The sequence below is a fragment of the Saccharothrix sp. DSM 118769 genome (genome assembly GCF_052936295.1).
Window position 1 is genome coordinate 2,100,137 of the sequence record NZ_CP193627.1, and the last position, 57,671, is coordinate 2,157,807.

At 73.2% G+C, this 57,671-nt stretch carries 51 protein-coding genes and 1 pseudogene (2 of these 52 running past the window's edge); 36 read left to right on the forward strand and 16 right to left on the reverse strand.

Features of this window, described 5'->3' with window-relative positions; genetic code table 11:
- From ACRAKJ_RS09965 to ACRAKJ_RS09985, 5 genes are all read right to left on the reverse strand, one after another.
- A protein-coding gene (locus ACRAKJ_RS09965) for an NACHT N-terminal helical domain 7-containing protein (protein ID WP_438925164.1) crosses the window boundary here: on the reverse strand, window positions 1–1,685 show its start. Its footprint begins 1,810 nt before the window's first position; 1,685 of the gene's 3,495 nt are visible here — the first part of the coding sequence; it begins with the start codon at window positions 1,683–1,685; its stop codon lies off the left edge, out of view.
- 255 nt (window positions 1,686–1,940) lie between these two features.
- Window positions 1,941–4,154, reverse strand: coding sequence for a galactose-binding domain-containing protein (locus ACRAKJ_RS09970; RefSeq protein WP_447008917.1), 2,214 nt, complete (start codon window positions 4,152–4,154; stop codon window positions 1,941–1,943).
- Window positions 4,155–4,276: 122 nt separating this feature from the next.
- Window positions 4,277–5,320 carry a substrate-binding domain-containing protein gene (locus ACRAKJ_RS09975; RefSeq protein ID WP_438924152.1) on the reverse strand — a complete coding sequence of 348 codons (1,044 nt, stop codon included), beginning with the start codon at window positions 5,318–5,320 and terminating at the stop codon, window positions 4,277–4,279.
- Between the two features lie 4 nt (window positions 5,321–5,324).
- Entirely contained in the window at window positions 5,325–7,706 is a 2,382-nt protein-coding gene (locus ACRAKJ_RS09980) for a glycoside hydrolase family 3 C-terminal domain-containing protein (protein ID WP_438924153.1), read from the reverse strand.
- 257 nt (window positions 7,707–7,963) lie between these two features.
- Window positions 7,964–9,190 (reverse strand): ROK family protein, encoded by a 1,227-nt coding sequence (locus ACRAKJ_RS09985; RefSeq protein WP_438924154.1) that lies wholly within the window; start codon window positions 9,188–9,190, stop codon window positions 7,964–7,966.
- A gap of 187 nt (window positions 9,191–9,377) precedes the next feature.
- Between ACRAKJ_RS09985 and ACRAKJ_RS09990 the strand changes: the two genes are divergently transcribed.
- The 6 genes from ACRAKJ_RS09990 to ACRAKJ_RS10015 are packed head-to-tail and all read left to right on the forward strand — an operon-like array spanning window position 9,378 to window position 16,632.
- A complete protein-coding gene (locus tag ACRAKJ_RS09990; RefSeq protein ID WP_438924155.1) occupies window positions 9,378–11,039 on the forward strand; it encodes an ABC transporter substrate-binding protein in 1,662 nt (553 codons plus the stop codon).
- Window positions 11,036–12,172, forward strand: a complete 1,137-nt coding sequence (locus ACRAKJ_RS09995) for an oligopeptide/dipeptide ABC transporter ATP-binding protein (protein WP_438924156.1) — start codon at window positions 11,036–11,038, stop codon at window positions 12,170–12,172. Before ACRAKJ_RS09990 ends, ACRAKJ_RS09995 begins: the two co-directional genes overlap by 4 nt.
- Window positions 12,169–13,149 (forward strand): ABC transporter permease subunit, encoded by a 981-nt coding sequence (locus tag ACRAKJ_RS10000; RefSeq protein ID WP_438924157.1) that lies wholly within the window; start codon window positions 12,169–12,171, stop codon window positions 13,147–13,149. The genes ACRAKJ_RS09995 and ACRAKJ_RS10000 overlap by 4 nt, the downstream gene beginning before the upstream one ends.
- 3 nt (window positions 13,150–13,152) lie before the next feature.
- Complete coding sequence (locus ACRAKJ_RS10005; protein ID WP_438924158.1) at window positions 13,153–14,184, forward strand: ABC transporter permease subunit; 1,032 nt, start codon at window positions 13,153–13,155, stop codon at window positions 14,182–14,184.
- Window positions 14,181–15,188, forward strand: coding sequence for an oligopeptide/dipeptide ABC transporter ATP-binding protein (locus ACRAKJ_RS10010; RefSeq protein ID WP_438924159.1), 1,008 nt, complete (start codon window positions 14,181–14,183; stop codon window positions 15,186–15,188). Before ACRAKJ_RS10005 ends, ACRAKJ_RS10010 begins: the two co-directional genes overlap by 4 nt.
- A gap of 43 nt (window positions 15,189–15,231) precedes the next feature.
- Complete coding sequence (locus tag ACRAKJ_RS10015; protein ID WP_438924160.1) at window positions 15,232–16,632, forward strand: GH1 family beta-glucosidase; 1,401 nt, start codon at window positions 15,232–15,234, stop codon at window positions 16,630–16,632.
- A 149-nt stretch (window positions 16,633–16,781) separates the two neighbouring features.
- On the opposite strand, the gene ACRAKJ_RS10020 is transcribed toward ACRAKJ_RS10015, so the two are convergent.
- A complete protein-coding gene (locus tag ACRAKJ_RS10020) occupies window positions 16,782–18,899 on the reverse strand; it encodes a discoidin domain-containing protein (protein WP_438924161.1) in 2,118 nt (705 codons plus the stop codon).
- Between the two features lie 197 nt (window positions 18,900–19,096).
- Here ACRAKJ_RS10020 and ACRAKJ_RS10025 point away from each other — a divergent pair, with 197 nt between their 5' ends.
- The 7 genes from ACRAKJ_RS10025 to ACRAKJ_RS10055 all read left to right on the forward strand — a co-directional run bounded on the left by ACRAKJ_RS10025 (window position 19,097) and on the right by ACRAKJ_RS10055 (window position 23,524).
- Window positions 19,097–19,852, forward strand: a complete 756-nt coding sequence (locus ACRAKJ_RS10025) for a DUF427 domain-containing protein (RefSeq protein WP_438924162.1) — start codon at window positions 19,097–19,099, stop codon at window positions 19,850–19,852.
- A 140-nt stretch (window positions 19,853–19,992) separates the two neighbouring features.
- Window positions 19,993–20,496, forward strand: coding sequence for a sigma-70 family RNA polymerase sigma factor (locus tag ACRAKJ_RS10030; protein ID WP_438924178.1), 504 nt, complete (start codon window positions 19,993–19,995; stop codon window positions 20,494–20,496).
- Window positions 20,489–21,250, forward strand: a complete 762-nt coding sequence (locus ACRAKJ_RS10035; protein WP_438924163.1) for a hypothetical protein — start codon at window positions 20,489–20,491, stop codon at window positions 21,248–21,250. Before ACRAKJ_RS10030 ends, ACRAKJ_RS10035 begins: the two co-directional genes overlap by 8 nt.
- Before the next feature lie 207 nt (window positions 21,251–21,457).
- Window positions 21,458–22,063 carry a uracil-DNA glycosylase gene (locus ACRAKJ_RS10040; protein WP_438924164.1) on the forward strand — a complete coding sequence of 202 codons (606 nt, stop codon included), beginning with the start codon at window positions 21,458–21,460 and terminating at the stop codon, window positions 22,061–22,063.
- A gap of 78 nt (window positions 22,064–22,141) precedes the next feature.
- On the forward strand, window positions 22,142–22,393 hold the full coding sequence (locus tag ACRAKJ_RS10045) for a hypothetical protein (protein ID WP_438924165.1): 252 nt from the start codon (window positions 22,142–22,144) through the stop codon (window positions 22,391–22,393).
- 44 nt (window positions 22,394–22,437) lie between these two features.
- Window positions 22,438–22,911, forward strand: a complete 474-nt coding sequence (locus tag ACRAKJ_RS10050; RefSeq protein WP_438924166.1) for a tryptophan-rich sensory protein — start codon at window positions 22,438–22,440, stop codon at window positions 22,909–22,911.
- Window positions 22,912–23,020: 109 nt separating this feature from the next.
- On the forward strand, window positions 23,021–23,524 hold the full coding sequence (locus tag ACRAKJ_RS10055) for a DinB family protein (RefSeq protein WP_438924167.1): 504 nt from the start codon (window positions 23,021–23,023) through the stop codon (window positions 23,522–23,524).
- A gap of 173 nt (window positions 23,525–23,697) precedes the next feature.
- Here the strand turns inward: ACRAKJ_RS10055 and ACRAKJ_RS10060 are convergent, their stop codons facing one another.
- Both ACRAKJ_RS10060 and ACRAKJ_RS10065 read right to left on the reverse strand, forming a co-directional pair.
- Complete coding sequence (locus ACRAKJ_RS10060; protein WP_438924168.1) at window positions 23,698–24,144, reverse strand: cupin domain-containing protein; 447 nt, start codon at window positions 24,142–24,144, stop codon at window positions 23,698–23,700.
- Complete coding sequence (locus ACRAKJ_RS10065; RefSeq protein ID WP_438924169.1) at window positions 24,141–25,694, reverse strand: diguanylate cyclase domain-containing protein; 1,554 nt, start codon at window positions 25,692–25,694, stop codon at window positions 24,141–24,143. Before ACRAKJ_RS10065 ends, ACRAKJ_RS10060 begins: the two co-directional genes overlap by 4 nt.
- Window positions 25,695–25,872: 178 nt before the next feature.
- Here ACRAKJ_RS10065 and ruvC point away from each other — a divergent pair, with 178 nt between their 5' ends.
- From ruvC to ACRAKJ_RS10105, 8 genes are all read left to right on the forward strand, one after another.
- Window positions 25,873–26,466: a crossover junction endodeoxyribonuclease RuvC gene (gene ruvC / locus ACRAKJ_RS10070; protein WP_438924170.1), complete on the forward strand. Its 594-nt coding sequence runs from the start codon at window positions 25,873–25,875 to the stop codon at window positions 26,464–26,466.
- Complete coding sequence (ruvA, locus tag ACRAKJ_RS10075; RefSeq protein WP_438924171.1) at window positions 26,463–27,050, forward strand: Holliday junction branch migration protein RuvA; 588 nt, start codon at window positions 26,463–26,465, stop codon at window positions 27,048–27,050. Before ruvC ends, ruvA begins: the two co-directional genes overlap by 4 nt.
- Window positions 27,047–28,159, forward strand: a complete 1,113-nt coding sequence (gene ruvB, locus ACRAKJ_RS10080) for a Holliday junction branch migration DNA helicase RuvB (RefSeq protein WP_438924172.1) — start codon at window positions 27,047–27,049, stop codon at window positions 28,157–28,159. Before ruvA ends, ruvB begins: the two co-directional genes overlap by 4 nt.
- A gap of 99 nt (window positions 28,160–28,258) precedes the next feature.
- Complete coding sequence (gene yajC, locus ACRAKJ_RS10085) at window positions 28,259–28,648, forward strand: preprotein translocase subunit YajC (RefSeq protein WP_438924173.1); 390 nt, start codon at window positions 28,259–28,261, stop codon at window positions 28,646–28,648.
- A 140-nt stretch (window positions 28,649–28,788) separates the two neighbouring features.
- Window positions 28,789–30,642 (forward strand): protein translocase subunit SecD, encoded by a 1,854-nt coding sequence (secD, locus tag ACRAKJ_RS10090; protein ID WP_438924174.1) that lies wholly within the window; start codon window positions 28,789–28,791, stop codon window positions 30,640–30,642.
- Between the two features lies 1 nt (window position 30,643).
- A complete protein-coding gene (gene secF / locus ACRAKJ_RS10095) occupies window positions 30,644–31,825 on the forward strand; it encodes a protein translocase subunit SecF (protein ID WP_438924175.1) in 1,182 nt (393 codons plus the stop codon).
- A complete protein-coding gene (locus ACRAKJ_RS10100) occupies window positions 31,822–32,340 on the forward strand; it encodes an adenine phosphoribosyltransferase (RefSeq protein WP_438924176.1) in 519 nt (172 codons plus the stop codon). The genes secF and ACRAKJ_RS10100 overlap by 4 nt, the downstream gene beginning before the upstream one ends.
- A 217-nt stretch (window positions 32,341–32,557) precedes the next feature.
- Window positions 32,558–34,864, forward strand: a complete 2,307-nt coding sequence (locus ACRAKJ_RS10105) for a RelA/SpoT family protein (RefSeq protein ID WP_447008918.1) — start codon at window positions 32,558–32,560, stop codon at window positions 34,862–34,864.
- Between the two features lie 63 nt (window positions 34,865–34,927).
- On the opposite strand, the gene ACRAKJ_RS10110 is transcribed toward ACRAKJ_RS10105, so the two are convergent.
- Both ACRAKJ_RS10110 and ACRAKJ_RS10115 read right to left on the reverse strand, forming a co-directional pair.
- The gene (locus ACRAKJ_RS10110; protein WP_447008919.1) at window positions 34,928–35,251 is read right to left on the reverse strand and encodes a hypothetical protein; all 324 of its coding nucleotides are present in this window, start codon (window positions 35,249–35,251) and stop codon (window positions 34,928–34,930) included.
- A 419-nt stretch (window positions 35,252–35,670) separates the two neighbouring features.
- Window positions 35,671–36,537: a peptidylprolyl isomerase gene (locus ACRAKJ_RS10115; RefSeq protein ID WP_438922516.1), complete on the reverse strand. Its 867-nt coding sequence runs from the start codon at window positions 36,535–36,537 to the stop codon at window positions 35,671–35,673.
- 145 nt (window positions 36,538–36,682) lie between these two features.
- On the opposite strand from ACRAKJ_RS10115, the gene ACRAKJ_RS10120 reads away from it, so the two are divergent.
- From ACRAKJ_RS10120 to ACRAKJ_RS10130, 3 genes are read left to right on the forward strand one after another with little or no spacing between them, the layout of a single operon-like run.
- Window positions 36,683–37,384: an MBL fold metallo-hydrolase gene (locus ACRAKJ_RS10120; RefSeq protein ID WP_438922517.1), complete on the forward strand. Its 702-nt coding sequence runs from the start codon at window positions 36,683–36,685 to the stop codon at window positions 37,382–37,384.
- Window positions 37,385–37,392: 8 nt separating this feature from the next.
- Window positions 37,393–38,685 (forward strand): histidine--tRNA ligase, encoded by a 1,293-nt coding sequence (hisS, locus tag ACRAKJ_RS10125; protein ID WP_438922518.1) that lies wholly within the window; start codon window positions 37,393–37,395, stop codon window positions 38,683–38,685.
- Window positions 38,682–39,305, forward strand: a complete 624-nt coding sequence (locus ACRAKJ_RS10130; RefSeq protein ID WP_438922519.1) for a hypothetical protein — start codon at window positions 38,682–38,684, stop codon at window positions 39,303–39,305. Before hisS ends, ACRAKJ_RS10130 begins: the two co-directional genes overlap by 4 nt.
- Window positions 39,306–39,446: 141 nt before the next feature.
- On the opposite strand, the gene ACRAKJ_RS10135 is transcribed toward ACRAKJ_RS10130, so the two are convergent.
- On the reverse strand, window positions 39,447–40,310 hold the full coding sequence (locus tag ACRAKJ_RS10135) for a fused MFS/spermidine synthase (RefSeq protein WP_438922520.1): 864 nt from the start codon (window positions 40,308–40,310) through the stop codon (window positions 39,447–39,449).
- Between the two features lie 42 nt (window positions 40,311–40,352).
- Here ACRAKJ_RS10135 and ACRAKJ_RS10140 point away from each other — a divergent pair, with 42 nt between their 5' ends.
- The gene (locus tag ACRAKJ_RS10140) at window positions 40,353–40,715 is read left to right on the forward strand and encodes a DUF1304 domain-containing protein (RefSeq protein ID WP_438922521.1); all 363 of its coding nucleotides are present in this window, start codon (window positions 40,353–40,355) and stop codon (window positions 40,713–40,715) included.
- On the opposite strand, the gene ACRAKJ_RS10145 is transcribed toward ACRAKJ_RS10140, so the two are convergent.
- From ACRAKJ_RS10145 to pnuC, 3 genes are read right to left on the reverse strand one after another with little or no spacing between them, the layout of a single operon-like run.
- Window positions 40,642–42,099, reverse strand: a complete 1,458-nt coding sequence (locus tag ACRAKJ_RS10145; protein ID WP_438922522.1) for a YibE/F family protein — start codon at window positions 42,097–42,099, stop codon at window positions 40,642–40,644. The genes ACRAKJ_RS10140 and ACRAKJ_RS10145 overlap by 74 nt on opposite strands.
- A gap of 54 nt (window positions 42,100–42,153) precedes the next feature.
- Window positions 42,154–43,230: an AAA family ATPase gene (locus ACRAKJ_RS10150; protein ID WP_438922523.1), complete on the reverse strand. Its 1,077-nt coding sequence runs from the start codon at window positions 43,228–43,230 to the stop codon at window positions 42,154–42,156.
- 26 nt (window positions 43,231–43,256) lie between these two features.
- Window positions 43,257–43,910, reverse strand: a complete 654-nt coding sequence (gene pnuC, locus ACRAKJ_RS10155; protein ID WP_438922524.1) for a nicotinamide riboside transporter PnuC — start codon at window positions 43,908–43,910, stop codon at window positions 43,257–43,259.
- A gap of 46 nt (window positions 43,911–43,956) precedes the next feature.
- On the opposite strand from pnuC, the gene ACRAKJ_RS10160 reads away from it, so the two are divergent.
- Window positions 43,957–44,913 carry a hypothetical protein gene (locus ACRAKJ_RS10160; RefSeq protein ID WP_438922525.1) on the forward strand — a complete coding sequence of 319 codons (957 nt, stop codon included), beginning with the start codon at window positions 43,957–43,959 and terminating at the stop codon, window positions 44,911–44,913.
- Between the two features lie 268 nt (window positions 44,914–45,181).
- On the opposite strand, the gene ACRAKJ_RS10165 is transcribed toward ACRAKJ_RS10160, so the two are convergent.
- The gene (locus tag ACRAKJ_RS10165; protein ID WP_438922526.1) at window positions 45,182–46,579 is read right to left on the reverse strand and encodes an FAD-binding protein; all 1,398 of its coding nucleotides are present in this window, start codon (window positions 46,577–46,579) and stop codon (window positions 45,182–45,184) included.
- Between the two features lie 43 nt (window positions 46,580–46,622).
- On the opposite strand from ACRAKJ_RS10165, the gene ACRAKJ_RS10170 reads away from it, so the two are divergent.
- From ACRAKJ_RS10170 to ACRAKJ_RS10205, 8 genes and pseudogenes are all read left to right on the forward strand, one after another.
- Entirely contained in the window at window positions 46,623–47,024 is a 402-nt protein-coding gene (locus ACRAKJ_RS10170; RefSeq protein ID WP_438922527.1) for a nuclear transport factor 2 family protein, read from the forward strand.
- Window positions 47,025–47,107: 83 nt separating this feature from the next.
- Window positions 47,108–47,710: a TetR family transcriptional regulator gene (locus ACRAKJ_RS10175; protein WP_438922528.1), complete on the forward strand. Its 603-nt coding sequence runs from the start codon at window positions 47,108–47,110 to the stop codon at window positions 47,708–47,710.
- Entirely contained in the window at window positions 47,707–48,447 is a 741-nt protein-coding gene (locus ACRAKJ_RS10180) for a TIGR03084 family metal-binding protein (RefSeq protein ID WP_438922529.1), read from the forward strand. Before ACRAKJ_RS10175 ends, ACRAKJ_RS10180 begins: the two co-directional genes overlap by 4 nt.
- Window positions 48,448–48,503: 56 nt before the next feature.
- A pseudogene (locus tag ACRAKJ_RS10185) lies at window positions 48,504–50,017 on the forward strand (acyclic terpene utilization AtuA family protein).
- A complete protein-coding gene (locus ACRAKJ_RS10190) occupies window positions 50,014–51,165 on the forward strand; it encodes an acyl-CoA dehydrogenase family protein (RefSeq protein ID WP_438922530.1) in 1,152 nt (383 codons plus the stop codon). Before ACRAKJ_RS10185 ends, ACRAKJ_RS10190 begins: the two are co-directional and overlap by 4 nt.
- Window positions 51,162–52,757 (forward strand): carboxyl transferase domain-containing protein, encoded by a 1,596-nt coding sequence (locus ACRAKJ_RS10195; RefSeq protein WP_438922531.1) that lies wholly within the window; start codon window positions 51,162–51,164, stop codon window positions 52,755–52,757. The genes ACRAKJ_RS10190 and ACRAKJ_RS10195 overlap by 4 nt, the downstream gene beginning before the upstream one ends.
- A 7-nt stretch (window positions 52,758–52,764) precedes the next feature.
- Window positions 52,765–54,675 carry an ATP-binding protein gene (locus tag ACRAKJ_RS10200; protein WP_438922532.1) on the forward strand — a complete coding sequence of 637 codons (1,911 nt, stop codon included), beginning with the start codon at window positions 52,765–52,767 and terminating at the stop codon, window positions 54,673–54,675.
- A gap of 2 nt (window positions 54,676–54,677) precedes the next feature.
- Window positions 54,678–55,835: an acyl-CoA dehydrogenase family protein gene (locus ACRAKJ_RS10205; protein ID WP_438922558.1), complete on the forward strand. Its 1,158-nt coding sequence runs from the start codon at window positions 54,678–54,680 to the stop codon at window positions 55,833–55,835.
- A gap of 1 nt (window position 55,836) precedes the next feature.
- Here the strand turns inward: ACRAKJ_RS10205 and ACRAKJ_RS10210 are convergent, their stop codons facing one another.
- Window positions 55,837–56,715 (reverse strand): hypothetical protein, encoded by an 879-nt coding sequence (locus tag ACRAKJ_RS10210; protein ID WP_447008920.1) that lies wholly within the window; start codon window positions 56,713–56,715, stop codon window positions 55,837–55,839.
- Window positions 56,716–57,052: 337 nt separating this feature from the next.
- Between ACRAKJ_RS10210 and ACRAKJ_RS10215 the strand changes: the two genes are divergently transcribed.
- On the forward strand, window positions 57,053–57,355 hold the full coding sequence (locus ACRAKJ_RS10215; protein ID WP_438922534.1) for a hypothetical protein: 303 nt from the start codon (window positions 57,053–57,055) through the stop codon (window positions 57,353–57,355).
- A 150-nt stretch (window positions 57,356–57,505) separates the two neighbouring features.
- Window positions 57,506–57,671, forward strand: partial view of a S8 family serine peptidase gene (locus ACRAKJ_RS10220; RefSeq protein ID WP_438922535.1) — the beginning only. 1,019 nt of this gene lie beyond the right edge of the window; 166 of the gene's 1,185 nt are visible here — the first part of the coding sequence; its start codon is at window positions 57,506–57,508; its stop codon lies beyond the right edge, outside the window.

Genomic DNA, 57,671 nt, shown 5'->3' on the forward strand with positions numbered 1-57,671 from the left:
TCCTCGTCCAGCGGCGGGTTCTCGGGGTCCGCGGCGTAGAGGACGAGCATGAGCAGGATCAGCGGCTGCCGCGCGAAGCCGCCGTGCCGCAGCAGCTGGGCCGGTTCGAGCCGGCGCAGGCCGGGGGTCGCGGCGTTGGCCTCGTGCCACGCGCCGAGCCACCGGTCGACGCGCGCGTCGTCGAACTCCTCCAGCTTGACGATCGGCGTGCCGTGCGGGACACCCGCCCGGTCCGAGCCCATGACCAGCGGCCGGGAGGTGATGACGACGGCGACGGGGCGACCGGTGTCGGCCTGCTGCTCCTGGAACTCGCGGACCAGCTCGACGTACCTGGACTGGACGACGCCGCTGGCCTGCACCAGCTCGTCGAAGCCGTCCAGCAGCACGACCCGGATGCTGTCCGCGCACTCGTCGGCGAGCCGGCCCCACTCGACCCGCTCGGCGAGCTGGTCGGACAGGGCGGTCTCGATCTGCTTGTGCACGGCCTCCTCGGCGCGGACCTTGCGCAGCGGCACGGTGACCACGGTGAAGCCGCGGGCGGGCAGGCGGGCGGCGAGGACGGCCATCAGCAGGGACTTGCCCGCGCCGGGGTGCCCGAGGACCAGCAGGGGACGGGTGGTGCTCTCCGGCCCGGCCAGGTGGGCGGCGAGGAACGCGTCGAGGTCCTCGCGCGCGGTGGTGTGCTCGGCCCACCACTCCTCCGAGGAGGGCACGGTGTCCTCGTGGTGCACGACCAGGCGGTAGGCCGGCGTGACGAACCCGCGTTCGACCGTGGGGAAGGACACGGCCAGGGACGACGTGCCGGTGTCGCCGCGCAGCAGCGGCTTGCCCAGCGCGGCCCCGGCGGCGGCCTCCAGCTTCGCGCGGCACGAGCGGGCGGGGTCGAGCGGTCCGGGCGCGGTCAGCGACAGCAGGTGGGAGAAGCGCTCCAGCGATTCCGCCCGGAACCCGGCCAGTTCCTCGCCCAGCCGGGCGTTGCCCGCAGTCAGGGCCGTGCGCGTCGCGCCGTGCTCGCCGAGGAAGGCCCAGATCCGGAACTCCGGGATCGCGGCGGCCAGGCCCAGGTAGTGGTGGGTGTACCGCTCGCGGCTGCCGTTCGCCACGGCGCGGCGCAGTTCGCCGCCGTCACGCCCGGCGGACAGGGACGCCCAGGCGTCCAGGCCGGCCAGGAAGTCGGCCACCAGGTCGGTCGCCGCGGCGAGGAACCGGCCGAGTCCCCCCTCCAGGTTCTCGGTGAAACCACGGGTCGCGTCCGGCGCGGGCACCTCCAGCGAGGTCAGGGCGGGGAGGGCGGTAACCTCCTTCTTGCCGCCGGGTTCCGCGCCCAGCGAGCGGAACTTCTCGCGGTCCGTCACGTCGAGCAGGTCGAGCCGAGGCCCGACCTCGTCGCGGAACGCGTCGAACACCGAGGTCACCGCGATGATCGTGTGCGCGGCGGCGACGAGTTCCTGCCGCCGCACACCGGTCAGGCCCGTGAGCCTGTCGGTGATGCCGTCCAGGACCTTGCGGACCGACGCCGTCGCCTCGTTCTTCGGGTCGACCAGGCTCAGCACGTCCGGCTCGGCCGCGCCGCCGACCAGGATGCCCAGGCCGAGGAACACGTCCGCCCTGTCCAGCCACGGCCGCTCGTGCCTGCCGAGCACGCGCAGCGCGCCTTCGTACGAGAACAGGTCCGGTCGGGGCATCCGGCCATGATCGGCCAGGCGGGCTGGGAGCGCACCGCAGTTCGCGGGTCCGCGAGCATCGCCGTCGGGGTGTGGCCGACGTGCGCGCGGACGGTGCGGGTCAGGTGGACCTGGTCGGCGAACCCGAGGTCTGCCGCGAGACCCGCGAGGTCGGGTTCGCCGTTCTCCACGCGTTCCTCGTCGTGCGGGACTGACGCGCGAGCGCCCCCGCCGGGAAATCCCGGCGGGGGCGCGGTCACGCGGGAACAGCGGGTGTCACGGGTAGTTGACCACGTACCGCTGCTGCGTGGCGAGGTTCGCGGCGCCGCCGATGCCGTTCACGACGTTGTCGATCGTGCCGACACCGCCGAGCGACACCGTCACCAGGTCGTGCAGCCGCACGCCCGGCCGGTTGGGCACCTCGAAGCCGTTCGCCGTGCGGATGCTCGGGTCGGCCTGGTTGAAGGAGTACACGCCCATGCCCCAGCCCTCGTGGCTGGTGACGTGGTCGGCCACCTTGTACCCGGCCCAGCCCAGCTGGGAGCCGTTCATCCACGCGGCCTGGTTCGGCGGGTCGTACGGCAGCTCGTTCTGGTAGAAGTACGTCCGGCCGCCGTTGCCGTTCCACACCGTGTTGTACTGCTGGTAGTGCTCGACGAACAACCCGTACGCCGTCACGTTGTCGCCGTTGACGACGACGCCGTTGCGGCCGGTGTTGGCGGTCCAGCCGGTGGGGCCCGTGCCGTGGTCGGCGCGCCACACCCACGTGTGGTCGATGATCACGTTGTCGCTGTTGACCTCCAGCGACACGGTCGCCTTGCCCGCCTGGGGACCGCCGACGCGCAGGTACACGTCGTGCATCGAGGTCGGGTTGGCGGCGTGCGAGGCCGACGAGTCCGCCGGGCCGAGCTGGAGCAGCACGGGGGAGTTCTGCACGCCGGCGTCGATGAGGAAGCCCGCGAGCTTCACACCGTCCACGTCGGACACCGCCATGGCCGCCTTGCCGGTGTCGGGCGAGAGGGTCGCGAGACCCAGGCCCAGCACGACGGTGTTCGGGCGGGTGACGTTGATCGTGTCGTTCAGGCGGTGCACGCCGGGCGTCAGCAGCAGGTGCTTGCCCTGCGCCAGCGCCGCGTTCGTCGTCGCGACGGGCGTGCCCGGCTTGACGATGAAGAAGTCGGCCAGCGAGATCGACTGGCCGGCGGGCGTGCCGCTCTCCCAGCTCGTGCCGCGCGAGTTCTGCCGCAGCGCCGGGACGAACACCTTGTACTCGCCGTTCTCGAAGTACAGGAACGGCTTCTCGCGCACGACCGGCGTGGTGTCGACCGTGGTGTGCGCGGGGTTCGGGAAGTGCTGCGCGGGCGCGCCCTGCGAGCCGACGAACACCATGTTCCACACGGAGCCGTTCCAGCCGCCCGCGAGGTTGCTGTTGCGGGTCAGGAACTGCTGCTGCGAACCGGACACCGTGACGCCGTCGATCTTGCTGTCCACGATGAGGCCGCCGGACGCCCAGCCGTCGCCGCCGTTCCACAGCTGGACCTGGCCGCTGAGGTGCATGCGCCGGTACGACGCCGCCTGCGACACGGCCCACCGCTCGACCTGGCCGGCCGGCAGGTTGACGAACAGGTTCTCGGCCTGGCGCCAGAAGTTCTGCGTCGCGTTGCCGAGGTTGTTCGGGTTGTCGCCCTGCTGCAACCAGTCCGCCTCGACGCGCACGTGCCCGTTGAGCCGCACGTCGTCCGGGCGCAGGCCGAGGCCCGCCACCTGGGTGTAGAAGCGCAGGTTCACGTCGGCGTCGTACACGCCCGGCTTGTAGAGCACCGCGTAGCGCTCGGAGCCGAACTGGTTGGTCTTCATCTGGGTGGAGATCTGGTCCAACCGGGACTGCATCGCGGCACGGTCGTAACCGGGACCGTAGATCAGCACGTTCGGGCCGAAGTCCGGGTTGCGCGGGTCGGTCGGCGGGATGACCACCCCGCCGGTGGTCTCGGTGTTCACCGAAAGCTCCCACAGGGAGTAGCCGTAGCCGGTCGCGCGCACCGTGCCGAGCACCCGCACGTAGCGGCCGGAGCCCGCCACGGTCAGGGTCTGCACGCCGCCGGTGCCGGTGGTCGTGGAGTAGGCGGTGTTCCAGGTGGACGCGTTGTCCGACAGCTGCACCTGGAACGACCGGCCGTAGGCGGCCTCCCAGTTCAGCGTGACGCGGCAGACCTGCTGCGTGGAGCCCAGGTCGACCTGGATCCACTGCGGGTCGGCGAACGCGCTGGCCCAGCGGGTCCCGGTGTTGCCGTCGACAGCGGCGGTGGCAGGGGTACCGCCGTTCTCGGTGGACGACGCGGTCACCGGGCGGTTCAGCGCGGCGTTGGTCGTGCCGCACTCGGCGGCGCTGGCGGAGGTGTTGGTGATGACGGGGCCGAGCACCGCGGCGAGCCCGAGGGCGAGCACGGCGGTCAGGACCCGTGAACGGGTACGGGGACGTGAGTAGCTCATGGTCCTACCTGACTGAGGCAAGGGGGCAGATGGCCCGGAGCTGTGGCCTCCGTGGCACCGGAGGCACTGAGAGAGCGCTCTCTCGAAGGGTAACGTCCGTGTTGCGACGACGTCAACGACTCTCAGGCGGACTCGCGCGTGACCAGTGTGGGCTCGAAGATGACGGACTTCGGCGGCAGCGAGGGGTCGTCCACCTGGCCCAGCAGCAGGCGGGCCATCTCGGCGGCCATGTCCTCCACCGGTTGGCGCACGGTGGTGAGCCGCGGCCGGGACGCCACCGCCGGGCCGCTGTCGTCGAACCCGACCACCGCCACGTCGTGCGGCACCTGCCTGCCGTGCTGCCGCAGCACCAGCAGGACCCCTTGCGCCATCAGGTCGTTCGCCGCGAACACGCCGTCGATGCCGGGGTGCTCGGCGAGCAGCCGCTCCATCGCCGCCTCGCCGCTCGCGGAGGTGAAACCGCCCTCGGCGATCGGGACGTACGGGAAACCGTGACGCGCCATGGCGTCCCGGAACCCGGTCAACCTGTTCTGCGAGGCCGGGACGTCGAGCGGTCCCGTGACCGTGGCGACCTGGCGGCAGCCCAGCTCCACGAGCCGGTCCGCGGCGAGCTTCGCGCCCGCCTGGTGGTCGAGGTCGACGTAGCTGATCGGCACCGGGCGCGCGGGCCGCGCGAACAGCACGGCCGGCACCCGCGCCTCGACCAGCCGCGCGGGCAGCGGGTCCTCGGCGTGCGTGGACACCAGCAGCGCGCCGTCGGCGCTGCCCTGCCGCAGGAACGAGAGCACGTCGTCGCGCGCCCGGTCGGTGTCGGCGACCATCAGCACCGGGTGCACGCCGCGCGTGCGCAGGAACCCGACCACGCCGCTGGCCACCCGCCCGAAGAACGGGTCGGCGAACACGCGCGAGGCGAACGAGTCCTCCTCGCCCTGCTCGCCCGCGCCGGACACCACGAGCGCGATCGTGCCGGTCCGCTTGGTGACCAGGGACCTGGCCGCGCGGTTGGGCGCGTACCCGGTCTGGTCCACGGCCGCGCGCACGACCTCTTGGATCCTGCGGTCGACGTTGCGGGTGCCGTTGATGACCCGCGACACCGTCGCCCGGGACACGCCGGCGACCCGCGCCACGTCCTCCAACGTCGGCGGGGTCGTCGGCGGTCTGCTCATGGCACTATTCTGCCACGGGTGGAGAGCGCTCTCCCAGGCGCAGCGGCGTATCGCCCGCACTCGGCCCCACCAGCAGGGTGAACGCGCCGGGCTCGGTCACCCACCCGTCCGGCGTCCAGTGCTCGTAGGCGCGGGCGGGCACCTCGACGTCGACCCCGACCGCCTCACCCGGCCCGGCCCGGGCCACCGCCCAGCCGACGAGCCACCGCTCCGGCCGCTCGACGGCGCTGCCCGGCCTGGTCGCGTACACCTGCACGACCTCGCGCCCGGCCCGCGACCCGGTGTTGCGCACCCGCACCCGGACCCCGTCGGCGGTCGCCGCCACCTCCTCGTAGGCCCAGGTCGTGTAGCCCAGGCCGTGCCCGAACCAGTAGGCGGGGGAGCGGCCCGCCCGGTGCCACGCGCGGTAGCCGACGTGCAGGCCCTCCGCGTACTCCAGCACCCCGTCCACCGGCGTCACGTCCGACACCGGCACGTCCGCCTGCTCCGCCGGCCACGTCGTCGGCAGCCTGCCGCCCGGCTCGCGCGCGCCGAACAGCACGTCCGCCAGCCCGTGCCCGGCCTCCTGGCCCGGGAACCAGGTCAGCAGCACCGCGGCGACCTCGTCGCGCCACGGCAGCTCCACCGGACCGCCCGAGTTGACCACCACCACGGTGTTCGGGTTGACCGCGCGCACCGCCCGGACCAGCTCGTCCTGCCGCCCCGGCAGGGCCAGCGAGACGCGGTCGAACCCCTCGCTCTCGATCTCGTCGGTGGTGCCGACCACGACCACGGCGACGTCGCTCGTCTGCGCCAGCCCCACGGCCAGCGCCAGCTCCTCGTCCTCGGGCAGGCGCGGCGGGTCGGCGGCGAGCACGGTGGCCGTGCCGGTGCCCCCGGGCAGTTCGCGGCGGGCGACCAGGTCGACGACCGCACCCGCCTCGACGTGCGCGGTCGCGTGCCGGTACGGCGGGGTGAGGTGGATGACGGCCGGGTCGTCGGTGTCCAGCGGCACGTGCTCGTCGACCAGGCGCGCGCCGTCCACGTCGAGCGTGAGGCGGCCGAACCCGGCCACCGAGAACCGCCACTCGCCGGTCCGGTCGACGCGCAGCGCGCCGTGCACCTCGATCGCGTGCGCGCCCTCCGCCAGTGGCACCTCCAGCACCCGCCCCAGCAGCCGCAGCTCCGACGACAGCTCCGCGCCGCCCGCGTCGAGCACCCGCACCCGCACGCCCGGTCCGCCGGTCACCGGGTCGGTGGTGCCGGCCGGGGTCAAGGGCGCGGGCCGGTTCTCCAGCAGCACGCCCGGGGCGTGCCGGACCTCGGCGACCTCGCGCAGGCCGTCCACGAAGGACACGACCGACTCCGGGTAGACGCCCGCGCTGCCGCCGCCCTGGACGCGCGAGGTGGCGGCGTTGGGCCCGATCAGGGCGACGACGGCGCCCGGCCCCAGCGGCAGCACGCCGTCGTTGCGCAGCAGCACCGTGCTCGCGGCCACCGCCTCGCGCAACAACGCCAACGGCTCCTCCGCCCGTCCCCCACCGGGGACCGACCCGTTCAGGGCGCCGACCCGTGCGGCGAGCCGGAGCAGGCGGCGGACCTTGTCGTCGACCGCGCTCTCCGGCACCTCGCCGCGTTCGACGGCGGCGGCCAGGTCGTTCCACGGGCTCCGCGGGCCGGGCATGGCGAGGTCCTGGGCGGCGTTCGCGGACGCGGCCGCGGAGCGGACCGCACCCCAGTCGGACACCACCACGCCGTCGAAGCCCCACGTGCCCTTCAGCGGTTCGGCGAGCAGCGGGCTCTCCGACATCGTGGTGCCGTTGACGCCGTTGTAGGCCGACATCACCACCCACACCCCGGCCCGGACGGCGTGCTCGAACGGGACCAGGTAGACCTCGTGCAGCGTGCGCTCGTCCACCGCCGCGTCCAGCGTCATCCGCTCGGTCTCGGAGTCGTTGGCGACGTAGTGCTTGGCCGTGGCGGCGACCCCGCCGGCCTGCACGCCGGTGATGCAGGCGGCCCCGACGCGCCCGGTGAGCAGGGGGTCCTCGGAGAAGCACTCGAAGTGCCGCCCGCCGAACGGCACCCGGTGCAGGTTGAGCGTGGGCGCGAGCAGCACGTCCACGCCCTTGCGCCGTGCCTCGGCCGCCAGCAGCCCGCCCAGGCGCCGCACCAGCGCCGGGTCCCAGGTGGCCGCCAGCGCCGTGGGCGAGGGCAGCGCCAACGACGTGCTGCGCTCGTCCCAGCCCTGGCCGCGCACCCCGACCGGCCCGTCCGAGACGACCACCGCCCGCAACCCGACGTCGGGTTCGGCGTGCAGGCGCCAGACCGTGGCCCCGGTCAGCAGCCGCACCTTCCGCGCCAGGTCCAGCTTCCCGACCAGCAGGCCGAGCTCAACGTCGTCCACACAGTCCCCCGCCCCCCGGAGAGCGCTCTCCAACCCAGCCTCCGTCCCCCACCCCTCCCTGTCAACCGCGAGAGTCCAACGCTCAAGCCCCGAGAGTCCAACGTCCGGGCCTCGAGAGTCCAACGCTCGGGACCCCTGAGTTCTTCATTCCGCATACCGACCGGTCGGCACGAACGAGGAACTCAGGGGTCCTGGAGGTTGGACTCTCGGGACCTGAGCGTTGGACTCTCGGGGTCTGAGCGTTGGACTCTCGCGGGTTAGGCGATGTCGGCGGTTCGGGGGGAGGGTTTGCGGGGGTCGGCGGCGCCTTCGAGGAGGGCGGCGACGGGGAGGGTGGCGGCGCCCACGGCCACCGCGTCGGGACCGAAGTGGCCGACGGTGAGGGTGGTCTGGTCGTACGGGTGGCGCAACGCGTGCGCGCGGGTCGCCGCCACGATCGCGTCCAGCTGGTGCGCGCCCAGCGCCAGGCCGGCCCAGCCGCCCAGCACGATGCGCTCCGGGTTGAACAGGTTCACCAGGTTGGCGATCCCCGCGCCGAGGTAGCCGGCGGTCTCCTCCAGCACGCGCGCCGCCGTCCTGGAGTGCGGCGCCGCCGCGATCAGCGCCGCCACCGAGGACTGCTCGTCGTCGCCGGGCAGGGCACGGCCGCGCGCCTTGCGGTACCGGTCGAGGATGCCCTCCGCCCCGACGTACGCCTCCAGGCAGCCGAGCGCCCCGCACCGGCACGGCCGGCCGCCGTACACGATCGTGGTGTGCCCCCACTCGCCCGCCGAGCTGGTGGCACCCCGGTACACGTCGCCGTCCGCCACGACGGCCGCGCCGACGCCGGAGCCGATGAGGGCTATCACGACGTGCCGCGCGCCCCGCCCCGCGCCGAACCACATCTCGGCCTGGCCCTGGGTCTTCGCCCCGTTCTCCACGTACAGCGGCCACTCGCCGCCCGCCGCCCGGATCAGCTCCTCCAGCCGCACGCCGTCCCAGCCGATCGTCGGCGCGTGCACCACGGCCGTCGCGCCCTGCTCGACCGTGCCGGGAACGCCGATCCCGACGCCGAGCACGGTCGACGCCGGGACGCCCGCCGCCGCGACCACGTCCCGGACCGAGGACGCGATGAGCGAGGCGACCGCGGTGGGGGAGGCCACGGACAGCGCGTGGTCGGCGGCGGCGAGCTGCCGCAGGGCCATGTCGAACAGCTCGACCTTGACCCCGGTCTCGCCGACGTCCACCCCGACGACGTGCCCGAACGCGGGGTTAACGCGCAACAACACGCGCGGCCGGCCGCCGTCGGAGTCGACCGAGCCGGCGTCGACGACGAGGCCGTCCTCGACCAGCTCGGCGGTCACGTTGGACACCGTCGCGGCGGACAGCCCGGAGAGCCCGGACAGCTCGTACCTGCTCAAAGGCCCGTCGAAGAAGAGCGTCGACAGCAACGTCGAACGGTTCTGCCGACGCAGGTCGCGGACGGTGGTGCGCTTCGGGGCCACCTGGCGGACCTTAGTTTGCGACTTAAAATTAGACTAAGTTTGTAACCTGTTCGTTATTGACGTGACTTGGCTCACCGGGGTTGAGTCTGCAACGACACGAGGACGCACGCAGCGTCCCAGCCGCGATGGCACCGCGGTCCGCACCAACCCGAGCGCTCGCCCTTCCCCGCCCCGACAAGGAGAACCCATGCGACTCAGGCGAACGTCCGCCCTCGCCGTCGCGGCAGCCCTGCTGTTCTCGGCCGCCTGTTCGGCCACGAACCCCGGCACGAACAGCAGCAACACCGAAGGCGTGCTGAACGTCGGCATGCCGAACGGTCCGCAGACCGAGAACAACAACCCGTTCCTCAACTCGTCCGCGGCCAGCTCGCTCGGCTACCGCCGGCTCCTCTTCGAGCCGCTCGCGATGGTCAACGAGGTCAACCCCACCGAGAAGCCCAAGCCGTGGCTGGCGACCGAGTGGGCGTGGACCGAGAACTACAGCAAGCTGAGCCTGACCATCCGCGACGGCGTGACCTGGTCGGACGGCAAGCCGCTGACCGCCGAGGACGTGGCGTTCACCTTCGAGCTGCTCAAGGCCAACCCCGGCCTGAACATCGACTCGGTCCCCTACGACCAGGTCTCGACCTCCGGCAACAAGGTCGACGTGGTCTTCCCGAGGTCGCAGTTCGTCAACCAGAAGAAGATCCTCGAACAGCTGATCGTGCCCAAGCACATCTGGTCGACGATCTCCAGCCCCACCACCGAGACGGTCAAGACCCCCGTCGGCAGCGGCCCCTACACGCTGAAGTCGTTCACGCCGCAGACCGTCACGCTCGCCGTGCGCGACTCGTACTGGCAGGAGCTGCCGAAGGTCAAGGAGGTCCGCTACACCTCCTACAGCGACAACAACGCGCAGACCACCGCCCTCGCGACCGGCGCGGCCGAGTGGAGCTTCGTGTTCATCCCGAACTACGAGGCCGTCTACACCTCCAAGGACCCCGAGCACTACAAGCTCTGGTTCCCGCCGGTGCTGGGCATCCACGGCCTGTGGTTCAACACCAAGGTCAAGCCGTGGGACAACCCGGCCCTGCGCCGCGCGGTCAACCTGGTGATCAACCGCGACGACATCTTCACCCAGGGCGAGGCCGGGTACTTCTACCCGAAGGTCGACCACATCACGGGCATCCCGCTGCCCGCCGGCGCCTCGTACATCGCGCCCGAGTTCAAGGACAAGACCGTCAAGGTCGACGTCGAGGCCGCGAAGAAGGAGCTGACCGAGGCCGGCTTCACCTTCGAGGGCGACAAGCTGAAGGACCCGTCGGGCCAGCCCGTCACGCTGAAGATGACCGTGCCCTCGGGCTGGTCGGACTACGTGACGAACCTGGAGATCATCAAGGACGACGTCTCCCAGATCGGCATCGAGGCGACCGTCGACCTGCCGAACGCCGACGCGTGGACCAAGGCGCTCGACACCGGTGACTTCCAGGCCGCGCTGCACTGGACCAACAACGGTCCGACGCCGTACGACATCTACGAGAACATCATGAACGGCGCGCTCTACAAGCCGATCGGCGAGGGCGGCATCAACGGCAACTACGGCCGTTACGAGAACCCCGAGGCCACCGCGGCGCTCAACGACTACGCCAACGCGCCCGACGACGCCCAGCGCACCGCGGCGATGAACAAGCTCCAGCAGATCCACGTCCGCGACATGCCGGTCGCCATCACCTCCGCGGCCAACGCGGGCGGCCAGTACAGCACCAAGAACTGGATCGGCTGGCCGGACGAGGCCAACCCGTACGCGCCCGCCCAGCCCACGCTGGAGAACGCGCTCGACGTCGTCCTGCACCTGAAGCCGGCCGCATGACGACGAGCACTTCCCCGTCGGCCTCCGGGACCACCCCACCCCCGTCTTCCGGGGTGGTCCTGGAGGCCGATGGCCTGACCAAGCACTTCCCGGTCCGCAAGCGCGGGCGCGAGCTGCTGTCCAGGGCGGTGCGCTCCGTGCGCGCGGTCGAGGACGTCACGCTCAGGCTGCACCGCGGCCGGGTCACCGCGCTGGTCGGCGAGTCCGGTTCGGGCAAGTCGACGGTGGCCCGCCTCCTGGCGCAGCTCTACCCCCAGACCGCCGGCGTGGTCCGGCTGCACGGCGAGCCGGTCGACGCCAAGGGCGGCAAGCGCTTCCGGGCGTACAGCAAGCGCGTCCAGATGATCTTCCAGGACCCGTTCGCCTCGCTGAACCCCGTGCACACCGTGCGCTACCACCTGACCCGGGCGCTGAAGATCCACGGCAACGCGGGCACGAGCGCCGCCGAGCAGGAGCAGGCGCTGACCGACCTCCTCGCGCGCGTGCAGCTCACCCCGCCCGAGCGGTACATCGACAAGTTCCCGCACGAGCTGTCCGGCGGCCAGCGCCAGCGCGTCGCCATCGCGCGCGCCCTCGGCGCCGACCCCGAGGTGCTGCTGGCCGACGAACCGGTGTCCATGCTGGACGTCTCCATCCGGCTCGGCGTGCTGAACCTCCTGCGCGACCTCAAGGAGCGCCTGCACCTCGCGATCCTCTACATCACGCACGACATCGCCTCGGCCCGCTACTTCGCCGACGAGACGTTCGTGATGTACGCCGGGCGCGTGGTCGAGGGCGGCGACAGCGAGACCGTCACCCAGCGCCCCGCGCACCCGTACACGCAGCTGCTCATCGACTCCGCCCCGGACCCGGACCGGCCCGCCGCGGTGGAGAAGGACGGCGGCACCGGCGAGCCCCCGTCGCTGATCAACCCGCCGACGGGCTGCCGGTTCAACCCGCGCTGCCCGCACGCCATGAAGGTCTGCCGGGACGAGGTGCCCCCGCGCTTCGCCCTCGGCGACGGCGACGGCGAGGCCGGCGAAGGGACGCACTTCGCCGCGTGCTGGCTCTACGGCGACGGCCTCTCCGCCGAGCAGCGGACCAAGCTGCACGTCGTCGGGGTGCGCCACGGCGACGAGGAGGGGGCCCCGTGACCTACCTCCTCAAGCGGATCGCGTTCTACGTGTTCACCGCGTGGGCCGCGATCACCATCAACTTCTTCATCCCGCGCGCCATCCCCGGCGACCCGGTGCAGGCGCTGATCACCCGCTCGCGCGGCCAGATGACCAGCGAGGCCGTGCAGTCGCTGTACGTGCTGTTCGGGCTGGACAAGGACGAGAGCCTCGTCGAGCAGTACTTCACCTACCTCGGCCAGCTGCTGACCGGGGACCTCGGCCTGTCGTTCACCTACTTCCCGTCGCCGGTCTCCGAGGTCATCGGCGACGGCCTGCCGTGGACGCTGGGCCTGGTCGGCATCACCACCGTGCTCGGGTTCGTCATCGGCACGGCGCTGGGCACGGGCATCGGCTGGCGGCGCGGCTCGTGGGCCGACGCGCTGATCCCGGTGACCACGTTCGTGTCGTCCATCCCGTACTTCTGGCTGGGCCTCATCGCCATCGCGCTGCTCACCGGCCCGGACAGCTTCTTCCCGGCCTCCGGCGCCTACGACAACGGCCTGGTGCCCAACCCGGACCCGCAGTTCATCGGCAGCGTCATCCGGCACGGCATCCTGCCCGCGTTCACCATCCTGCTCTCGTCCATGGCGGGCTGGGTCCTGTCCATGCGCAACATGATGGTCACGGTGGCGTCCGAGGACTACGTGACCGTCGCGCACGCCAAGGGCCTGGCCGACCGCCGCGTGATGGTGTCCTACGCGGCGCGCAACGCGCTGCTGCCCAACGTCTCCGGGTTCGCGCTGTCGCTGGGCTTCATCGTCGGCGGCACGCTGCTCGTGGAGATCGTGTTCTCCTACCCGGGCCTCGGCCTCCAGCTGTTCCAGGCGGTCGGCGCGAAGGACTACCCGCTCATGCAGGGCATCTTCCTCATCATCACCCTGTCCGTGCTGCTGGCGAACTTCCTCGCCGACGTGGCCTACCTCGCGCTCGACCCGCGCACCCGACGGGAGGGCTGACCGGTGACCGTCGTCCCCACCACAGCGGCGTCGACCCCGGCCGCGGCGCCGGTGAAGCGCCGCAGGCTGCGGTTCGTGGCCAACCCCAAGGCCACCGTCGGCCTGGTCCTCCTGGGCTTCTTCGCCCTGCTCGCGCTGGTCGGGCCGTGGATCGCGCCGTACGAGCCGTCGGCGCGCAGCAACGACCTGCTCCAGCCGCCGTCGGCGGCCCACTGGTTCGGCACCACCCACCTCGGCCAGGACATCTTCAGCCAGGTCGTCGTGGGCACGCAGAGCGTCATCGTGGTCGGGTTCGTCGCGGGCATCGTCGCGACGGTCCTGTCGATCCTCGTGGGCGTCACCTCCGGCTACCTCGGCGGCGCCGGCAGCGAGGTGCTGTCCGCGCTGTCCAACGTGTTCCTGGTGCTCCCGGCGCTGCCCCTGATGATCATCATCACGTCCACGCTGCCGGAGACCAGCACGCTCACCATCGCGCTGCTCATCGGCTTCACGTCGTGGGCCTGGGGCGCGCGGGTGCTGCGCGCGCAGACCCTGTCGCTGCGCGGGCGCGACTACGTCGAGGCCGCCCGGGCCACCGGCGAGTCGACGTGGCGGATCATCCTGTTCGAGATCATGCCCAACCTCACCGCGGTCATCGCCTCCGGCTTCGTCGGCACGGTCATCTTCGCCGTGACGCTGGAGATCACGCTGGCGTTCATCGGCGTCGGCGCGGGCAGCGGCTGGAACTGGGGCACCGTCCTGTACTGGGCGCAGAGCCAACAGGCGCTCGGGCAGGGCGCGTGGTGGTGGTTCGTGCCCGCGGGCCTGGCCATCGCGCTGCTGGGCACCGCGCTGTCGCTGGTCAACTTCGGCATCGACGAGTTCGTCAGCCCGCGCCTGCGCGGCGGCGGCAAGACCGACGTCAAGACCGCCGACGGGCACACCGTGCGGATGCGCGTCGGCTTCACGCCGGTGCTGGCGTCCGCCCCGGTCGAGCGCAAGACCCCGCCGAAGGCAGTGGCCGGGGCAGGGGCCAACGGGAAGGCGGAGTCGTGAGCGACGCAGTGCTGGAGGTCCGCGGCCTCAACGTGGACTACGGCCTGGGCGACGAGGGCGTGCGCGCCGTCCGGGACGTCGACCTCACCCTGCACCGCGGCGAGGTCCTCGGCCTGGCGGGGGAGAGCGGCAGCGGCAAGTCCACCCTCGCCTACGGCCTGACCAGGCTGCTCCCGCCGCCGGGCGTCATCACCGGCGGCCAGGTGCTGTACCACCGCGACGGCGGGGAGCCCGTGGACGTGCTGCGCATGTCCCACGACGAGCTGCGCGCGTTCCGCTGGGCGGAGACCGCGATCGTCTTCCAGGGCGCGATGAACTCGCTCAACCCGGTGCACCGCGTCTCCACCCAGCTCACCGACGTGATCAAGGCGCACGACCCGCGCAGCACGCCCGCGTCGCGGCTGGCCCGCGCCCGCGAGCTGCTGGGCCTCGTCGGCATCGCCGCCGACCGGCTGGACAGCTACCCGCACCAGCTCTCCGGCGGCATGCGCCAGCGCGTCATGATCGGCATGGCGCTCGCGCTGGAGCCGAGGGTCGTCATCATGGACGAGCCGACCACCGCGCTGGACGTGGTGGTGCAGCGGCAGATCCTGCGCCAGCTGGTCGAGCTGCGCGAGCGGCTGGGGTTCTCCGTCGTGTTCATCACGCACGACCTGTCCCTGCTGGTCGAGTTCTCCGACCGGATCGCGATCATGTACGGCGGGCGGATCGTCGAGGAGGCGACCTCCGCCGAGCTGTACCGCAACCCCAAGCACCCGTACAGCCACGGGCTGCTGAACTCGTTCCCGGCCCTGCGCGGGCCGAAGCGCGAGCTCTCCGGGATCCCCGGCTCACCGCCGGACCTGCGCGGCATGCCGCCCGGCTGCGCGTTCCACCCACGTTGTCCGCACGCAATGGAGCGCTGCGGTGTGGAGGTACCGGTGCTCGGCGTCCCGCAGGACCACGTGGGGCCCGACCGCACCGTGGCCTGCTGGCTGCACCCCGTTCACGACAACGGGTTCTGAACCAGGTTCACGACAACCTGGTTCCGACCTCCTGAGGAGATCCATGGACACCAAGGCGCCGACCGCAGGGCTCGACCCCGCGATCGACACCCTGCCCGCCTCGTTCCGCTGGGGCGTGGCGACTTCCGCTTACCAGATCGAGGGGGCGCACGACGAGGACGGCCGCACGCCGTCGATCTGGGACACCTACTGCCGGGTCCCCGGCATGGTGCCCGACTTCGAGAACGGCGACGTCGCCTGCGACCACTACCACCGGATGCCGGAGGACGTCGCGCTCATCGGTTCCCTCGGCGTGGACACCTACCGGTTCTCGGTGGCGTGGCCGCGGGTGCAGCCGGGCGGCACGGGCCCGGTCAACCCCAAGGGCATGGCCTTCTACGACCGGCTCGTCGACGAGCTGCTCGGCAAGGGCGTCGACCCCTGGGTGACGCTCTACCACTGGGACCTGCCGCAGGAGCTGGAGGACGCGGGCGGCTGGCCGCACCGCGACACCGCCTACCGGTTCGCCGACTACTCCATGCTGGTGTTCGACGCCCTCCAGGACCGCGTGCGCACCTGGACCACGCTCAACGAGCCGTGGTGCACGGCGATGCTCGGCTACTACGAGGGCCGCCAGGCCCCCGGCAGGCAGGACTTCGGCGCGGCCATCCACGCCGTGCACCACCTGCTGCTCGGCCACGGCCTGGCCACCCAGCGGATGCGCGAGGCGGCCACGAAGCCGACCGAGTTCGGCATCACGCTGAACATGAGCCACGCGTCCCCGGAGACCGACAGCGAACTGGACCGCGCCGCGGCCCGGCGCGCGGACGGCCTGTCCCGCCGCATCTACCTCGACCCGCTGGTCAAGGGGCAGTACCCGGCGGACGTGGTGGAGGACCTGGCGGCGCGCGGCGTCACCGTCCCGGTGCAGGACGGCGACCTGGACGTCATCCGGCAGCCGATCGACGTGCTGGGCGTGAACTACTACTCCAGCGCGAAGCACTCCGGCACCGACGAGAACGGCGACACCGAGGACGAGAACGGCCTGCCGGTGGGCCGCGAGGTCCGCTTCGGCGCGCCGGTCACCGCGATGGACTGGGAGATCGTCCCGGAGGGCTTCACCAACCTCCTGGTGCAGATCGCCCAGGACTACCCGGGCGTGCCGATGGTCATCACGGAGAACGGCGCGGCGTTCGACGACGCACCCGACGAGACCGGGTACGTCCAGGACGACGACCGCACCGCCTACCTGGAGTCGCACATCGCGGCCGTGGCCAAGGCCCGCGAGCTGGGTGCCGACGTGCGCGGCTACTTCGCGTGGTCGCTGATGGACAACTTCGAGTGGTCCTACGGCTACGAGAAGCGGTTCGGCCTGGTGCACGTCGACTACGACACGCAGGTCCGCACGCCCAAGAGCAGCGCCCTCTGGTACCGGGACACCATCCGCCGGGTCAAGGGGAGCTGATCCCGCGGTGAGCGAGGGGCGCCCCGCGGTCGTGACGCGGGACGCCCCTCCTCCGTGCGCGCAACCCACTCCGGACGCGCACATGGCCGATGGCCGGGGGGACCCACTCCCCCCGGCCATCGCCCGTCTGGTCGGTCAGCGCCCGCCGGTCAACGCCGGTAGACGCCGAACTCGTACAGCGAGCAGCCCCACCCGGTCCCGCGCCGGGTGGCGTGCAGCCGCACGTACCGGCCACTGGCGTTGACGTCGATCGAGTCGACCCCGCCGTTACCGGTGGTCGTGCCGTGCACGCTCCGCCAGGTGTTCCCGTCGTCCGACACCTGGAGCTCGTAGGCGCGGCCGAACGCACCCTCCCACACCAGCTGGACGTGCTGGAAGGAGGTCACCGCGCCCAGGTCGACGCGCAGCCACTGCGGGTCGGCCCAGTCGGTGGCCCAGCGGGAGCCCGCGTCGCCGTCCACGGCGTTCGACGGCGGGAAGGGGGCGCCGTCACCCACCTGCTGGTGCGACGAGGCCGTCACCGGCCTGTTCAGGGCCGCGTTGGTGCCCGCCGGCCGGGGCGCGACGACCCGGACCGACTTCGCCTCGATGCCGATGTTGCCGCGGCCGTCCTCGGCCAGCACGTACACCTTCCACACGCCGAGCCGGTCGGGCGCGGTCACCGTGAGCCGGTTGCCGTCGACCCGCACGGGGGCGTCGGCGAGACCGCCGCTGCCGTCGACGTACTTCGAGTTGAACGCCGCGGACCAGGTGATGGCGTCGCCGTCCGGGTCGCCCGCCGCCACGTCGATCGCCAGCGGCGCGCCGGCCGCGACCGCGGTGGGCAGGTTCATCGCGGAGATCACCGGCGGGGTGTTGGTCGGGGTCGCCCCGCCGAACGCCCGCTGCACCGCGTAGAACGACAGCCGCTTCTTGCCCGCCGGGGTCAGGTTGAACCACACCGCGCCGAAGTCGTGCTCGGTGCCGTAGTGGAACAGCGTGCCGCCGAAGGACACGCCCCGGTGCCCGACGACGCAGTTCCACGCCTGCGCGTAGCCGTCGCGCTTCTGCACGTCCGTGGGCTCGGCCGGCACGCCGTTGACGTCGTCCGGCACCTCCCACTCGCCGGCGGGGCCGGCCTCGGTGAGGATGTACGGCTTGGTGTAGCCGCCCGCGACCCAGTCGGCGCGCACCTCGCACACGTTGCCGTAGGAGTTCACCGAGTACAGGTCGAGCGCGGGCGTGTGCGCCTTGAGGTAGGCCCACGCGCCGGTCCACGCGTCGGTGTTGGTCACCGGGTGGCCGGGGTCGATCGCCTTGACGGCCAGCGCCGCCTCGTTGAGGTACTTCGCGTAGGCGACGCGCTGGTCCTCCAGCTCGGTGCCCGAGTAGCAGTTCTGGAGGCCCAGGATCGACTCGTTGCCGATGTTCCACATGAGCACGCCGGGGTGGTCCTCGTAGGCCGTCACCCACTGCCTGATCGTGTTGAGCACGTCGTTCTTGTAGGTGGCGTCCGTGAGGTAGTCGACGCACCCGCCGGAGCCGGGGCCGCCGCCGGGCTGGAGCCAGAAGCCGTTGATGACGCGCATCCCGTTGGCCGCCGCCGCGTCGAGGAGCGGGCGGGTGGAGCCGTCCGTGCCCCAGGTGCGCAGGGTGTTGGTGCCCATCGACCTCAGCTCGGGCATGTGGCGCGCCGCGTCGGCCGGCGGCGGGCCCCAGGTCAGGCCCTTCACCGTCCACGGCTGCCCGTCCACGGTGAGCTGCCAGTTCCCCTGGGAGCCGGTGACGTGCACGCCCGTGCCGGGCGGGGGAGTGGTGCCCTGCGTGCCGTAGACGCGGAACTCCCACAGGGAGTAGCCGTAGCCGTTGGCGCGCTGCGTGCCGTGCACGCGGACGTACCGGCCGGTGCCGGTGACGTCGAAGCCCTGCCGGCCGCCCGTGCCGCCGGTGGTGGTGTGCACCGGCGTCCAGGCGTCGCCGTCGTTCGACACCTGGACCTGGAAGCCGGTCGCGTACGCGCCCTCCCAGTCCAGCTCGACCCGGCTCAGGGCCGAGGTGGCGCCGAGGTCGACGCGCAGCCACTGGGGGTCGCTCCAGGCGCTGGCCCAGCGGGTCCCCGCGTTGCCGTCCACGGCCGCCGACGCGGGTGTCCCCGCGCCTTCGGTCGAGGAGGCCGTGGCGGGTTTGCCCTGCGAGAGCAGGACGGGCGCGGCGGTCGCGGTGCCCGGGACGAGTGCGAGTCCCAGGAGCAGCGCGGTCGCCGCGCCGGCGGATCGGAGGCGGTACATGGCGTCTCCTGCCGGTGTTCGAGTGGGTCGACATGCGGGAGAGCGCTCTCTCAACCCACCTCGAAGTGTTGCGAACCGATTGCGGACCTGTCAACGCACCGCCTGTTGACACCCCGGTGGAGCAACGGGCACCCTGGTTTCGGAGAGCGCTCTCCCATCCTCCTGCCCACGTGTGCCGGCGGCGTAGCTTCGGTCCCATGACTGCTGCTGCGGAACGCGGGCGGGTGCGCGTGGAGCCGGGGCGCAAGCGCGTCCGGGCCTACCTGGCGGGCGAGCTCGTGGCCGACACCACCCGCCCGACCCTGGTGTGGGAGAAGCCGTACTACCCGACCTACTACCTGCCGGCGGACGACGTGCGGGCGACCCTCGTGCCCACCGGCTCGACGACCCGGTCCCCGAGCCGCGGCGACGGCCACGCGCACGACGTGCGGGCGTCGCCCCACCTCGTGGCCCCCGCCGCGGCCCTGACGTTCCCCGACTCGCCCCTGGAGGCCCTGCGCGACCTGGTGCGCCTCGACTGGGACGCCTTCCGCTGGTTCGAGGAGGACGAGCCGGTCCACGTCCACCCGCGCGACCCGTACACCCGGGTGGACGCGCTGCCCAGCAGCCGCCACGTCCGGGTCGAGGTGGGCGGCGTGGAGGTCGCGGACAGCCGGCGACCGGTGATCCTGTACGAGACCGGCCTGCCGCCGCGCCACTACCTGCCGCTCACCGACGTCCGCCAGGACCTGCTGCGGCCGAGCGACCTGCGCACCGGCTGCCCGTACAAGGGCACCGCCGAGTACTGGTCCGTCGTCGTCGGGGACGAGGTGCACGAGGACCTGGCGTGGGGCTACCCGACACCGTTGCCGGAGAGCGCCCGCGTCGCGGGGCTCGTGGCGTTCTACGACGAGAAGGTCGACACCTACGTGGACGGGGTGCTCCAGGAGCGCCCGAGAACCCATTTCGGCTGAGGACCGCCGCGCGCGGAACCCCCGGCGCGCGAGCGGTGTAGAAGGGGCGTCAGCCGGTTCGACGACCTGAGGGGGCCGTCACGGACGAGGGGTACCTGCTGGCCCGGGCGCGGGCCGGTGACGTCGAGGCGTACGGGCACCTGGTGCGCGCGCACCACGCCGCGGCGCACCGGGTCGCGCTGGTCATGGGCGCGGGGCACGAGGCGGACGACGTGGTGCAGGACGCCTTCGTCCGCGCCCACGCCGCGCTCGGCTCGTTCCGGCCCGGCTCGCCGTTCCGGCCGTGGCTGCTGCGGATCGTGGCGAACCTGGTGCGCAACCTGCACCGGTCGCACGCGCGCCGGCGGGAGCTGGTGGGGCGGGTCGTCGCCCGCGGCCACGGCGAACCCGGCCCGCCGCCCCACCAGCCGGACGCCCTCGTGGTGGCCGACGAGCGCAAGCGGGTGCTGTGGGCGGCGCTGCACCGGCTGGCCGAGCGGGACCGCCAGGTGCTCGGGTGCCGCTACCTGCTCGACCTGAGCGAGGAGGAGACGGCGCAGGTCCTCGGGTGGCCGAGGGGCACGGTGAAGTCGAGGGGGTCGCGCGCGCTCGAACGGCTGCGCGTGCTGCTGGAGCGCGTGGAGGAGGTGGGGGAGCGTGCCTGACGCGAAGCGGCACGACCTGGAGGACGAGCTCCGCGAGCTGGGGCGCGCGCTGGGCGGCGAACCGGACGACGCGGCCGTCACCGCGATCCTCGCCGCCCTGGGCGACCGGCGGCCCGCGCCGCCGTCCCCCCCGCCCGCCCCGCCGCCCGTGCGGCGCGCCGGGCTCCCCGACAACGCGCTCACCCTCGCCGCCGCCGCGCTGGTGGTGCTGGTGGTGCTGGTCCTCGGCGTGCGCGTGGTCCCCGGGCTCGTGCGCCCGGAGGGCACGAGCACGCACGGGATGGGCGGACCCGGTCCCGCCGTGCCGTCGTGCGCGGGCTGGGGTGGGCTGTCACCGGCCACGGTGGACGGGGTCGAGCGCCGCTCCGGGTGGCGACCGCCGACCGGCGGACCGTGGGGGCGGCCGCTGTCGGTGGCCTTCGCGCCGACCGCGGAGGGGCGCGGCATCACGGTCGCCGTCTACCGGGTCGCCCCCGGGACCGTGACCCTGGAGCGCTACCCGAAGGGGGTCTACCTCTCCACGGTGCTCGGCGGCGCCGCCCCGACCCCCGTCCCGCTCGACGGGGCCACCGCCGAGTACACGGGCGAGGACACCTTCGTCGACTACCAGCTGTCCGGGGTGGCCGCCACGACGACGCGGCTCCGGTGCACCGCGCCCCGGCTCACCTGGACCACGGCGGCCGGGGTCACCTACGCCGTCTCCGGCCGGCTGCCGACGCCGGACCACCTGGTCGAACTGGCCCGCGCGCTGTGAGGGGGACGCGCGTGCACGTGCCGCACCCCGCCCCCCTCCTCGCCCCACCTCCCCACCTCCCCTCCGCCCCACCTCCCCTCCGCCCTGCCTCCCCCTCCGCAGCCCGCCCCGGCGTGCCCGGCCGCGACACCGCGCTACGGGGTGCCCCCGCGTGCCGCCCGGACGGCGGATGGTCGGGGGTCGGTCCTCCGGGAACGCTTGTCGACCATGGACGTCTTCCCCTCCACCCCGCGGGCGCACCGCAACCCGGTGGTCCTCGCGCGCAAGATGGCCCTGGTCAAGGCGCCCCACATGGCGAAGCTGACCGAGTTCGCCCAGCGCATCGCCACCGAGCGCAAGGTCGACGTCCCCCTGTTCGACCCGGCCAGCGGCGGGGTGAACAGCAAGGTGCTGCTCCTCCTGGAGTCACCCGACCCCGGCGCCGTCCGCTCCGGGATCAACTCGCTGGACAACGACGACCCGATCGCCGCCAACGGCTTCGCCGCGCTGACCGAGGCCGGCCTGTCGCGGAAGGTGTGCCTGGCCTGGAACGTGGTGCCGTGGCACCTGAACGGCCGTTCGCCGACCCCCACCGAGCTGCGCGGCGCCGTGCCGTACCTGGTGGACCTGCTGCGGCTGCTGACGGACCTCAAGGCGGTGGTGGTGCTGGGCCGTCCGGCGGGCACCGGGTGGACGCTGTCCGGCCGCGGCCACAAGCTGAAGGTGTTCAACGCGCCGCACCCGTCGCCGCTGACCATCAACCGCGACCGGGCGGGCAAGTGGCCCCAGCTCGTGGACGCCCTGCGGCAGGCCGCCGCCGCGGCGAACGGATGAGTCCACGAAGTCGGAATCGGTACACCCCGCTTTTCCGCGTGTGACGACGAATCCCGGCAGTCTCCTTCGTCGAACGGGTTGAGGAAGAACCCGAACGAGTGGAAGAAGATCGCCGTGGACCACACCGACCTCACCCACCGGGACCGTGCCGTGCTGCGCGCCGTCGCCGAGGGCCGCTGCGCGTACACGGCGGGCACGCTGTTCGTCGACGGCGTGCGCTGCTGCGACCAGTTCGTCGGTCCCCGGCTCGCCCGCGCCGGTCTCATCGCCGACCGCGCCGGGACCGCGGGGCTCACCGCCGACGGCCGCGCCCTGCTCGACGCCGCGTGACGTCCCGTCGTGCGGGACCCGGCCGGCCTTCCTAGCCTGGACGCATGGCACAGCTCGCGCTCCGACGCCCCCTGGCCGGACTCGCCGTGTTCGCCGTCGCCGTCGCCGCGACGGCCGTGGTCGGCTCACTGGCCGCCGTGTCGTCGGCGGAGCGGTACCAGCAGTTGGACACGCCCGCCTGGGCGCCGCCGCCGTGGCTGTTCGGTCCGGTGTGGACGGTGCTGTACGTCATGATCGCGGTGTCCGGCTGGCTGTTCTGGAAGCGGCACGGCACGACGTGGGAGCTGGGCCTGTTCGCCGTGCAGCTCGCGCTCAACGCCGCGTGGACGCCGCTGTTCTTCGCCGCCGAGCGGTACGCGCTGGCCCTGGTCGACATCATCGCCCTGCTGGTCGTGATCGTCGCGCTGATCGTCGCGTTCGGCCGCCGGCACCGGCCCGCCGCGCTGCTGCTCGTGCCCTACCTGGCGTGGGTCGCCTTCGCCACCGCGCTCAACGCCGCCATCATCGGCCTGAACTAGCGCCTGCAACCAGCGGCTGCAACCAGCGCCTGCGCGATCGAGGACCGGAACTGTCCGCGATGCCGCCTAACGTCGGTCCTGTCACCGAACCGGAAGGCGGACCCACCCCATGAGCAGCACCGCGATCGCGTCCACGGAACTGACCGACCTGCTGGCGGTCCTGGCCAGGACCCGCGGCTTCCTCCGCTTCACGGTGCGGGACCTGACCGACGAGCAGGCCCGCCTCACACCGACCGCCGGCCAGTTGTCGCTGGGCGGCTTGATCAAGCACGTCCGCACGGTGGAGGAGGGCTGGCTGCGGTTCGCCGTCGGCGGGGCGGAGCTGATGGAGAGCGTCGCGCCCGACTGGGAGAACGGCTTCCGGATGCTGGAGCACGAGACCCTGGCCGGCCTGCTCGCCGACTACGAGGAGACCGCCGCCAGGACCGCTCGCACCCTGGCCGACCTGGACCTGAACACCGCCCACCCGCTGCCCGTGGCCCCGTGGTTCGAGCCCGGCGAGTCCTGGTCGGTCCGCCGGGTCGTGGCGCACCTGATCGCCGAGACCGCGCAGCACGCGGGCCACGCCGACATCATCCGCGAAACCATCGACGGCCAGAAAACCATGGGCTGACCCCCGCGAGAGTCCAACCCCCAGGCCCCGAGAGTCCAACCTCCAGGACCCCTGAGTTCTTCGTTCGTGCCGACCGGTCGGTATGCGGAATGAAGAACTCAGGGGTCCCGAGCGTTGGACTCTCGAGGCCCGAGCGTTGGACTCTCGGGGTCTGAGCGTTGGACTCTCGCGGGTTAGAGGCGGGAGAGGCGGTGGATGGTGGTGGCGTGCTCGGGGTAGGTGGCGGCCAGGGGGGCGGCGGCGCCGAAGGTGACGACGTCGTCGGTGTACGGCGGCACGACGACGGTGCCCACCAGGGAGTAGGGGCCCAGGGGCTCGGACGCCTGCCACACGCCGGCGGGCACGACCACCTGCGGGCGGTGGCCGGCCGCCAGGTCCGGGCCCAGCACCGGCGTGGTCGCCGAGCCGTCCGGGTGCAGCAGGAGCATGCGCAGCGGCGCGCCCGCGTGGTGGGCGTAGACCTCCAGGTGCGCCAACCGGTGCAGCCCGGAGAACTCGCCCTCCCGCAGCAGGTAGTAGATGGCCGACGCCTCCGCCGAGCGCCACGACTGGCCGAACCAGCCGCCCTCCACGGGCAGCTCGGACAGGCCCAGCAGCTCGACCACCTCGTCGGCGGTCACGCGCGGGGCTCCGAACCGAGACCGGCGTTCCCCAGGTCGGCCTCCACCGAGCCGTGCACCACGACCATCCCCTTCCCCAGCCGCTTGGCCGTGTACATCGCCGCGTCCGCGCTGCCCAGCAGGTCGTCGGCGGTCAACGACGGGTCGAACGCCCCGCGGTGCGACACCCCCACCGACGCGCGCACCACGTGCGACCCGGACGCCGTGGCGTGCGGCGCCGCCAGCGCGTCCAGCACCCGCTGCCCGATCTCCTCCGGCGCCTGCGGGTAGCCGTCGACCAGCACGCCGAACTCGTCACCACCCAGTCGCGCCACCACGTCCTGCTGCCGCACGCACCCCTGCAACCGCGCCGCCACGATCCGCAGCACGGCGTCGCCCTCCGCGTGCCCGAAGTTGTCGTTGACGTCCTTGAACCCGTCCACGTCGATGAACAGCACCACCACCGGCGACGCCCCGGCCAGCGCCTCGTCCAGCCGCTCCCGGAACAGCGCCCGGTTCGCCACCCCGGTCAACGGGTCGTGGTACGCCTGGTGCCGCAGCCGCTCCCGGCTCTCCCGCAGCTGCTCCAGCAGCTTCACGTTGTCGATCAGCGTCAGCAGCTGCCGGGCGATCACCAGCAGCACCACGCCCAGGCCGACGTAGATCTCGAACGGGTTCAGCCGCACGCCCGTCGCCGTGCCCACCACGATGAACAGGCCGGTGACCAGCATCGGCAGGTACGGCACGAGCAGGTGCAGCAGCTCGCCCGCCCGCAGCCGCGCCGCGCCGGTCCGCTCCCGGGCCGTCCCGCCGGGCGCGACCGAGCTGAGGAAGAACAGCGCCGGGCACACCATGAACCCGATGTCGGCGGCCGTCGGGATGGCCGTCGCGCCCCGGCTCACCAGGTAGGCGAACACCCACCCGGACGCGGACTGCGCCAGGCCCGCCAGCGCGATGAACAGCACCGGCAGCTGCCGCACCGACCGGTGCGTCCACGACGACACCAGCAGCACCACGAGCATCACCAGGTACAGCGCCGGGTGCGTCACGACGGTCGCGAAGCCGGGACCGGAGGTGGCCCACGCGCGGACCATCGACTCCAGCAGCGACACCCACGTGAGCACGAACAGCGAGCCGACCACGATCAGCCCGTCCAGCAGCACCACGAGCTTGCTCCGGTGGCCGGGCAGCGTGCCCGACCCGCCGTGCGCCAGCACGAGGACCGCGCACAGCGCCAGCACGGGCACGAGCATGAACCCGATGGGCGCCAGCGTCGTCGAGGGCAGGGACACCCCGAGGACCACCTGGCCCCAGATCCACACGCACAGGCCGACGGCCAGGCTCGTCATCGAGGCGACCATCCACAGCCGCCAGCGCCGCGCCACGCCGTGCCGCCGCCGGGCCGCGCGCCAGTAGGACGCCGCCGCGGCGGCGGAGAAGACGAGCTGGGTGAACTTGTCGACCGCCACCGAGGTGGGCCGGTCGAGCACGCCCGACACGACCAGGAAGACGATCAGGAGCACCAGGGCGCACACGGCCGTCGCGACGACGCCGAACCGCCTCAGGGTCATGGATTTCGCCTCGATGCCGCGACCGCGCTCGACCTGGTGGACCGAGCCACTGTAGTGAGGGTGGTGACGCTGTGTCGATCGGGGGGTGGCCGGTGGTGACCCTGCGCGTGTCCCACCGCGTTCCGGCGGCCGACCCTCTAAGGTTCGAACTGGTGTTCGTCGTTCGAGGGGACCAGCGGTGCGCGTGTTCGGAGTCGACCCCGGCCTGACCCGGTGCGGGTTCGGGGTGGTCGACGGCGGCCCCGGCCGCACCGTGCGCCCGGTGGCCGTGGACGTCGTGCGCACGCCCGCGGACGCCGACCTCGCCGTGCGCCTCCTCCAGCTCTCCGACGCCGTCGAGCGGTGGCTGGACACCTACCGCCCGCAGGTGGTCGCCGTCGAACGGGTGTTCAGCCAGCACAACGTGCGCACCGCGATGGGCACCGCCCAGGCGGGCGGGGTGGTGGCGCTGTCGGCCGCGCGCCGCGGCCTGCCCGTCGTGTTCCACACGCCCAGCGAGGTGAAGGCCGCCGTCACCGGCTCGGGCCGGGCGGACAAGGCCCAGGTCACGGCGATGGTGACGAAGCTCCTCGGCCTCAAGGTCGCCCCGAAGCCCGCGGACGCCGCCGACGCGCTCGCGCTGGCCATCTGCCACCTGTGGCGCGCGCCCATGCGGTCGCGGTTGGAGGAGGCGCAGGCGAGGGCGGCGGAGGTCGCCAGGACCCACCGCGCGAAACTGGCGCAGGCGGCCGCCAGGACCGGCGGCGCCAGGACCGGAGGTAGGACCCAGTGATCTCGTCGCTGCGCGGGCAGGTGCAGTCCATCGGTCTCGACCACGTGGTCGTCGAGGTCGGTGGCGTCGGCTTCGCCGTGCAGGCCACGCCCGCCACGCTCGCCACCCTGCGCCGCGGCGAGGAGGCGTCGCTGTCGACGTCGCTCGTCGTGCGCGAGGACTCGCTGACCCTGTTCGGGTTCGCCGACGCCGAGGCGCGCGAGCTGTTCGGCCTGCTCCAGACGGTGTCCGGGATCGGGCCGCGGATCGCGCTGGCGACGCTCGCCGTGCTGGAGCCGGACAAGCTGCGCGCCGCGCTGGCCGAGGGCAACATCACCGTGCTCACCCAGGTGCCCGGCATCGGCCGCAAGGGCGCCGAGCGGCTGATCATCGAGCTGCGCGACAAGGTGGGCCAGTTGGCGACCGCGCCCGCGGCGAGCGACACCGGCGTGGTCCGCACGCAGGTCGTCGAGGCCCTGCTCGGCCTGGGCTTCCCCGCCAAGCAGGCCGAGGCGGCGGTGGACGCCGTGCTGGCCGCCGACGGCTCCCTGGGCACCTCCGACGTGCTGCGCCGCGCCCTGACCGCGCTGGGCCGCAAGCGATGACCACCTTCGGGCCCGGGGACTTCGCCGACGACCTCGACCGGGACGACTTCGGCCGGGACGACCTCGACCGGGACACCCTCGACCCGCTGCCCGACCCGGCCGAGCGGGACGTCGAGACCACCCTGCGGCCGAAGGACCTGCACGAGTTCGTCGGACAACCGAAGGTCCGCGAGCAGCTCGAACTGGTCCTGCGCGGCGCGATGCGGCGCGGCTCGCCCCCCGACCACGTGCTGCTGTCCGGCCCGCCCGGCCTGGGCAAGACCAGCCTCGCGATGATCATCGCGGCCGAGCTGGGCGCGTCGCTGCGGATCACCTCCGGCCCCGCCCTGGAGCGCGCGGGCGACCTCGCCGCGATGCTGTCGAACCTGGTCGAGGGCGACGTGCTGTTCATCGACGAGATCCACCGGATGGCCCGCCCCGCCGAGGAGATGCTCTACCTCGCGATGGAGGACTTCCGGGTCGACGTCGTCGTCGGCAAGGGGCCGGGCGCGACCAGCATCCCGCTCGACATCGCCCCGTTCACCCTGGTCGGCGCCACGACCCGGTCCGGCGCGCTGACCGGGCCGCTGCGCGACCGCTTCGGCTTCACCGGGCACATGGAGTTCTACACGGCCGACGAGCTGGAGCTGATCGTGCGCCGCTCGGCCTCGATCCTCGGCGTCGACCTGCGCGAGGACGGCGGCCGGGAGATCGCCGGGCGCTCCCGGGGCACGCCCCGCATCGCCAACCGCCTGCTCAGGCGGGTGCGGGACTACGCGGAGGTGCGCGCGGACGGCGCCGTCACCCGCGAGGTGGCCCGGGACGCCCTGGCCGTGTACGACGTGGACGAGCTGGGCCTGGACCGGCTCGACCGGGCGGTGCTGAGCGCGCTGGTCCGGTCGTTCGGCGGCGGGCCCGTGGGCGTCTCCACGCTGGCCGTCGCGGTGGGGGAGGAGCCGACCACCGTCGAGGAGGTCTGCGAGCCCTACCTGGTGCGCGCCGGGATGCTCGCGCGCACCCCGCGCGGCCGGGTCGCGACCGCCACCGCGTGGCTGCACCTGGGGCTCACGCCGCCGCCGCAGGCACCGGGTGAGGCCACCCGACCGCTGTTCGACGACGCCTCCGGGTGATCGGGATTACTGACCTGGCACAATCGGGACCGGCACCCCAGAAATCCGGACGTTCCGGGCGCTGTCCCGCACCCGTGCAGTCCGGTCGATCGGAGAATGATGGACCTGTCCTCCTTGATGTTCCCGCTGCTGCTCGTGCTGCTCGCGGTGCCGCTGTTCCTCAGCGCCCGCAAGCAGAAGAAGGCGGTCGCGGAGCAGCAGGCGCTGTTGACCTCCCTGGAGCCGGGTGACCGGGTCATGACCACCTCCGGGCTGTTCGCGACCGTCACCGACGCCGGCGACGACTCCACGATCGACCTGGAGATCGGCGACGGCGTGGTGACCACCTGGCTGCGCCAGGCCATCCGCGAGAAGGTCGTCGCGGACACCGAGAGCGACGCCGTCGTGGACGACGTGGACGACGTGGCCGAGGTCGTCGACGAGCCCGCCGACCGCCCCGCCGCCGACCGCGTGGTGGCCGAACCGGTGGAGCACAACACCAAGAAGTAAGCGGCACCCGCAAGAAGACCCCCGCGCCTGGAGCCGGCAACTGTGAACGTGCCGACTCCAGGCAGTGACGCGCAGCTCACACCATCAGGGGTACGCTGCGCCATCGCTGACCTTGTCAACTATCAGGAGACGGACGGACCGTGGCACCTCCGGCCGGGCAAATCCGCCCCGCGAAGTACCTGGGCGCATTTGTCCTCATCGTGGTCGCGCTGTACTCCCTGGTGTTCTTCACCGGGAACGGCAAGGCGACCCCCAAGCTCGGCATCGACCTCCAGGGCGGCACGCGCGTCACCCTGACCGCCCGGGCTCCTGATGGCCAGACGCCGACCGACGAGGCGCTGAACCAGGCGCGCACCCTCATCGAGACGCGCGTGAACGGCCTCGGCGTCTCCGGCGCCGAGGTCGTCCGCGACGGCACGAACCTGGTGATCACGGTCCCCGGTTCGGACAGCGAGGGCGCCAAGCGCCTCGGCCAGACGGCGAAGCTGAACTTCCGCAAGGTCGTCGGCTCGCCGCTGCCCAACGCGCCGGAGCCGGAGCCGTCCACGAGCGGCAGCGCGCCGCCGAGCACCTCCGGGTCGGCCGCGCCGCCCACCTCGGGCAGCGCCGCGCCGTCGGAGACCGCGGGTTCCGCGCCGGCGACCACCACCGGCCAGGGCCGCCCGGCCCCGATGGTGGAGGGCCAGCCCGAGACCACGGGTGCGCAGCCGACGGACCCGAACGCGCAGCCGACCGACCCGAACGCGCAGCCGACGGACCCCAACGCCCCCACCGAGCCGCAGGTGGACTGCCGCGCGGTGTTCGCCGGCGAGTACTCCGACGACCCGACCAAGGCCATCGAGGAGTCCCGGACCTGCCGGCAGGACCCGCAGCTGACCACGCTGGACGCGCAGACCGTCCAGCAGGCGCTGACCGCGTTCACCTGCCCCACGATCGACCCGCTGATCGGCAACGACGACCCGGCGCTGCCGCTGCTGACCTGCGACCAGGACCGCACCGAGAAGTACGTGCTGGCCCCGGTGAACCCGCCGAACGACGGCAGCGTCAAGGAAGACGACTACAGCCTGTACTCGCGGCTGACCGGTGAGGACGTCTCCAACGCCGTCTCCGGCGTCAACCCGCAGGGCGCGGGCTTCGTCGTGGACCTGACGTTCAAGTCCTCCGGCGGCGACAAGTGGGGCAAGTTCACCTCGGCGAACGTGTCGCAGCAGGTCGCGGTCGTGCTGGACAGCCAGGTCGTGTCCGCGCCGAACATCAACGAGCCCATCCTGGGCGGCAACACCCAGATCAGCGGCCAGTTCAACCAGGCCGAGGCGAACAGCCTCGCCAACGTGCTGAAGTACGGCTCGCTGCCGCTGTCGTTCGAGCCCTCCGAGGCCGAGACGGTGTCCGCGACGCTGGGCCTGGCCTCGCTGAAGGCCGGCCTGATCGCGGGCGGCATCGGCCTCGCGCTGGTGTTCCTCTACTGCTTGTTCTACTACCGCCTGCTGGGCGTGCTGACGATCCTGTCGCTGGTCCTGTCGGCCGTCGTCATCTACGCGGTGCTGGTGCTGCTCGGCCGCTGGATCGGGTTCACCCTCGACCTCGCGGGCATCGCCGGGTTCATCGTCGCCATCGGTATCACCGCCGACTCGTTCGTGGTGTTCTTCGAACGGCTCAAGGACGAGGTGCGGGAGGGCCGGACGTTCCGGTCCGGCGTGCCGCGCGCGTGGGTCCGCTCCCGCCGCACGATCCTCTCGGCGGACGCGGTGAGCTTCCTGGCCTCGGCCATCCTGTACGTGATCGCCGTCGGCCAGGTGAAGGGCTTCGCGTTCACCCTGGGCATGTCGACCGTGCTCGACCTGGTCGTGGTCTTCCTGGTCACGCACCCGCTCGTGGCGATGGCCTCCAAGTCGAAGAAGCTGTCCAACCCGAAGCTGTCCGGTCTGGGCGAGGCCGTGCAGGCCGCCGTCGCCGACCGCGCGGCCAAGGGCACTGCCGTGAAGGGGGCCTGACGTGGCCGAGGCGAAGAAGCTCGGGATCTTCAAGCGGCTCTACGTCGGCAACGGCGCCTTCGACATCGTCGGCAAGCGCCGGCGCTGGTACGCGATCTTCGGCGCGATCCTGCTGGTGTGCATCCTGTCGATCGTGCTCAAGGGGTTCAACCTGGGCATCGACTTCACCGGCGGCACGCGCGTCCAGATGCCCGCGCAGAGCTCGTCCGGCACCATCACGACGGACGCCGTCAAGGAGAGCTTCGAGAAGGCGCTGAACAAGGAGGCGACCTCCGCGCAGACGGTCGGCACCGGCGACTCGGCGACCATCCAGCTCCGCTCCGAGACGCTCAGCGCGGACGAGGTCACCACCCTCAAGCAGGCGCTGAACAACGACCTGAAGCCCAACGGCGGCATCGACACGATCAGCGACAGCGCCGTCTCCGCCTCCTGGGGCGGTGAGATCACCACCCAGGCGCTGATCGCGCTCGCCGTGTTCTTCGTCGCGGTGATGATCTTCCTGGCGCTGTACTTCGAGCTGTCCATGGCGATCGGCGCGCTCGTCGCCGTGGTGCACGACGTGGTGATCACGGCGGGCGTCTACTCGCTGATCGGCTTCGAGGTCTCGCCCGCCACCGTGGTCGGCCTGCTCACCATCCTCGGGTTCTCGCTGTACGACACGGTGGTGGTGTTCGACAAGGTCAAGGAGAACACCCGCGGCCTGCTCGGCCTCACCCGCCGCACCTACGGCGAGGCGGCCAACCTGGCGGTCAACCAGACCCTGATGCGGTCGATCAACACCTCGCTGATCGCGCTGCTGCCGGTGGTCGGCCTGCTCGCCATCGGCGTGGGCCTGCTCGGCGTCGGCACGCTGAAGGACCTGGCGCTCGTGCAGCTCACCGGCATGGCGATCGGCGCCCTGTCGTCCATCTACATCGCCACGCCGGTCGCGGTGGACCTGAAGATGCGCGACCCGAAGTACAAGGCGCAGGCCGCCCGGGTGAAGGCCCGCCGCGACAACCTGGCCCGCAAGTCGAGCGGCGAGGTCGTCACCGGTGGTGACGTCGTGGAGTCCACCGACGACGAGTCGCTGGCCGCCGAGCTGCGCAAGGAGAAGGCGATGGCCGCCGCCGCGGGGGCGCCGTCCCGCACGGCCAAGTCGGCCGACGCCCGCCGTCGCCCGACCGGCAAGAAGCACCGTTGAGGCTCGACCGGGCCCTGGGGCTCCTGCGTGAGGTCCCGGACTTCCCCCTGCCGGGGGTCGTCTTCCGGGACCTCACGCCGGTCCTCGCCGACCCGGACGCCCTGCGCGCCGTGGTCGACGGGCTCCAGGGCGAGATCCACCCGGACACCCAGCTGGTGGCCGCCGTCGAGTCGCGCGGCTTCCTGCTCGGCGCCGCCCTCGGCTACGGCTGGCGCTACGGCGTCGTGCCGCTGCGCAAGCCGGGCAAGCTGCCCGCCGTCGCCCACCGCGTGTCGTACGCGCTGGAGTACGGCGAGGCGACCCTCGAACTGCCCGCCGAGGCCATCACGCCCGGTCAACACGTCGTGGTCGTCGACGACGTGCTGGCGACCGGCGGCACGGCCGCGGCGGCGTGCGAGCTGGTCGAGAAGGCCGGCGGGGTGGTGACCGGCGTGTCGGTGGTGCTGGAGATCCCGGGCCTGGGCGGCCGGGAGCGGCTCGCGGGCCGCCAGGTCAACGCCCTGCTGACCGTCTGAGCCCGCCGGCGGGACACCCCCGCGCCGGCGGCGGTCGCACAAGCGTGCCCGGATCGTGACTCGGGAGCGCGTCCACGCAGGTGAGTGGGTGGCCGGGCGACCGGTCCGACCTAATCACAGCTGCTGTTCACCGTGTGAAGTGCACCGCTCGTCGGTTCACGACCGGATCGGCCGGCGCAACGGAGTTATCCTCGGTTCCTAGACCCGAGGAGCGTGGTTGAGCCAGGACACCGAACCCGCGCAGTCGGCGCAGCCCGTGCCCGCAGCGGCACGGCCGCCGTCGGCCACCAGGCGCGTGCGAGCACGGCTGGCGCGGCGCATCACCGCCCAGCGCGCCGCACCGGTCAAGCAGGTGCTCGAACCGCTGGCGGCCGTGCACCGCGACCTGCACCCGAAGGCCGACCTGGCGCTGCTCCAGCACGCCTACGACGTGGCCGAGGAGAAGCACCGGCCGCAGCGGCGGAAGTCCGGCGACCCCTACATCACCCACCCGCTGGCGGTGGCGACGATCCTCGCCGAGCTGGGCATGGACACGACCACGCTGGTCGCCGCCCTGCTGCACGACACGGTCGAGGACACCGACTACTCGCTGGACCAGCTGCGCGTCGACTTCGGCAACGAGGTCGCGCTGCTCGTGGACGGCGTCACGAAGCTCGACAAGGTCAAGCTGGGCGCGGCGGCCGAGGCGGAGACCATCCGCAAGATGGTCATCGCGATGGCGAAGGACCCCCGCGTCCTGGTCATCAAGCTCGCCGACCGGCTGCACAACATGCGCACCATGCGCTTCCTGCCCCCGGAGAAGCAGGCCCGCAAGGCCCGCGAGACCCTGGAGGTGCTGGCCCCGCTCGCGCACCGCCTGGGCATGGCGACGGTGAAGTGGGAGCTGGAGGACCTGGCGTTCGCCATCCTCCAGCCGAAGAAGTACGACGAGATCGTGCGCCTGGTCGCCAACCGCGCGCCGTCCCGCGACACGTACCTGAGCGGCGTCATCAACGAGCTGTCCTCGCAGCTGGAGGGCGCCCGCATCACGGCCAAGGTCGAGGGCAGGCCGAAGCACTACTACTCGATCAACCAGAAGATGATCGTGCGCGGTCGGGACTTCGACGACATCCACGACCTGGTGGGCGTGCGCATCCAGGTGGACGAGGTGCGCGACTGCTACGCCGCGATGGGCGTGGTGCACGCGCTGTGGCAGCCGATGCCCGGCCGGTTCAAGGACTACATCGCCCAGCCCCGGTTCGGCGTCTACCAGTCGCTGCACACGACCGTGATCGGCCCGGACGGCAAGCCGCTGGAAGTCCAGATCCGCACCTACGACATGCACCGCACCGCCGAGTACGGCATCGCGGCGCACTGGCGGTACAAGGAGACGCGCGGCACGCACACCGGCAAGGGCGTCGAGGTCGACGAGATGGCCTGGATGCGCCAGCTCCTCGACTGGCAGCGGGAGGCCGCCGACCCCGGCGAGTTCCTGGAGTCGCTGCGCTTCGACCTCGCCGCGCGCGAGATCTTCGTGTTCACCCCCAAGGGTGACGTCGTGACGCTGCCGACGGGCTCCACGCCGGTCGACTTCGCCTACGCCGTGCACACCGAGGTCGGTCACCGCTGCATCGGCGCCCGGGTCAACGGCCGCCTCGTCGCCCTCGAACGCAAGTTGGAGAACGGCGAGGTCATCGAGATCTTCACCTCGAAGGCCGAGGGGGCGGGCCCGTCCCGCGACTGGCTGTCCTTCGCGGCCTCCCCGCGCGCCAAGGCGAAGATCAAGCAGTGGTTCGCGAAGGAGCGCAAGGAAGAGGCCATCGAGGTCGGCAAGGACGCCATCGCCAAGGAGGTCCGCCGCGTCGGGCTGCCCCTCCAGCGACTCGTCTCCGCCGACTCCATGGGCGCCCTGTCGAAGGAGCTGCACTACCCGGACGTGTCCGCGCTGTACGCGGCGGTCGGCGAGGGCCACACCTCCGCCCGGCACGTCGTGCAGCGGCTCGTCGCCCAGCTGGGCGGCGTCGACCACGCCGAGGAGGAGCTGGCCGACCGCTCCACCCCGTCCACCGTCGCCCGCCGCCGGGTCACCGGCGACGCCGGCGTCATCGTCAAGGACGCGTCCGACGTGTGGGTCAAGCTGGCCCGCTGCTGCACGCCCGTGCCCGGCGACGACATCCTGGGCTTCGTCACCCGGGGTGGCGGCGTGTCCGTGCACCGGACCGACTGCACCAACGCGGACGAGCTGCTCCAGACGCCGGAACGGCTGCTGGACGTGGAGTGGGCGCCGTCGTCGTCCTCGGTGTTCCTGGTGGCCATCCAGGTCGAGGCGCTGGACCGGCACCGCCTGCTGTCCGACGTGACGAAGGTGCTGGCCGACGAGAAGGTCAACATCCTGTCCGCGTCGGTGACCACGTCCCGCGACCGGGTCGCGGTGTCGCGGTTCTCGTTCGAGATGGGCGACCCGAAGCACCTCGGCCACGTGCTGAAGGCGGTCCGCTCGGTGGAGGGCGTCTACGACGTCTACCGGGTCACGTCCGCCTCCTGACGCACCCACGAGCACCGGGCCCGGCGCGTGAGAGGCGCCGGGCCCGGGTCGTGGGGTCGCGGGTCAGGGGATGCAGGGCCCCTGGAGCACCTCGACGGTGGGCGTGCCGGGGTCACCGAGCCAGGTGTCGCTGTGCGGCGCGGTGCACTTGTACGACCACGGGTTGTTGTAGAGGTGCCAGCGGATGATGATCGGCTGGTTGGTGCAGTTGCCCCAGTACCAGCCCCAGAACTCGTCGTGCAGCCCGCAGATCACCTGCGCGCTCACGTCGTCGGCGGGGGCGGCGACGGCCGGTTGGGCCTGCGCGGCCTGTACGCCCGAGAACATCGCGAACAGCGCGGAAATCACGACCGCCGACCGTACGGCGAACGATTTCGCGAACGTCAACTTTCCTCCCTGGAAAATAAACCCATGAATTCTTTCCTTGGGCAACGGGAGTCAATCGTCCGGGCAGTCGGGCGAGTATCCGCTGATTGGGTGCGCCCCGGGCAGTACGCAGAGTGACTGGTGCTGTGGGCTTTTGACCAGCGGAAAGCCGATGAATGCGAGCGAATCTCGGTTGGTCCGGAATGTGCTTCGCGCTCGCTCGGCGGGCGTTTTCCCGCCGGCGGGACACGAATTCCCCGCTCGTCGGAGATCAACCTCCGGCAGGTGTGCCGGCGGGTCGCGTCAGTGAAACGTCATCGCGTGGTGGGACCATCCGCCCCGTCGGTCCCCACAGGCCGACGGGGAAGACGCAGGGGCCCCGCACCCCTCTCCCGGGTGCGGGGCCCCTGCGCGTCCGGCGTCCGCCGGGTCCGGTCGGGTCAGGCGACGCTGACCGTCTCGAACTTCACTTCCTTGTTCGGCTTGCCGCCACCGGGCGCCGGGTCGAACGACCCGTCGTGGCCCGCGCGGGCGACCTCATCGATCAGCTTCAGGCCCGCCTCGTCGATGCTGCCGAAGACCGAGTAGTCGGGCGAGAGCTGCGCGTCGCCGTAGACGATGAAGAACTGGCTGCCGTTCGTGCCCTTCTGCGTCGCCTCGTCCGTGCCGGCGTTCGCCATGGCCAGGTAGCCGCGGCCGTAGGTCAGCTCGGGCCACGTCTCGTTGTCGAACGCGTAGCCGGGGCCGCCGGAGCCGGTGCCCGTCGGGTCGCCGCACTGGAGCATCTGGAGGCCCTCGGTGCCGATGCGGTGGCACGTGCTGCCGTCGTAGTAGCCCTGCTTGACCAGGTTGACGAAGCTGTTCACCGCGCAGGGCGCGAGCGCCCGGTCCAGGGTGAGCTTCAGCTCGCCGATGTTGGCCTTGACGGTGGCCTGCACGGTGCCGGACGCGGCGATGCCGCCGCCCTCGGGCGCCTTCGTGCCCTCCTTCGAGGCGGGCTCCGTCGACGGCCGGTACTCGCAGCTCGCGGGGTCCGCGAGGGGCGTCGGGCGGGTCGGCAGGGCCTTGACCTCGGTCGGGATGGTGATGGGTGCGGGCGCGCTGGAGCTGGCCGCCGCGTCGTCGCCACCGCCGCCGCCGAAGTCGGCCGTGGCGAGGAAGTACACACCGCCCGCGACGACGACGACCGCGACCACGGTCCCCACGACGGCGAACACCCGGCGCCGCTTCGCGCGCTCCGCCCGGCGGACGAGCTGGCGTTCCAGCTTCCGCTTGGCCTGCTCGCGGCGCTGCACGTTGGTCGGCACCTCGCACCCTCCCTGGTCTCTGCGTCGACGGCGACGATCGGTGAGCAGTCTAGGGGGCACGTATATAGCCGGCGTGTGGCGGATAGGCTGGTGGCGGGGTCCGCAGTGATCCGTTGTCGATCCGTTGCCGTCGAGAGGTGCTCCCGTGCTCGTGATCGGGTTCCCCACCGGCGCCCTCCAGGCCAACTGCTTCCTGCTGGCCACGGGTGCGGGCGGGCCGTGCGTGGTGGTCGACCCCGGCCAGGACGCGGAGGAGCCGGTCGCCGAGGCGCTGCGCGAGCACCGGCTGTCGCCCGTCGCCGTGCTGCTGACGCACGGCCACTTCGACCACTCGTTCTCCGTCGCGCCCGTCTGCGACGGCAACGACGTGCCCGCCTGGGTGCACCCCCGGGACCGCGAGCTGCTGTCGGACCCGCTCAAGGGCATCAGCGCCGAGTCGCGGGCGTTCTTCGGGGGCAACCTGGAGATGCGCGAGCCGCGCGAGGTGCGCGAGCTGGCCGACGGCGCCGAGCTGGACCTGGCCGGCCTGAAGCTGACCGTCGACCACACACCGGGCCATACCGGCGGGTCGGTGATGTTCCGCGCCGGCACCGAGGAGGGCGGACGGCTCGTGCTGTCCGGCGACACCCTCTTCGCCGGCTCCATCGGGCGCACCGACCTGCCGGGCGGGGACCACCGCGAGATGCTGGCGTCGCTGCGCACGAAGGTGCTGACGCTGGCCGACGACACGGTGGTGCTGCCCGGCCACGGGCCCACGACGACCATCGGCCGCGAGCGCGCGAGCAACCCGTTCCTGCTGGAGCTGGGTTCCCCCGACGCGCCGGCCGCACCGCAGCGAGGACTGTAGGGAACACCGTGACGACCTCTTCCGCACCGACCTCTTCCGCACCGCCCTTCTCCGCGCCCAAGGGCGTGCCCGACTACTTCCCGCCGACCTCCGCGTCGTTCCTGGCGGTCCGCGAGGCGCTGGTGGACTCCGCGCGCCGCGCCGGCTACGGCTACGTCGAGCTGCCCGTCTTCGAGGACACCGCGCTGTTCGCGCGCGGCGTCGGCGAGTCCACCGACGTGGTCAGCAAGGAGATGTACACCTTCACCGACCGCGGCGGCCGGTCCATCACGCTGCGGCCCGAGGGCACGGCGGGCGTCATGCGCGCCGTCATCGAGCACGGCCTGGACCGCGGGCAGCTGCCCGTGAAGCTCGCCTACGCGGGCCAGTTCTTCCGCGCCGAGCAGCCCCAGGCGGGCCGCTACCGGCAGTTCCACCAGGTCGGCGTCGAGGCCGTGGGCGTGGACGACCCGGCGCTGGACGCCGAGGTCATCGCGGTCGCCGACGCCGGGTTCCGGTCGCTCGGGCTGACCGGGTTCCGGCTGGAGCTGACCTCGCTGGGCGACTCGACGTGCCGACCCCGGTACCGGGAGAAGCTCCAGGCGTTCCTGGCGGGGCTGCCGCTGGACGACGAGACCCGCCGCCGCGCCGAGATCAACCCGCTGCGGGTGCTCGACGACAAGCGGCCCGAGGTGCGCGAGCTGGTCGCCGACGCGCCGCTGATGGTGGACAACCTGTCCGCCGAGTCGCTGGCCCACTACGAGGCCGTCAAGGGGTACCTCGGCGACCTGGGCGTGAAGTTCGTGGAGAACCCGCGGATGGTGCGCGGCCTCGACTACTACACGAAGACGACGTTCGAGTTCGTGCACGACGGGCTGGGCGCGCAGTCCGGCATCGGCGGCGGCGGGCGCTACGACGGCCTGATGGAGCAGCTCGGCGGCCAGCCGCTGTCCGGCGTCGGCTTCGGGCTGGGCGTGGACCGGGCGCTGCTGGCCTGCCAGGCCGAGGGCGTCGTGCCCGGCGACCCGGCGCGCTGCGAGGTGTACGGCGTGCCGCTGGGCGAGGCGGCGAAGTCCCGCCTGGTCGCCCTGGCGGCGCCGCTGCGCGGTGCGGGCGTGCGCTACGACCTCGCCTACGGCGGCAAGGGGCTCAAGGGTGCGATGAAGGGCGCCGACCGCTCGGGCGCGCGGTTCGCGCTCGTGCTCGGCGAACGCGACATCGAGGCCGGGGTCGTGCAGCTCAAGGAGCTGGCGACGGGCGACCAGCGGTCCGTGCCGCTGGCGGACGCGGTGACGTCGGTGCTGGAGGCGTTGGGCCGGTGAGCGAGAGCATCCCCCTCGACCTGCTGGAGCCGGAGCAGGTGCGCAAGCGCGCCGTGACGGTCGTCGTCAGCGCGCTCGTCGTCGCCGCCGCCTTCGGCGGGTTGCTGGGGCTGCTCGCCGGCCGCACCGCCGGCCTGGTCACGGCGGCGATCTTCTTCGTGCCCTTCGCGCTGCTGGCCGTCTCCGAGGCCCGGCGGCGCGTGCGGCTGGAGGGCAAGGTCCTGTCCGTGCGGGCGTTCGGCACCCGCTCGGTGGACCTGCACACCGCCGAGCAGCTCGACCTGCTGGTGACCGACGTGCGTGGGGCCCGCACCGTGGGCCTGCTCGTGCGAGGGGGGCGCAAGGCGGTCAACCTGGCGCTCGCCGTCTACTCGGGCACCGGCGCCCGCGAGCAGGGCATCCTGCCGCTGCGCACGCTGGCGGACGTCCTCGCGGGCCGCGGCGACCCGCCGGGGCTCCTCTTCTCCGAGCTGCTGGTCGCCCAGCTCCGCGCCGAGGCCCGCGGCCTGGCCACCGCCGACCGGCCGCTCTACCAGCTGGCCGCGACGGCCCCGACGGGCAAGCTGGCGCAGAAGCTGAACCCGAAGGCCATCTCCCGGTTCGTGTCGACGCTGGACTAGCCCGCACGCCAGCGGCCGTCCGCGGCAAGGGCGGTCGCCGGCGGGCGGGGTGGCCGGTGGCGGTCGGGGCGAACCGGCGGGCACGGCTGTCGTCCGTCGTGCCGCGCGGGAGCGGTCGGGCGGTCGGGCGGCGGGAGCCGGTCAGTCGTCCGGCAGGCCCCAGGTGCCCTTGGGCGGTGCGGGGGAGAGGGTGGCCGTCGCGTCCGTCGTGGGCGGCACGCCGCCGATGAAACGGGTCAGCGAGGCGTCGTGCTCGACCCGGCCGGGGAACGGGTCGCCGGCCGTGCGGCGGGTCAGGGCGGCGATCGGCAGCTCGGTGTGCGAGGCGACCAGGACGAAGTTGCCGAAGCGCCGGCCGCGGAAGACGGTGGGTTCGGCCAGGACGCACACGTGGGGGAACACGGCGCGCACGGTGGCCGCCTGGGCGCGGGCGAAGGTGAGCGGGCCGCCGTCGCCGATGTTGGCCGCGTAGACGCCGCCCGCGCGCAGCGTCCGGGACACCTGGTGCACGAACTCCACCGACGTGAGGTGCGCCGGGGTGCGCGCGCCCGCGAAGACGTCGGTGACGACCAGGTCGAACGTGTCCTCGGGCGCCCTGACCAGCACGGCCCGCGCGTCGCCGGTGCGGACGCGGATGCGCCAGTTGCGGTCCAGCGGGAGCACGCCGCGCACCAGCTCGACCAGCGCCGCGTCGATCTCCACGACCTGCTGGGTGGAGCGCGGGCGGGTGGTGGCGACGTAGCGGGGGAGGGTGAGCGCGCCGCCGCCGAGGTGCAGGGCGCGGATCGGGTCGCCGTCCGGGGCCACCAGGTCGGCGACGTGGCCGAGCCGCCGCAGGTACTCGAACTCCAGGTGCGTCGGGTCGTCCAGGTCGACGTGCGACTGCGGGGTGCCGTTCAGGCGCAGCACCCACGCCCGCGGCACGTCCTGGTCGGGGACGAGTTCCGCGATGCCCGAGTCCACCTCCCTCGTGATGGTCTCGTCGGTCTTGCGCAGTCGTCCCACACCCGACAACTTAGTCGTCGCTCCGGCATTAGGGTGATGCACGTGCAGATCGCCGCTGATGTCCTGACCGCGCTCGTCGCGGCCGTCCACCTCTACATCCTCGTGCTGGAGATGTTCCTGTGGAACACCCCGCGCGGTCGCGCGGCGTTCGGGACCACGGCGGAGTTCGCCGCCGAGTCCAAGGCGCTGGCGGCCAACCAGGGCCTCTACAACGGCTTCCTCGCCGCGGGCCTGCTGGTCGGCGTCGTGGCCGGCGGGTCGGTCGGCTTCGCGTTCGCCGTGTTCTTCCTGGCGTGCGTCGTCGTGGCCGGGCTGTACGGCGCGGCGACGGTCAGTCGTCGAATCCTGTTCGTGCAGTCCGTGCCCGCCGCGGTCGCGCTGCTGGTGGTGCTGCTCGCTCGCTAGCGGCCGTCCGGGGAGGCCGTCGCCAGGGGCCCTTCGCGGGGTCGTAGCCGGTGCGCAGGTCGCCCGTCACCCGCGCGCTCCAGGCGGCGGTCCCGGTGGGCACGTCGTCCTCCGGGCCGTCCTCTTCCCGGTCGTCCTCCGGGTCGTCGTCGGGCCCGGCCGCCCCGGCGGTGGCGGGCGCGTCCTCGCGGCCCGCCACCCACGCGGCCAGGGCGGTGGTGATCGGGACGGCCGCCACCAGGCCGATGCTGCCCACCAGGGTCCGCACGACCTCCTGCGCCACCTCCTGCGCGGTCAGGATCTCGCCCAGCGTGCGGCCCGACAGGGAGAACGCCAGCAGCAGCGGCAGCGCCGCGCCCGCGTACGCCATGACCAGGGTGTTCACCACGGACGACAGGTGGTCGCGGCCGATCCGGGACCCCGCCGCGTACAGGTCGCGGAACCCCAGCGACGGGTTGGCCCGGCGCAGCTCCCACACCGCGCTGGTCTGCGTCACGGTCACGTCGTCCAGCACGCCCAGCGCGCCGATGACCGTCCCGGCCAGCAGCAGCCCGCGGGTGTCGATGCCGTGCCCCAGCACCGCGACCAGGTTGCCGGTCTCCTGGTCGATGCCGGTGAGCTTGCCGAACGCGGAGAACGCGACGCCCAGCAGGCAGATCAGGGCGAGGCTCACCAGCGTCCCGAGCACGGCGGTGGACGTGCGCGCGGACACCCCGTGCGTCAGGTACAGCACCACGAACATGATCAGCCCCGCGCCGACCACGGCCACCGTCAGCGGGTTCTCGCCGGCCAGGATCGCGGGCAGCACGAACACCACCAGCACCACGAAGCTCAGCGCCAGCGCGCCCAGCGCGGCCAGCCCGTGCCACCGCCCGAGCAGCAGCACGGCCGCCAGGAACAGCACGGCCAGCAGCAGCAGCGGCGTGCCGCGCTGGAAGTCGACGAGCTGGTAGGACGCGCTGCTGTTCGGGTCGCCGCCGCCGAAGGACAGCACGACCGCGTCGCCCACCGAGAAGTCCGGCGTCGTCGGCTGGTCGGGCACCGGCACCCGCACGTCCCGCCCGGCCGCCGCGCCGTCGGTCATCCGCACGGTCACCAGCACGCACCCGGTCGCCCCGGCCTGGCCCACCTCCGGGCCGCACCCGCCGGCCACCACGGCCGTCACGTCGCCGAGCACCGGCACCTGGGTGATGCCGACCTCCGCGCCGGTGCGCTGGTCGTGCCCGAACGGGTAGAGCACGAACGCGCCCACGACCGTCGCCAGCACCAGCGGCAGCAGCAGGACCAGCAGCAACCGCCGCACCTGGTGGGACGCGGGGCCGGTGGGTCGCCCGTGGCCGTGGCCGTGCGCGGCGATCAGGTCCTTGGCTTGCACGGCGCACATACTGCCCGATCGCCCGGTGGCGCCCGCCGACCGGACAGCCCGGCGCGCCGACCGCTAACCCAACGGGTCGGTGAAGCGGAAGTGCTGGGCGACCGCCTCCTCGCAGGCGTCCAGGGCCTGCCGCAGCCGCTGCTCCGGCGACCCGGTGACCAGCCGCCACGGCACGCCGCGCGCGGCCAGGCCCTCCCGGAACAGCCCGGTCATCCAGGCGCGCAGGTGCTCGCCGTCCCGCCACCCGTCCTGCTCGAACGGCACGTCCTCGTGGTCGGTCAGCAGGTAGAGGGCGGGGCGGCGGGCGTCCGGCGCGATGTCGTCGCGCGGAGCGCCGAGGTAGCGGTGGCCCCACGCGGTCGCCGCCCACGCGTCGTTGTCGCACACCACGACCGGTCCGGTGGAGGCGGCGCGGATCAGCTCCTCCTGCCGGCGCGCCACGTCCTGGAAGTCGCCGACCGTCCACACCAGACGGTCGAGCGGGGCGTCCGGGTCGAACGCCCGCGCGGCGGTCAGCTTGTGCTCGGTGTGGGCGCGGCCGTACTCGGGTACCCAGGGTGCGCCGAGGTGCGCCGCGAGTTGTCGCGACAGCGTGGTCGTGCCGGTGCTCTCGGCACCGAGCACCACGATCCGGGCGCACAGCCCCGCCCGGGTGGCGGGCGCCAGGTGCGCCCAGTGCGCCCGCGGGTCTGCCCGGATCGCGGTGCCGGACACCGGGTGCGCGACCCGGTCCGGGTCGACCGGCACGTGCCGGGCGCCGAGCCGCTTGGCCATCTCGTCGCCGTAGCGCTCGCTGGAGAACACCGCGTCCACGGCGGCCGACGCCGGGTCGCCGTCCAGGATCGCGCGCCGCGCGAGCACGGCGCGCGCCACGCCCATGTGCAGCTCCCACACGGCGTCGCTGTCGAAGTCCATCTCGTGGTCGTCGACGTCGCCGAGGACCACGAGGCCGGGCGTCCCGGCGTGCTCCGCGCGCAGCCACGCCACCCGGTCGGCGACCGGGATCGACTCCGCGTGCGACGCCAGCACCGTCACCGTCGTGCGCGCGCTGCGGGCGGCGGCGGTGCGGACGAGGTGGTGGTGCCCGGCGTGCGGCGGGTAGAACTTGCCCAGCACCAGCGCGTGGTCGAACTCGCTCACCCCGGACCCGCTCGTCCCCGGCCCGCTCACACCGCGGTCCGGGCGGTGGCGGCCTCGTCGGCGCGCACCGCCTTCGTCCAGTTGCGCAGGCCGAGCACGCACAGGGCCAGGAAGCCGACGTAGAGCACCGCGGTCAGCCACAGGTCCTTGTAGGCGTACAACGGGACGTAGACGACGTCCGCGGCGATCCACAGCCACCAGCACTCGACCTTCTTGCGGGTCTGGCCCCAGGTGGCGAGCAGCGAGAGGGCGGTCGTCACCGAATCGGCCCACGGGACGTTGGAGGTGGTGAACGAGCTCAGGACCCACACCAGCACCAGGGTGGCCGCCACGCCGGCGGCCGCGAGCCACCACCACTGGGCGCGGGTGGTCCGGCTGACGGGCAGGGCGGTGCGCTCCGCACCGCCGCGCAACCAGGCCCACCAGCCGTACAGGGCGAGCGTGACGTAGACGAGCTGGAGACCGGAGTCCGCGTACAGGCCGCTGGTCGCGAACAGCACCAGGAAGGCGAGGTTGTTGAGGATGCCGATCGGCCAGTTCAACGGGTTCTGGCGGGCCACCAGCCAGACGCACAGCGCGCCGGTGACGAAGCCCGCCACCTCGCCCCAGCTCGTGCTGACGCCCCCGACGGTGACCGCCGGGGTGGTGAAGGGCCACAGGACGACGTCCAGCGGGGACAAGGCGACTCCGTTTGACCATGATTCGAACACGTGTTCGAATGAGCGTATGCGACGGGACGGGCAGCGGGACGTGGCGGACCGGCGGCGGGCCCTACCGGGGTCCCGCGGACATGCTCGCACCCGCTGCCTGGCGGGGGACACGCCCGTGCTGCTGGCCGACGGCCGGACCAGGCCCATCGCCGACGTGTCGGTGGGCGAGGAGGTGTTCGGCACGCGGGACGGCCGGTTCGTCGTCACGCGGGTGCGCGCCCACGGGAAGACCGCCGAACCCGCGTACCGCGTGACGCTGGGCGACGGCACGCAGGTCGTGGCGGGCGGTGACCACCGGTTCCTCACCGACGAGGGCTGGAAGCACGTCACGCCCGGCCAGGGCGACGACCTCGACGAGCGGCCGTTCCTGGTGAAGGGCGCCCGCCTGGTCGGCACGGGCCGGTTCGCCGCCCCGCCCGCGCACGTGCGGGAGTACCGCGAGGGCTACCTGTGGGGCGTGGTGCGCGGCGGCCTGCCCGGCGACCCCGCCGTGCTGGCGCGCGCCCGCGACTTCGCGGCCGGTTCCGTGCCGCGCGACCGCGACCTGGTCGAGTGGCCGACGACGCCCGGTGACGAGTGGTCGAAGGGTTTCCTGGCCGGGCTGTTCGACTCGCGGGGCAGCTCGACCGGCGGCGAGCTGGTGATGTCCAGTTCGGACAGCGCGGTGTTCGAGGCGGCGGTGCTCGCGCTGACCCGGCTGGCGGTGCCGCACGTGGTCGAGGTGCGCGGCGTGCGCGTCGTCGGCGGGCTGGCCGAGCGGCTGCGGTTCCTGCACCTGGTGGAACCGGCCGTGCCGCACCGCAACGCCGTGGAGGGCGTGGCGGTGCCCGTGACGCCCCGGCTGCCGGTGGTGGCCGTGGAGGCGCTCGGCGTGACGCGGGCGCTGTACGACGTCACCACCGGCACCGGGGACTTCGTGGCCAACGGCCTGGTGAGCCACAACTGCCCGCCCGACCGGGATCGGGCCGGGTGAGTTCGACGGCGCCGGAGTCCACCACCGTCCCGGGCGGACCGCAGGCGCCGCGCGGGTCGTAGGCGCTCACTGCCGGCAGCGGGGACAGCACGAGCGGGGCTTCACGGCCGGGGGGCGGGGGAGCCCGGTCCGGTCGGTGGTCGACGCACGGGTTCTCCCCGGGGTCCGTCGGTGTCGGTGACCCGCCGGTGCGGCGGGTACCGGGTGTGGACCGGGACGAGGTCGCCCACCGCGGTGGGACGGCCGTTGGACGTCGGGTGGACGCCGGTCAGGCCGACAGCGGCGACCCCAGCACGTCGTCGGGGTCGTAGCGGCGGGCGACCCGGCGCAGGCGCGGCAGGTTGTGCCGGTACGCGGTGCTCGGCCAGTCCTCCTGGAGCGGGTCGAGGTAGTTGGCGTACGTGCCGGTGCCGACGAGCGGCGCGAGCGCGCGTTGCACGTCGTCCACCTCGCGGGTGACCTCGTCGGCGGGCCGGTCGGCGACCGCGCCGAACACCTCGACCGAGGTGGGCGAGCCCCGGTGCGGGTAGGCGGTGCCGCGCGGGCCGACCCGGTCCACCGCGCCGCCCAGCGCGGCGACGACGAGCAGCGCGCTGCGCTTGCCCTCCAGGGTGCCCGCGACGGCGGCCGGGTCGGTCCACGGCCCGTCGGCGAGGCGCGAGGAGGCCCGGAACGCGTTGCGGGCGGGGTGGCCGCCGGTCATGATCCCGACCGCGGTGGGGAGGTCCACCTCGGCGTCCTCCAGCGGCGGGCGGGTGCCGACCGCGTCGAGCAGGCGGCCCACCTCGGCCCGCAGCGCGGTCGCCGGGCCGATCCGGCAGCCGGTGAGGTCGACCGAGCCGTCCGGCAGCACGACGCAGGTGCTCGACAGCTCCTCCGGCACGGCCGTGCTCCACGGCTGCCACGCGCCGAGCACGTCGGCCGCCGACCCGGCCGGGAAGCGCACCCGGAACACGGTCAGCAGGGGCGGCGCGGGCGCGGTGGCGAACTCGAACGACGTGACGACGCCGAAGCTCCCGCCGCCACCGCCGCGCAGCGCCCAGAACAGGTCGGGTTCGCGCTCGGCCGAGGCGGTCAGCAGGCGGCCGTCGGTGGTGACGACCCGGGCCGACCTCAGCCGGTCGCAGGTCAGGCCGTGGGCGCGGTCGAGCCAGCCCAGGCCGCCGCCGAGGGTGAGCCCCGCGATGCCGACCGACGGGCAGTTGCCCAGCGGGAGGCAGCGGCCGGTCGCGCTCAGCGCCGCGTAGACGTCGCGGAGGCGGGCGCCCGCGCCGACAACGGCCGTGCCGCCCGGGCGCACCTCGACACCGGACAGCGGCGCGAGGTCCACCACGAGCCCCCGGTCGGGGGTGGAGTGGGCGTCGTAGCCGTGCCCGCCGCCGCGCGCGGCCACCGCCACGCCGGACCGCCGGGCCTCGTCCAGGCAGTGCCGCACGTCGTCGGGGTGCGCGCAGCGGGCGATCGCGGCGGGCCGGTGGTGGTCGTACAGGCTGTTGAACGGCAGCCGCGCGGTGTCGTAGCCGGGGTCGCCGGGCAGCAGCAGGTCACCGGACAGCCGCGCCCGTAATCGCGCCCACCGGGGCGGTGGCCCGCCGTGCCCGCCCACCGCCGCCCCGATCGCGCCCGTCCCCGCCCACCGCAGCACGTCCCGCCGTGAAGTGACCATGCGGCCATGCTCTCACCGTATTTTGTACGGTACGCTGTACGGCATGACTGGGGTACCGGGCAGTGGAGCGGGTTTCACGCCGACCGACGAGGACGTGGCCGGGGTGCTGGCGTGGTTCGCGGAGTGGGACGCCCTGGCGGTGGCCAAGGACGTCGAGGCGATGGCGGACAAGGCGTTGTTCCCCGTCAACGCGGTGACCGACGGGTCGGCGCGGTCGTGGGACCGGGCGCGGTTCCTGGCCGACATGGCCGCGTCGCTGGGCGACGGGGACGTGGGGATGGAGTCGGTGCGGACGCCGCACTTCCTCACCGCCGACCTGGTGTTCGTGATCACCGACGCGACCATCACCGCGGACGGGCACGCGCAGGTCGTGCGGTACGGCGACCTGCTGGTGAAGGTCGACGGGAGGTGGTTGTTCCAGACGATGGCCCAGGGCGGCTGGTAGCCCGGGGCGACCGCCCCGCCGACGAACCGCCCCACTAACAATCAGTCTTGACTGTTTGTTAGTGGGGCGGAACACTCGCCCGCATGGCCACCGAGACCAGGCAGCGGCAGGCCGACCGCAGCCGCGAGACCCGGCGCAAGCTCATGGAGGCGACGGTCGGGTGCCTCGTCGAGCTGGGCTGGTCGGGCACGACGACGACGGTCGTGGCCGAGCGCGCGGGCGTCTCCCGCGGCGCCCAGCTGCACCACTTCCGCACCCGCGGCGAGCTGGTCGCCGCCGCGGTCGAGCACCTGGGCGCGGAGAGCGTCCTGCACCTCAAGGAACGCGCCCGCACCGCGCACGGCGGCGTCACCGCGGTGGTCGAGCTGATCGCCGACTTCTACGCGAGCGACCTGTTCACCGCCGCCCTCGAACTGTGGGTCGCCGCCCGCACCGACGCCGCCCTGAAGACGGTGGTCGTGCCGCTGGAGGTCCGCATCGGGCGCGAGACCCACCGGCTGGCCGTCGAGCTGCTCGGCGCCGACGAGACCAGGCCCGGCGTGCGCGAGGCCGTGCAGATCACCCTGGACCTGGTCCGCGGCCTGGCGCTCGCGAACCAGCTCACCGACGACGGGAACCGGCGCCGGCGGGTCGTCCGGCACTGGGCGCGGCTGCTGGAGGAGACCCTGCGGGAGGAGACGCCGTGATCGAGCACGTCCTGGACGACCTGCGCGCCGAGAGCGGGGTGCTGGACGACCTGGTCGCGGACGCCGACTGGTCGCTGCCCACGCCCGCCGCCGGCTGGACGATCGCCCACCAGGTCGCCCACCTGAGCTGGACGGACCGGATCGCCGCGCTCGCCGCGCGCGACCCGGCCGCGTTCGCCGGAGCGCTGGCGACGGCCACGCCCGACATGGTCGACGAGGGCGCGCGGGAACCCGTGACGCTCGACGGGTGGCGCGCGAGCCGGGAGGAGCTGGCCGCCGCGCTGCTCGCCGTCCCCGAGGGCGGCCGGGTGCCGTGGTTCGGGCCGCCCATGAGCCCGACGTCCATGGCCACCGCCCGGCTGATGGAGACGTGGGCGCACGGCCAGGACGTGGCCGACGCGCTCGGCGTGGTCCGCGAACCCACCCGGCGGCTCAAGCACGTCGCGCACATCGCGGTGCGCGCGTTCGGCTACGCGTTCCTGGTCAACGGGCTGCCCGTGCCGGGCGACCCGGTGCGGGTCGAGCTGACCGCCCCGGACGGCGAGCTGTGGGCGTGGGGCCCCGAGGGGGCCGCCGACCGGATCACCGGCCCCGCCCTGGACTTCTGCCTGCTCGCCACGCAGCGCCGGCACCGCGACGACCTCGCCGTCACCGCGTCCGGACCGGTGGCGAGCGCGTGGCTGCCGATCGCGCAGGCGTTCGCCGGTCCCCCCGGCGCGGGGCGGGAGCGGCGGTGATCCGCATCGGCAACGCGTCCGGCTTCTACGGCGACCGGTTCTCCGCCGTGCGCGAGATGCTGCACGGCGGTCACCTCGACGTGCTGACCGGCGACTACCTGGCCGAGCTGACCATGCTCATCCTCGGCCGCGACCGCGCGAAGGACCCCCGCCTGGGCTACGCCCGCACGTTCCTGCGCCAGCTGGAGGACAACCTCGCCGAGGCGCTGGAACGCGGCGTGAAGATCGTGTCCAACGCGGGCGGGCTCAACCCCGAGGGGCTGGCCGAGGCGGTCGACGCGCTCGGCACGGGCGCGAAGGTCGCCTGCGTGACCGGCGACGACGTGCGCGCCCACTTCCCCGACGCGCTGACCGCCAACGCCTACCTCGGCGCGTGGGGCATCGCCGAAGCCCTGAAGGCGGGCGCGGACGTCGTGGTCACCGGCCGCGTCACGGACGCCTCGCTGGTCGTGGGGCCGGCCGCCGCGCACTTCGGCTGGGGCCGCGGGGACTGGGACCGGCTGGCCGGGGCCACCGTCGCCGGGCACGTGCTGGAGTGCGGCGCGCAGGCCACCGGCGGCAACTACCCGTTCTTCACCGAGATCGACGCCGAGCGGCCCGGGTTCCCGATCGCCGAGGTCGAGGCCGACGGGTCCGCGCTGATCACCAAGCACGACGGCACGGGCGGCGCGGTCACCGCCGACACGGTCACCGCCCAGCTGCTCTACGAGATCGGCGACCCGGCCTACCCGGGCCCGGACGTGGTCAGCCACTTCGACACGATCCGGCTCGACCCGCACGAGCGCGGGGTGCGGATCTCGGGGGTGCGCGGGTCGCCGCCGCCGGACGAGCTGAAGGTCTGCCTCAACACCCTCGGCGGGTTCCGCAACTCCACCACGTTCGTGCTGACCGGGCTGGACGTGGAGGCCAAGGCCGCCCTCGTGCGGCGGCAGCTGGAGGCCGCGCTCGGCGCGGACGACCTCACGTGGGTGCTGGCGCGCACCGATCGCGCCGACGCCGACACCGAGGAGACCGCGAGCGCGCTGCTGCACGCCACGGTCAAGACGGCGGACCCCGGGCGCGCCAAGGCGTTCTCCCGGGCGGCCGTGGAGCTGGCGCTGGCGTCCTACCCGGGCTTCCACGTCACCGCGCCGCCCGGCGACGGCACGCCGTTCGGCGTGTACCGGGCCGCGTACGTGCCGCGCGACGCCGTCGCGCACCGGGTCGTGCTGCCCGGCGGGGAGGTGGTCGCGGTATGAGCGGACGCACCAGGAGGGTCCCGCTCGGCGCCGTCGTCGGCGCCCGCTCGGGCGACAAGGGCGGCGACGCCAACCTCGGCGTGTGGGCGCGCACCGACGCGCGGTACGAGTGGCTGCGCGCCGAGCTGACGGTGGCCCGGCTCAAGGAGCTGCTGCCCGAGGCGGACGAGGTCGTCCGCCACGAGCTGCCGAACCTGCGGGCGCTGAACTTCGTGCTGCGCGGCCTGCTCGGCGACGGCGTCGCCTCCTCCACCCGGTTCGACCCGCAGGCCAAGGCGCTGGGCGAGTGGCTGCGCTCCCGGCACGTCGACGTCCCCGAGGAGCTGCTGTGAGCACTGGTGACCTGTTCGGCACGCCCGAGCGGCGCGACCTGCGCGCGACCGTGCGGCGGTTCACCGAGAAGGAGGTCGTGCCGCACCTCGACGGGTGGGAGCGCGCGGGCGAGCTGCCCCGGTCGCTGCACCGCGCGGCGGCGGCGATCGGGTTGCTGGGCGTCGGCTTCCCCGAGTCCGTCGGCGGCGCGGGCGACCTGCTCGACACCGTCGTGGTCACCGAGGAGCTGATCCAGGCGGGCGGCTCGTCCGGCCTGGTCGCCGGGCTGCTCACGCACGGCATCGCGGTGCCGCACATCGTGGACGCGGGCGACCCGGCGCTGATCGACCGGTTCGCGCGACCGGCCCTGGCGGGCGAGCTGATCGGGTCGCTGGCGATCACCGAGCCCGGCGGCGGGTCGGACGTGGCCGCGCTGCGCACCACCGCGCGCCGCGACGGCGACCACTTCGTCGTCAACGGGGCGAAGGCGTTCACCACCTCCGGCACGCGGGCGGACTTCGTGACCGCGGCGGTGCGCACCGGGGGACCGGGCCACGAGGGCATCAGCCTGCTGGTGGTGGAGCGCGGCACGCCCGGGTTCGGCGTGGACCGGCGGCTGGAGAAGATGGGTTGGCACTGCTCCGACACCGCCGACCTGTCCTTCGCGGACGCCCGCGTGCCCGCCGCCAACCTGGTCGGGCCGGAGAACGGCGGCTTCGCGCTGCTCATGCGGCAGTTCCAGGCGGAGCGGATCTCGCTGGCCGTGCAGGCGTACGCGACGGCGCAGCGCGCCCTCGACCTCACCGTCGCCCACGTGCGGCGGCGCGAGGCGTTCGGCCGGCCCCTGATCACGCGCCAGGTCGTCGCGCACCGGCTGGTGGAGATGGCGCAGCGGACCGACCTCGCCCGCACCTACGTGCGCGAGGTGGCGGTGCGGGCGGCGCGCGGCGAGGAGGTCGTGGCGCAGGTGTGCTTCGCGAAGAACGCCGCCGTCGAGGCTTGCTCGTTCGTGGTGGACGCGGCCGTGCAGCTGCACGGCGGCGCCGGCTACCTCCGCGACGCGGAGGTGGAGCGGCACTACCGGGACGCGCGCGTCCTGGGCATCGGGGGCGGCGCGACCGAGGTGATGACCGAGCTGGCGGCCAGGCGATTGGGGTACACGGCATGACGACGCTGCGCACGGCGGTGGACACCCGGTCGCCGGGCTACGCCGAGAACAGGGAGGCGTTGCTGGCCAAGCTGGCCGAGCTGGACGCCGAGCAGGCCAAGGCCCTCGCGGGCGGCGGGCCGAAGTACACCGAGCGGCACCGCCGGCGCGGCAAGCTGTCGGCGCGCGAGCGGGTCGAGCTGCTGGTCGACCCGGACAGCCCGTTCCTGGAGCTGTCGCCGCTGGCCGCCTGGGGCACCGACTACCCGGTCGGCGCGAGCGTGGTGACCGGCATCGGCGTGGTCGAGGGCGTCGAGTGCGTGGTCGTGGCCAACGACCCGACGGTGCGCGGCGGCGCGAGCAACCCGTGGACGCTGCGCAAGACGTTCCGCGCCAACGACATCGCGCTGCAGAACCGGCTGCCGCTGATCGGGCTGGTCGAGTCCGGCGGCGCCGACCTGCCGAGCCAGAGCGAGATCTTCATCCCCGGCGGCCGGGCGTTCCGCGACCTGACCCGGCTGTCGGCGGCGGGCATCCCGACGATCAGCGCGGTGTTCGGCAACGCGACGGCGGGCGGCGCGTACGTGCCGGGCACGTCCGACTACGTGATCATGGTGGACGGCCGCTCCAAGGTGTTCCTCGGCGGGCCGCCGCTGGTGCGGATGGCGACCGGCGAGGAGTCCGACGACGAGTCGCTGGGCGGCGCGCGGATGCACGGCACCACGTCCGGGCTCGCGGACTTCGTGGCCGCCGACGAGGTCGACGCGATCCGGCTGACCCGGCGCGTGGTGGCCCGGTTGAACCGGCGCAAGCAGGGCCCCGCGCCCAAGCCGGCCGAGCCGCCGCTGTTCGACGAGGAGGAGCTGCTCGGCCTCGTGCCGACGGACCTGCGCGTGCCGTTCGACCCGCGCGAGGTGATCGCCCGGCTCGTGGACGGCTCCCGGTTCGACGAGTTCAAGCCCGACTACGGGACCAGCCTCGTCACCGGCTGGGCCGACCTGCACGGCTATCCGGTCGGGGTGCTGGCCAACGCGCGGGGCGTGCTGTTCAGCGAGGAGGCGCAGAAGGCCGCGCAGTTCATCCAGCTCGCCAACAGCGCCGACACGCCGCTGCTGTTCCTCCAGAACACCACCGGCTACATGGTCGGCGCGCGCTACGAGCAGGGCGGCATCATCAAGCACGGCGCGATGATGATCAACGCCGTGTCGAACAGCCGCGTGCCGCACCTGACCGTCGTCATGGGCGCGTCCTACGGCGCGGGCAACTACGGCATGTGCGGCCGGGCCTACGACCCCAGGTTCCTGTTCACCTGGCCCAGCGCCAAGTCGGCGGTGATGGGGCCGGCGCAGCTCGCGGGCGTGCTGTCGATCGTGGCGAGGCAGTCGGCGGCGGCCCGGGGCCAGGAGTACGACGAGGAGGACGACGCGGCGATGCGGCAGGTGGTGGAGGGGCAGATCGAGCAGCAGTCCCTGGCCGCCTTCCTGTCCGGCCGGCTCTACGACGACGGCGTGATCGACCCGCGCGACACGCGCACGGTGCTCGGCCTGTGCCTGTCGGCGATCCACTGTGGACCGATCAGGGGCGCCGAGGGCTACGGCGTCTTCCGGATGTGAGGACGCGATGATCCGCAAGCTGCTGGTCGCCAACCGGGGCGAGATCGCCCGCCGGGTGATCCGGACGTGCCGCGAGCTGGGCGTGTCGCCGGTGGCGGTGTTCTCCGACCCGGACGCCCCCGCGCCCCACGTGCGCGAGGCCGACGCCGCCGTCCGCCTGCCCGGCGCGTCGCCCGCCGAGACCTACCTGCGGGCCGACCTGCTGGTCGCCGCCGCGCTCGCGTCCGGCGCGGACGCGGTGCACCCCGGCTACGGGTTCCTGTCCGAGGACGCGGCGTTCGCCCGCGCCGTGCTGGCCGCCGGCCTCACCTGGGTCGGGCCCGACCCGGCGGTGATCGAGGCGATGGCCTCGAAGGTCGCCGCCAAGAAGAGGATGGCGGCGGCGGGCGTGCCGGTGCTGCCCGAGCTGGACCCGGCGTCGGCGGAGGAGTTCCCGCTCCTGGTCAAGGCGTCCGCCGGCGGCGGCGGGCGCGGGATGCGCGTGGTGCGGTCGCGCGACGGGCTGGCCGCGGCGGTGGCCGCCGCGCGGCGCGAGGCCGAGTCCGCGTTCGGCGACGGCACGGTGTTCTGCGAACCCCTGCTGGAACGCGCGCGGCACGTCGAGGTGCAGGTGCTCGCCGACGCGCACGGCACCGTGTGGGCGCTGGGCGAGCGCGAGTGCTCCGTGCAGCGGCGGCACCAGAAGATCGTCGAGGAGACGCCGGGCCCCGCGGTCACCCCCGGGCTCCGCGCGCGGCTGTTCGACGCGGCCACCCGGGCCGCCGAGGCCATCGGGTACGTGGGCGCGGGCACCGTCGAGTTCCTCTGCGCCGACGACGGCGCGTTCCACTTCCTGGAGGTCAACACCCGCCTCCAGGTCGAGCACCCGGTCACCGAGGAGGTGTTCGGCCTCGACCTGGTGGCCTGGCAGCTCGCGATCGCCGAGGGCGCCCGGCTGCCCGCCGAGCCGCCCGCGCCGGCCGGCCACGCGATCGAGGCCCGCCTGTACGCCGAGGACCCGGCGCACGACTGGCGGCCCGCGAGCGGCGTGCTGCACCGCTTCGCCGTGCCCGCCGGGGTGCGGGTGGACAGCGGCGTGGAGGACGGCAGCGAGGTCGGCGTGCACTACGACCCGATGCTGGCCAAGGTCGTCGCGTGGGCGCCGACCCGGTACGCCGCGGTCCGCAAGCTGGCCGCCGCGCTGGAGCGGGCCGAGCTGCACGGGCTGGTCACCAACCGCGACCTGCTGGTGCGGGTGCTGCGGCACCCGGCGTTCGAGGCCGGGGCCACGCACACCGGGTTCCTCGACGAGCACCGCCTCACCGAGCCGCCGGCGGTCGACGTGCGCCCCGCCGCCCTGGCCGCGGCCCTGGCGCTGGCCGAGCGGAGGCGCGCGGCGCTGCCGGTGGGGGTCCCGCTGGGCTGGCGCAACCTCGTCTCCCAGCCGCAGCGGGCGGTGTTCGAGCACGGCGACGAGGTCGTCGAGGTCGACTACCGGCACACCCGCGCGGGCGTGACGACGAGCCTGGACCTGGCCGTGGTGTCGGCGTCGCCGGACGAGGTGGTGTTCGAGCGCGCCGGCGTGCGCACCGCGCACCGCGTCGCGGTCCACGGCGACCGGGTCGAGGTGGGCGCGGTGTCGCTGCGGCTGCGCCCGCGCTTCCCCGAGCCCGAGGCGGCGGTGGCCGAGGGCGCGACCGTCGCGCCCATGCCGGGCACGGTCGTCCGGGTGGCGGTCGGGGCGGGGCAGGAGGTCGCGGCCGGGGCGGAGCTGCTCGTGCTGGAGGCCATGAAGATGGAGCACCGGGTGCTCGCCACCACCGGCGGCACGGTCGCGGAGGTGCTGGTCGAGGTGGGTCGGCAGGTCGACGCGGGCGACGTGCTCGTCGTCGTGGGCGAGGCCCCGCTCGCGGGGACGGGCGGAGGGGCGGGGTCGTGACGATCAACTTCACCGAGAGCGACGAGCGGCGGGCGCTGCGCAGGGCCGTCGCGGACATGGCGGGCAAGTACGGCCACGGGTACTTCACCGCCAAGGCGCGGGCGGGGGAGAAGACCGACGAGCTGTGGGCCGAGGCGGGCAGGCTCGGTTACCTCGGCGTGGCCGTGCCCGAGGAGTACGGCGGCGGTGGCGGCGGCATCGGCGACCTGGCCGCGGTCTGCGAGGAGCTGGCCGCCGCCGGGTGCCCGCTGCTGCTGACCGTCGTCTCGCCGGCCATCTGCGCCACGGTCATCGCCCGCTTCGGCACCGCGGAGCAGAAGCGGAGGTGGCTGCCCGGGTTCGCCGACGGCACCACCAAGATGGCGTTCGCCATCACCGAGCCGGACGCGGGCTCCAACTCGCACCGGCTCACCACCGCCGTCCGCCGCGACGGCGACGGGTGGGTCCTCAGCGGCGGCAAGTACTACATCTCCGGCGTGGACGAGGTGGGCCACGTCCTGGTCGTGGCGCGCCACGTCGACGCCACCGGCAACCGCCTCCTGCCGTCGCTGGTGATCGTGCCGACGGACGCGCCCGGCTTCTCGTACCGGCACATCCCGATGGAGGTGGTGTCGCCGGAGAAGCAGTTCACGTGCTTCTTCGACGACGTCCGGCTGCCCCTCGACGCCCTGGTGGGCACCGAGGACGCGGGGTTGGCGCAGCTGTTCGCCGGCCTGAACCCCGAGCGGATCATGGCGGCGTCGTTCGCCACCGGCATGGCCCGCCGCGCACTCGACCAGGCGAGCGAGTACGCCCGCACCAGGACCGTCTGGGACGTGCCGATCGGCGCGCACCAGGGCGTCGCGCACCCGTTGGCGCAGTGCGCGATCCAGGTCGAGCTGGCGAGGGTGATGACCCAGAAGGCCGCGGCCCTCTACGACGCCGGGGAGGACCGGGCTGCGGGCGAAGCGGCCAACATGGCCAAGTACGCGGCGGGTGAGGCGGTGGCGGGGGCGGTGGACCAGGCCATCCAGGTCCACGGCGGCAACGGGCTGTCGTCCGAGTACGGACTGGGCGCCCTGCTCGCCGCGTCCAGGCTGTCCCGGATCGCCCCGGTCAGCCGGGAAATGATCCTGAACTTCGTGGCGCAGCACACCCTCGGGTTGCCGCGCTCCTATTAGCTCAGGCCCATTCCCAGCGCAGGCCGACGACGCCCGGGCCGAAGTCGAGGGCGACCGCGTACGCGTAGCCCCAGGTGTCCACCGGGGTCTCGCGCACGTCGGTTGGTTCTCCACCGGTCAAACCGGTCGTGAATTGTTCACAGCGCGCGGGTCGGCAGCGCGAGTCGTAGCGGACCTCCAGGACGTACTCCCGCACCGGCAGGCGGAACCGGCGGGAGTGCGTGTTGTCGTACGTCGGGTGGTGCGGTGCGACGTGGATCAGCTCGTACTCCACGGCGGTCCGCTCACCCCGGCGGAGCGGGCGGTCGAACAGCAGCTCGGCGACCATCAGGCCGTTGCGCGGGTCGGCGGACACCCGGCCCAGCCGGCACGAGCGCAGCGTGCCGATCACCGGCAGCGGATCGCCGGGCAGCCGGGTGTCGTAGCCGAGCAGCACCCGGTCCACGCCCGCGCGCTCGGCGCGCAGCACCTGCCGCGACCGCACCCGGCGGGTGCTGCCGTCCAGCGCCAGCTCCACCTGGTCGCGCAGGCTGAGCCGGGTCAGGTCCTGGTCGGTGCTGGTGTCGACGTCGGCGAGCAGCTCGGCGATCGAGGCGTGGTCGTGGTCGCCGACCCACCCGTCGGGACCCGCCGTCCGGGTCCGCGGTCGTGCCTTGCCCCGCGGGCGCGGTGGACCGAGCAGGGTGCTCAGGCCGCCCTCGCCGACCTCCAGGATCTCCTCCAGGTGCCCGACCGCGGCGAGCGAGTCCGGTCGCTCCGGCCGTCGCCTCCCCGACTGCCAGTAGCTCAGCGCGGCGATGCTGACCGCCACGCCGCGGCCCCGCAGCTTGTGCTGGATGCGTTCCAGGCTGAGCCCTTTCGCCCGGATCGCCGCGCGCAATGCGTCCGCGAAGGGGTCCGTTCCCGTGTCGATCCGCCGGGGATCGCGTACCCGCGATTCCTGTCCGACGACTGGCGTAGGCATCTTCGCTCCGTTCTCCCATGGACAAGGCGAGCGACGTTAGCGCGGGAAATCACCGGTGCGGTACAGCCGATCGGGTTTTCCGGTGTGAATTTAACCGAATCGGACGGCGAAATCCGGTCGGCCGTGGAATGTTTGAATTCTCATTAACAGCAGTGGTGTGAAGGTCCTGGTCGCGCGATCGTCGCACCGCACTGGGACGTCTGGTCGCGTCCGGCCGCCCCGGGCGCGCACAGCCCTGGGGACGTGGGGTGATGTGGAGCACACCGGGTGCGGCAACGGGCCGCCCCGGCGGCCGGCGGACCGGACCGCCGGCGGGTCCACGCGCGTTCCGGCCCGGGTTGCGCAGAATGCGCCGTCACCGCTGGTCAGGGCGTTCGGAAACGGTTCGGAAGTCCGGTTCGACCGGTTCGGCCTCCCGGAAGCGACTCCGGAAGACCGCGTCGTTGCGGAGAAGAAGTTCTGCGCAACACCGTCGAACGCCGTCGCTTCGCCTTTCGGCGACAACATCGGCGATATTTTCTCCACAGCGTTGAATGGCTTCTCAATCACGCGGTGAACCACCCGGCCGTCCACCACGTGGACCCCCGCGCGGGCGGGCCCGAACCGCCGGCCCCGCGGCGGTCCCGCGACGGGCCCGCGTTCGGCACACTCGACCACCCGGCACGCGATCCGCGCCGGTCCCCCTTCCCCCTGCAGAGGAAGAGCCATGCGCACACCCTTACCGCGCCCCACCCGCACCCGCCCCACCCGCACCCGCCCCGGCCGCACCGGCACCGCCCTGGCCGGCACCGCGCTGGCCGCCGCCCTGGCCGCCGCCGTCCTCGCCCCGTCCGCCCGGGCCGAGGGCGCCGTCCTGCACGCCGGGTCGCCGT

Bases quoted from the DNA above. Each gene is read 5' to 3' on its own strand.
- ACRAKJ_RS09970 (WP_447008917.1), bottom strand. From the start codon at position 4,154: ATGAGCTACTCACGTCCCCGTACCCGTTCACGGGTCCTGACCGCCGTG.
- ACRAKJ_RS09975 (WP_438924152.1), bottom strand. From the start codon at position 5,320: ATGAGCAGACCGCCGACGACCCCGCCGACGTTGGAGGACGTGGCGCGG.
- ACRAKJ_RS09990 (WP_438924155.1), top strand. From the start codon at position 9,378: ATGCGACTCAGGCGAACGTCCGCCCTCGCCGTCGCGGCAGCCCTGCTG.
- ACRAKJ_RS09995 (WP_438924156.1), top strand. From the start codon at position 11,036: ATGACGACGAGCACTTCCCCGTCGGCCTCCGGGACCACCCCACCCCCG.
- ACRAKJ_RS10015 (WP_438924160.1), top strand. From the start codon at position 15,232: ATGGACACCAAGGCGCCGACCGCAGGGCTCGACCCCGCGATCGACACC.
- ACRAKJ_RS10020 (WP_438924161.1), bottom strand. From the start codon at position 18,899: ATGTACCGCCTCCGATCCGCCGGCGCGGCGACCGCGCTGCTCCTGGGA.
- ACRAKJ_RS10025 (WP_438924162.1), top strand. From the start codon at position 19,097: ATGACTGCTGCTGCGGAACGCGGGCGGGTGCGCGTGGAGCCGGGGCGC.
- ACRAKJ_RS10040 (WP_438924164.1), top strand. From the start codon at position 21,458: ATGGACGTCTTCCCCTCCACCCCGCGGGCGCACCGCAACCCGGTGGTC.
- ACRAKJ_RS10050 (WP_438924166.1), top strand. From the start codon at position 22,438: ATGGCACAGCTCGCGCTCCGACGCCCCCTGGCCGGACTCGCCGTGTTC.
- ACRAKJ_RS10055 (WP_438924167.1), top strand. From the start codon at position 23,021: ATGAGCAGCACCGCGATCGCGTCCACGGAACTGACCGACCTGCTGGCG.
- ACRAKJ_RS10065 (WP_438924169.1), bottom strand. From the start codon at position 25,694: ATGACCCTGAGGCGGTTCGGCGTCGTCGCGACGGCCGTGTGCGCCCTG.
- ruvB (WP_438924172.1), top strand. From the start codon at position 27,047: ATGACCACCTTCGGGCCCGGGGACTTCGCCGACGACCTCGACCGGGAC.
- yajC (WP_438924173.1), top strand. From the start codon at position 28,259: ATGGACCTGTCCTCCTTGATGTTCCCGCTGCTGCTCGTGCTGCTCGCG.
- ACRAKJ_RS10145 (WP_438922522.1), bottom strand. From the start codon at position 42,099: ATGTGCGCCGTGCAAGCCAAGGACCTGATCGCCGCGCACGGCCACGGC.
- ACRAKJ_RS10160 (WP_438922525.1), top strand. From the start codon at position 43,957: ATGCGACGGGACGGGCAGCGGGACGTGGCGGACCGGCGGCGGGCCCTA.
- ACRAKJ_RS10165 (WP_438922526.1), bottom strand. From the start codon at position 46,579: ATGGTCACTTCACGGCGGGACGTGCTGCGGTGGGCGGGGACGGGCGCG.
- ACRAKJ_RS10170 (WP_438922527.1), top strand. From the start codon at position 46,623: ATGACTGGGGTACCGGGCAGTGGAGCGGGTTTCACGCCGACCGACGAG.
- ACRAKJ_RS10175 (WP_438922528.1), top strand. From the start codon at position 47,108: ATGGCCACCGAGACCAGGCAGCGGCAGGCCGACCGCAGCCGCGAGACC.
- ACRAKJ_RS10195 (WP_438922531.1), top strand. From the start codon at position 51,162: ATGACGACGCTGCGCACGGCGGTGGACACCCGGTCGCCGGGCTACGCC.
- ACRAKJ_RS10200 (WP_438922532.1), top strand. From the start codon at position 52,765: ATGATCCGCAAGCTGCTGGTCGCCAACCGGGGCGAGATCGCCCGCCGG.